This is a genomic window from Ferrovibrio sp., from assembly GCF_017994015.1.
Lineage (GTDB): Bacteria > Pseudomonadota > Alphaproteobacteria > Ferrovibrionales > Ferrovibrionaceae > Ferrovibrio.
Map to the genome: position 1 here is coordinate 1 of NZ_JAGOLP010000010.1, position 56,684 is coordinate 56,684.

A 56,684-nucleotide genomic window follows, 5' to 3' on the forward strand; every position below is an offset into this window, starting at 1 on the left:
CATGCACGGGCGCCGCAGCTGGTTACCGCTGCCAGCGATCCTGCGCTGGTGGGTGACGAGTCCGTGCTCATCGCGCGCCGTGCAGGCTGCATGGTTGCCATCGGAAGGCGCCGCGCTGCGGCGGCGATTATCAGGCGCGCATTTCCGGGCCGCTCTTTGACCGCATCGACCTGCATATCGAAGTGCCGGCCGTGGCTGCCGCCGACCTGGCCTTGCCCAGCCCGCGCGAGGGCAGCGCCGAGGTGGCGGCACGGGTGGCACAGGCCCGCGCCATCCAGCGCCAACGCTATGCCGGCGCCAGCCAGGGCGGCGAGCCGGTGCGCTGCAATGCCGAAGCCGATGGCGAATTGCTGGAACAGGTGGCAACACCCGATGCCGCCGGCCGCAGCCTGCTGGCCAAGGCGGCCGAAAACCTGCGGCTGACCGCGCGCGGCTATCACCGCGTGCTGCGCGTGGCGCGCACCTTGGCCGACCTGGCCGGCAGCGACGGCATCAGCCGCCTGCATGTGGCCGAGGCTTTAAGCTATCGGCGCATAGCGCTGGCGCGCTGAACCGGCTCAGCCGGCGAAACCGCCCTCAGCCAGAAAGGCCAGTTCCTCGGCTGTGCTGCTGCGGCCAAGAATGGCATTGCGATGCGGAAAACGCCCGAAACGCCGGATTATCGCGCGATGGCCCTCGGCATGGCGCAGAATTTCCGGCCCCAGTGGGGTCTGCAAAGCCACGGCGCGTTCCTGATCGGCCAAATCCTCGGCATGGGAAAACGGCAAGTAGATGAACAGCCGCAAATCCGACTCGATCTGCAAATCATGGCCCTGGGCGATCGCCTGATTGGCCGCCTGTCGCGCGGCAGGGTCTGTGGCATACATGCGTGGCGTGCCGCGGAAGCAGTTGCGCGGAAACTGATCGAGCAGAATCAACAGGGCCAAAGCGCTTTCCGGCTGGCTTAGCCAAGGCTGCAAGTCGCCACGCGCCGCCGCCTCATGCAAGCCCATAAAGCGCTGGCTGAATTCGGCATCAAACGCCGCATCCTTGGCAAACCAGCGCGCCGGCCCGGCAACACGCCAGAAGTTGGTCACGTCCTGCGCGGTCATTTTCAGGCTGCCCGTGCCAGCCGGACGGCTTGCGGGTAACTGCCCACCAGAATGCGTTCAATGGCATCACCAGCCGCATTGCCAAGCGGCAGCAACAGCTTTGCCATGCAGGGATAAAGCTGGCTGTTGCACGAATTGTCGAAGCGGAAATAGACCGGTGCGGCCGTGTCCAGACAGCGGCGGAAAAACGGTTCGCTCGATTCCCGGCCGGCGCAAATCTCGTCGATATAACGGTTGGTGATGCCGTGGCCGCGATAATCATCCATGCGGGCGCCAGATAATGTCACCCGGAAACGCAGGGCCGGCTGCCGCTCCACCGCCACGATGGCGATATTGCCGAGCCAGGGGCGCAATTCCAGCGGCCCGAAGGCGCTGCGTGGCGGCATCGGCTGCGCACCACGCTGCATATCCCAGTATGCTTCCAAGGCGCGCAATTCTTCCGGTATCTGCATGATTGCCCCCGCTTCCCTGTTTTCTGGCCCCTGCTTGATGGCCTCAGCCTGCGCCGGCTGCGCGCCGAGGGCTGTATCAACGATCACAAAACCGGCCAGGGCAAATCCGCCATTGTATTCCTGACACAGTTTTGCGAGATTTTTATGCTGATCGGATAAAAGGCGGCGCTGGCCTGACATGGGCGGGAGCAGGACACAACCTTATCGACTGAAGCTGCTGCGGCCGGAATCCGGCCAGAGCGGCATTGGCAGCCGCATCCGCGTTTTCCGGGAATACCGCGAACTCAGCCGCGCCGAACTGGCCCGGCTCTGTGCCTGCCGCGAGAGCGAACTGGCCGATTATGAGACCAACCAGCGCCCGGTGCCGCCGCACCGGCTGCGACGTATCGCCCAGGCGCTCGGCTTTCCGCCCAGCGCCTTCGCCACCACTTCGCCGCGCCAGCCCGGCCTGCCGCCGGATGATTTTGAGCTGGAACGCATCGCCTTCCTGTTCAGCCAGATTGAATCCGAGGCCGAGCGCAGCAAACTTTTGCGCACCGTGGCCCGGCTGATGGAAGAAGCCCTGGTCAAGCCGCATTGAAGCGCTGCCAGGGCCAGGCAGGCGCCGATGCAGGCGCCCGCCTGGCGGTCGATCAGACTTGCAGACCACCCGAAACATCAATCGATGCAGGCGCCCGCCTGGCGGTCGATCAGACTTGCAGACCACCCGAAACATCAATGATGCCGCCGGTGATATAGCCGGCATGCGGGCCAGCCAGGAAGGCGATTGTGCCGGCGACTTCCTCCAGCGTCGCAATGCGCCGGATCGGATGCAGGTCCATGATGGCCGGCGGCACGTTGCTGGCGACTTCGGCCGCCATGTCGGTGGGCATGATACCGGGTTGCACAACATTCACAGTGATATTGCGCCCGCCGAGATCACGCGCCACACCCCGGGCATAGCCGGCAATCGCCGCCTTGGTGCCGGAATAATCCGCCACGCCGGCAAATGGCACCCGGCTGCCTAATAGCGAGCCGATGAAGATGATGCGCCCGCCATCGGCAATCCTGGCGGCAGCGGCCCGGGTTGTCGCCACGACACCCAGCACATTGATCTGCCATTGGCGGTCAAGGCCCACCGTGTCGAGGGCGGGGTCATCCACCGTCTTGCCCTGCACCGCGATAGCGGCATTGTTCACCAGAATGTCGAGCCGGCCGAAATACGCCAATACTGCATCCACCAGCGACTTTGCAGCGGTGGCATCGGCCTGATCGCTCTGGATCGCCAAGGCGCGCACGCCCTTGGCCTTCAGTTTTTCTACCACCGCATTGGCCTTTTCGGCCGATGCCACATAGCTGATGGCCACGTCCGCGCCCTGTTCGGCAAGCGCATCCGCCGCCACAGCGCCCAGGCCGCGCGAACCGCCAGTGATAAGGGCAACCTTGCCCGCCAGACTCTTGGTCATGCTTGATCCTTTCATCAAAACACAAATAGGTACCGAAATTACATAACGATCATTACGGTAACGCTCATTTGTGAATTGGACACTGGAAGTCAAGCGATTTAGTAACAATCATTATGGAATGGACATTGCAGAATTGATTGGACCCACAGATGGGACGCCACCGCGAATTTGACCCTGACCAGGCCCTGGATGCCGCAATGGCAGTGTTCTGGCGCAAGGGCTATGAAGGCGCTTCCTATGCCGATCTGGTGGCGGCAACCGGTGTGGAGCGGCCGGCGCTGTACAAGGCTTTTGGCAACAAGGCGGCATTGTTCCGGCTTGCGCTTGCGCGTTACAGCGAACGCTACTGGGATTACATGCCGGCGGCCCTGGCACAGCCCACTGCGCGTCAGGTGGTGGCCGATATGCTGAAGGGCGCGGTGGAACTCAGCACACGCTACCCCGACCGCACCGGCTGCCTCGGCATCAACGGTGCGCTGGCTGCCTCGGATGACGCCGAGCCAGCACGCCAGGCGCTGATTACGGCGCGGGCCGACGGCGAAGCTGCGCTGCGCGCCCGTTTTGAACAGGCACAGCGCGAAGGCGACTTGCCGAAAACGGCAGACCCGGCGGTGCTGGCCGCCTATTTCATGGCCGTGATGCACGGCATGGCAGTGCAGGCCAAAGCCGGCTTTGCGCGTGAAAAGCTGCTGGCAGTGGCGAAGCAGGCAATGCAGTCCTTGCCATCGGGCAAAGAACGCTGAGGCATCGGCCAGCCCGGTTGCCAAGCCGCCAGGGCCTTGTTACGGTTTTGTGACAAGAATCATTTCCTGGGAGGGAACCTCATGCGCCTGGCACGCCGCTCGTTTTTTGCCGCCTTCTGCGGCCTCGCCATGACCGGCCTACTTGCCAACGCGGCGCCAGTTCAGGCCCAGGCGCTGGAAGGCAAGGTGGTGATCATCACCTCCTTCCCCAAGGACCTGACCGGCCCCTATGCCGCCGCTTTCGAGAAGAAGTATCCCGGCACCAAGGTGGAAATCCAGAACCGCAACACCACCGCCGCGGTGGCATATATCCGCGAGACGCAGAGCAATCCGCCCGACCTGTTCTGGGTTTCGGCGCCGGATGCTTTTGAAGTGCTGAAAAAGAACAAGCTGTTAAGCCAGTATAAGCCCAAGGCCGAAGGCATCCCGGAAAAGGTCGGCGCCTTCCCGATCAACGACCCCGAAGGGCATTTCTTCGGCTTTGCCGCCTCGGGCTACGGCATCATGTATAATTCGCGCTACCTGCAAGGCAACAAGCTGCCGGCGCCAAAGGAATGGGATGATCTGAAAAAGCCGATCTATGCCGGCCATATCGGCATCTCGGCACCATCACGCTCGGGCACCACGCATCTCACCGTGGAAACCATCCTGCAAGGTGAAGGCTGGGCCAAGGGCTGGGCCACGCTGCTGGAAATCGGCGGCAACCTGGTCACTGTGTCGGATCGCAGCTTCGGCGTGCCCGATGCGGTGAATAGCGGGCAATACGGCCTTGGCATCGTGATCGATTTCTTTGGCCTGGCGGCCAAGGCCAGCGGCTTCCCGGTGGAATTCGTCTATCCCGAACTCACCACCATCGTGCCGGCCAGCATCGGCATCATCAACAACGCCAAGAACCGCAAGGCCGCCGAGGCTTTTGTTGATTTCATCCTGTCGCCCGAAGGCCAGGAAATCCTGCTGGAGCCGAAAATCCGCCGCCTGCCGGTGCGCCCGGAAAGTTACGCCAAGGCGCCGGCGGATTATCCCAATCCGTTCAAGAACACCAAGCTGGGCGCCAAGGTGGCGTTTGATTCTGATCTCTCGGAAGCGCGTTACGAACTGGTCAATTCGCTCTATGACCGGCTCGTAACCTTCCGCCTCAAGGAGTTGAACGAAGCCTGGAAGGCGATCCATGCCGCCGAAGCCGCCATGGCGAAGAAAAAGACGCCGGCAGCCGAGAAGCTGCTGGCCGAGGCGCGCGCCCTGGCCACCACTGTGCCGGTCAGCGCCAAGGAAGCCGGCGACCCGGCAATTGCCGGTGCCTTCCAGCCAGTTGCCAAGGACAAGCCGGCCCCGGCCCGTCAGGCACAGTATGAAGAGCAATGGGACGCCTTCGCCAAGAAGAACTATGCCGAGGCCAAGGCGCTGGCTGAACAAGCCGCCAAAGCCGCGAAGTAAAAAGTAAATCGGCGTGATAACCAACCTGTTGGCGCGCAGCCGCTCTGCCCTGCGCGGCCAGGCTTTTGCCCTGGTACTGGCGGCGGGCGTCGGCCTGTTCCTGCTGCTGTTTCTGCTGCTGCCGGTGCTGAGCGTGGTGCTGACCGCGTTCCGCGCCGCTGATGGCAGCTTCACGCTGGTGCATTTCGCGGATTTTTTCCGCACCTCGCTGTTCCGCGAGAGTTTCTTCAATTCCTTCTATGTCGCGGCGATGAGCGTGGTCTGGGCCACCCTCATCGCCGTGCCACTGGCCTATCTGCTGGCGCGTTTCCGGTTTCCCGGTGCCTCGCTGATCCAGGCCCTGGGCGTGATACCGCTGGTGATGCCACCCTTTGTCGGTGCTGTGGCGATGCAGCTGATCTTCGGCCGCAATGGCAGCGTCAACCTGCTGCTGAATGACTGGTTCGGCTTCCGTATCGGCTTCATGGACGGGTTGAATGGCGTCGTCTTCGTCGAGGCGCTGCATTATTTCCCGTTCATCCTGCTTAACCTGACCGCCGCGCTGAACAATATCGACAACGCGATGGAGGAAGCGGCGCAGAATCTCGGTGCGCATGGCTTCACATTGTTCCGCCGCATCGTGTTTCCGCTCGCCCTGCCCGGCTATGTCGCCGGCGCCTCGCTGGTCTTCGTCAAGGTATTCGACGATCTCGGCACGCCTTTGCTGCTCAGTGTCACCAACATGCTGGCGCCGCAGGCCTATCTGCGCATCACTTCAGTGGGCATGGGCGACCCGATGGGCTATGTCATCGCCGTCATCCTGGTGGGCTTTTCGTTGGCCGCCATGGCGCTTTCGGCGCTCGCCCTGCGCGGCAAGGATTATTCCACCCAGCAGCGCGGCGGCGGCGGCCTGGGTCGGCGGCAATTGAGCAAGCCACAGATGGCGCTGGCCTGGGGCTTCATCATCCTGGTGCTGCTGGTGGCGCTCAGCCCGCATCTCGGCATCCTGCTGCTGTCACTTGGCACGATCTGGAGCTTCAGCGTGCTGCCGGATGCCTTCACCCTGGCGCATTACGCCACCGCCTGGCAGGAATCCTCGGCGCAGATCGGCAATACCGTGCTGTATTGCGGCCTGGCAGCCTTGATCGACTTGGTGCTGGGCACCGCCATCGCCTGGCTGATCCTGCGCAGCAAGCTGCCGGCGCGGCAATTGCTGGATCATATCGCCACCGCCGCCCTTGCAGTGCCCGGCCTGGTGCTGGGCATCGGCCTGCTGCGGCTGTATTTCGAGGTGAAATTGCCCGATGGTTCGTCGCTGGCCACCTTCTGGGGCATGCTGGTGATCGCCTATGCCATCCGCCGCCTGCCCTATGCGTTGCGCGCCTGCATGGCGGCGCTACAGCAATTGCATGTCAGCCTGGAGGAAGCCGCCGAGATGCTTGGCGCCGGCAAGTTGACCACGCTGCGCCGCATCGTGGTGCCGTTGATGACCGGCGGTCTGGCCGCCGCCTTTGTCACCAGCTTCGCCACCGCCTCGGTGGAATTGTCGGCCACGCTGATGCTGGTGACGCGCGATGTCTCGGCACCGATTTCCTATGGCATCTATACCGCGATGCAGACCCCGGCCGGACGCGGCCCTGGCGCCGCGCTCGGCATCATCGCCGTGCTGCTGGTGGCGCTCGGCACCTGGGCTTCGCATCGCATTGCCGAGCGCGACCGCGCCCGGCGCGGCTTGAGGAGTGCGGACCAATGAGCGGCGTGAGCATTGCGGATGTGCGTTTCAGCTATGGCGCGCAGACCATCCTGGACAATGTCTGCCTGGAGATTGAGCGCGGCGAGTTCTTTGCCTTCCTCGGCCCCTCCGGCTCGGGCAAGACCACCCTGCTGCGTCTGGTGGCCGGCTTCGGCATGCCCGATGCCGGCACGATCCGCGTGGGCAGCCGCGACGTAACCACGCTGCCGCCATGGCAGCGCAATGTCGGCATGGTGTTCCAATCCTATGCTTTATGGCCACATATGACCGTGGCCGAGAATGTCGCCTTCGGCCTGGAGCAGCGCAAAGTGCCGCGTGGCGAGATTCCCGGCCGCGTGCAGGCTGCGCTTGATCTGGTTGGCCTTGGGCAATATGGCGCACGGCGGCCGAGCCAGCTTTCCGGCGGCCAGCAGCAGCGCGTGGCGCTGGCGCGCACGCTGGTGGTGGAGCCGGAAGTGCTGCTGCTGGATGAACCGCTCAGCAATCTGGACGCCAAGCTGCGCGAGGAGATGCGCGACGAATTGCGCCTGTTGCAGCGCCGCACCGGGCTGACCACGATCTTTGTCACCCATGACCAGGAAGAGGCCAATGCGGTATCCGACCGCATGGCCCTGCTGGATGGCGGCCGCATCCAGCAGATCGGCCGCCCGGTGGATCTCTACGACCGCCCGGCCAATCGCTTCGTCGCCGGCTTCCTGGGCAGCGCCACGCTGATCGAGGGCCGGGTGCGGCATGGTCATTTCGAGGCCGAGGCCCTGGCCCTGGCCTTGCCCGCCGCCGAAGCCCGCGACGGCGCCGCCTGCCTGGCTTTGCGGCCCCAGGCGCTGGCGCTGCTGGCGCCCGCTGCCGACGGCCTGCCCGGCCAGGTGGCCAGCCGGCAATTCCTCGGCAGCCTGGTGCGCTATGCGGTGCAGCTCGGGCCACACCGGCTCAACGTGGACCGGCTCTACCGGCCCGGCGACGCGGTATTCGAGGCTGGGCAGAATGTATCAATCCAAGTGCCGCCGGAATCGGTGCTTTTGTTGCGCGATTAAGCAGCGGCGCGACTTTTCCGGTCCAACCGGCTCGGTTATTCTGGCGCCAACCAGAGGAAACCACAGCATCATGTCCCATTCTTCGCTTCCCGCGCTCGCCCAGGGCGTCAACGACCTGCGCGCTTCCGAAATCCGCGAGCTGCTCAAGCTGATCAACCGCCCGGAAATCATTTCCTTTGCCGGCGGCATCCCCGATCCGGCGATGTTTCCGCTGGAAACCATCGGCAAATCCTATGCCGCAATCCTGGGCGACCCGGCGCGTGCCGGCGATGCCTTCCAGTATTCGATCAGCGAAGGCTTTCCGCCGCTGCGCGACTGGATTGCTGGTTATCTCAAAGGCCATGGCATCGACACTGGCGCCGACCGCATCATCATCACCAGCGGCGCCCAGCAGGCGCTGGATTTCCTCGGCCGTGCCTTCATCGAGCCGGGCGACGGCGTGGTGATGACCGATCCGAGCTATCTCGGCGCGATCCAGGTTTTCGGCACCTACCGGCCGCATTTCATCGCCGTGCCGATGGATGCCGAAGGCGCCAAACTGGCCGAGCTTGAAGCCGCCTTTGCGCAAAAGCCGAAATTCTTTTACCTGACGCCGGATTTCTGCAATCCCGCCGGCATCACCACCAGTCTGGCGCGGCGCGAGGCGATCCTTGATCTGGCCTACAAGTATAACGTGGCGATCATTGAGGATTCGCCCTACGAGGAACTGCGCTATGATGGCGCGCGGATCCCGAGCTTCGCCGCCCTGGAAGCCCGGCGCGGCGCGGCGAATGGCAATCTGGTGATCTATGTCGGCAGCCTGTCCAAGGTGCTGACGCCGGCCCTGCGCATCGGCTGGGTGTCTGCTGATGCCGGACTGATCAACAAGCTGGTGCTGCTGAAGCAGGCTTCCGACCTGCATTGCTCCACGGTGAACCAGATCATCGCCAACGAACTGGCGCGTAATTCGCACGCCAGCCAGGTGGCCAAGCTGCGCCCGACCTACAAGGCACGGCGCGATGCCATGCTGGCGGCGCTGAAGCGCAGCTTCCCGTCCGAGGTGACCTGGAATGTGCCGGATGGCGGCATGTTCATCTGGCTGGAATTCCCCGAGGGCGTGGATTGCGCTGAATTGCTGGCGCAGGCGATCAAGGACAGCAACGTGGCCTTTGTGCCCGGCTCGGCATTTTACGCCACCGAGCAAAAGCGCAACACCGCTCGCCTGAGCTTCTCGCTCGGTGAGCCGGCGCGTATCGAGGAAGGCATCGAACGCCTGGCGGTGCTGGTGCGCAACGTGTTGCAGGCCAACGCGGCAGCGGCCGAGTGACCATAGAGCCTGTGCCGGCAGCCGGGATCGAGGTGGCCGAGGTCGATGTCGCCGTCATCGGTGCCGGCCCGGTGGGTCTGTTTGCCGTGTTTCAATGCGGCATGCTGGGCCTCTCTTGCGCCGTGCTGGATGCTTTGCCGGAAATCGGCGGGCAATGCAGCGCGCTCTATCCGGAAAAGCCGATTTACGACATTCCCGGCTATCCGCGCATCGCCGCCGCCGACCTGATTGAAAAGCTGGAAACCCAGGCCGCCCCCTTTGCGCCGCGTTATCTGCTGGGCCAGCGTGTCGAAACGCTGCAACGGCTGACTGAGGGCGGCTTCCGGCTCGGCACCAGCGCGGGCAGCCAACTCACAGCCGGCGCGGTGATCCTGGCCGCCGGCGCCGGTGCCTTCGGGCCGAACCGGCCGCCGCTGGCCGGCATCGAGGCTTATGAAGGCAGGGCGGTGCATTATCTGGTACGCCGGGCCGAGGATTTCCGCGGCAAGCGCGTCGCCATCGCGGGCGGCGGCGATTCCGCCGTGGATTGGGCCTTGGCGCTGCATGGCGTGGCCAGCCATATCCATATGATCCACCGCCGCGAGCAATTCCGCGCCGCGCCGGAAAGTGTCGCCCGGCTTGCCGCCCTGCGTGGCCAGGGCGTGGATTTTGTTGTGCCCTATCAGCTTGCCGGCCTGGAAGGCGACGGCGGGCGGCTTGATGCCGTGCTAGTGCAAGACCTGGATGGCGCCAGCCTGCGCCTGGAAGCCGAGCATCTGCTGGCCTTCTTTGGCCTGCGCAGCGAACTCGGCCCGATCCGCGATTGGGGCCTGGCCCTGGAACGCCAGCATGTGACGGTGACGCCCGCCACCTGTGCCACCAGCGCAGCCGGCATCTATGCCATCGGCGACGTGGCCGACTATCCCGGCAAGCTGAAACTGATCCTGACTGGCTTTGCCGAAGCCGCCGCTGCGGCGCATGCCATCTATCCGCAATTACGCGGCCAAGCGCTGCATTTTGAATATTCCACCAGCAAGGGCCTGCCGGAACCCTGACGGCGCGCTATACAATGCGGCTGGTCTTGTTGCCCCAGTAGCGGTCTTTTATCAGGCGTTTGTAGAGCTTGCCGGTTTCATGCCGCGGCAAAGCCGGATCAAAATCGATACTGCGCGGGCATTTGATCGCGGCCAGTTGCTGGCGGCAATAGGCGATCAGCTCGGCGGCAATTTCCGGCGAGGCTTGCGAAGGCTCGACCAATTGCACCACGGCTTTCACTTCCTCGCCGAAATCCTCGTTCGGCACGCCGATCACCGCCACATCGGCCACCAGCGGATGATCGATCAGCACATTCTCGGCTTCCTGCGGATAGATATTCACCCCGCCGGAAATGATCATGAAAGCCTTGCGGTCGGTGAGGTAGAGATAGCCATCGGCATCGAGATAGCCGACATCACCCATGGTGGACCAGCCCTTGTCGTTGAACGCCGCCTTGGTCTTTTCGGCATCATTGTGATAGGCGAAAGGCAGGCCGCCTTCAAAATGCACCACGCCGGTCTGGCCCACCGGCTGCACCGCGCCATTCTCCTCATTCACAATGCGCACCTGGCCGATCACCGCACGGCCCACTGAGCCCGGCCGTTGCAGCCATTCCGGCGCGGTGATGATTGTGGTGCCGTTGCCTTCCGATGCGGCATAATATTCATAGAGTATCGGCCCCCACCATTCGATCATGCGGCGCTTGGTCTCGACCGAAACCGGCCCCGCGCCATGGATCGCAACGCGGTGTGTGCCGAGCCTGTAGCGCTGCCGCGTCGTCTCGGGCAGCTTGAGCATGCGCACGAACATGGTCGGCACCCAGTTGGAATGGGTGACGCCATATTGCTCGATCAGCGCCAGGGCGCGTTCAGCATCAAAATGCTCCATCACCACCAGGGTGCCGCCCACCCGGCTGACCACCATGGTGTAGCGCAGCGGCGCGGCATGGTAGCCCGGCGCTGGCGAGAGATAGACCATATCGGCGTTGTAGCCGTAGATCCTGAGCGCATTTTCATAGAATGGCGTGGAGACACCCACCGCATCGCCATTCAGCGGCCGCTTCACGCCTTTGGGCTTGCCGGTGGTGCCCGAGGAATACAGCATATCGCGGCCCTGGATTTCGTCCGCGATACGCTGCGGCGGCTGCGCCATGATGGCGGCATCCCAATCGAGCCAGCCGGCCGGCAAGGCGGTCGATGCGGCGCCGATCAGGTAGAAATGCGTCACATGCGGGCAGAGGCTGCGCAATTCATCGGCGATCTCGGCGAATTCCGGTCCGATCACCACCAGCCGGGCGCCGCAATCATTGATGATATAAGCCACTTCCGGCGCGGTCAGCCGGGTGGATATGGCCGTGTAATACAGTCCCGCACGATCAGCGCCGAAACACACATCATAGAATTCGACACAATTGCCGATCAGCAGCGCCATATGGTCGCGGAAACCAAGCCCGGCGGCGCGATAAAGCTGCGCGGCGCGGTTCGACATTGCTTCCAGTTCGGCATAGCTGCGGCTTTTGCCGGTTTCAGCAATCAGAATAGCGGTCTTGTCGGGCTGCTTGGCCGCCCATTCGGTAATATACATGCCTGTGTCTCTCTCCCTGGAGGAAAGAGTTTAGGCGTGGCCCTCGACGTGGATCAAGCCGTCCTCGGGCTGGAAGCGATTCTGATATTTCGGCGCAATGCGCGAAACCGGCAGCAGGATGAACACATCGGTGGTGCCGAATTGCTCATCCACCACGGCGCCATCGCCGATATAGGCGCCGAGCCGCAGATAGGCCTTGATCAGCGGCGGCAGGGCATGAATCGCCGCTTTGGGGCTGACCTGATCGGCCGGCAGGATATTCATGCTCTCAAAACGCGCCGGCAGTGCGCGCACACGCCAGGCTTCCGGCGGCAGGTGATTGTGATGCAGATAGCTCAGCGCCAGGGCATGCGCCGATGGATCAGTGCCGGCCAGCGAGGCGCAGCCGAACATGAATTCGATGCCATGATCGTCGATATAGGTGGAGATACCGCGCCACAAAAGCTGGATGATGGCATTGGAGCGATAATCGCGATGCACGCAGGAACGGCCCAGTTCAAGCAGGCCGCCATGCGGGCCGACATGCCGCAGCATCGGCCCGAGATCATATTCCGACGCCGAATAGAAGCCACCATGGCGCTCGGCCACGCTGCGCCGCAACAGGCGATAGGTGCCAACCGCCTGCTGGCCGCTGGGCAGCGAACGGTCAAACACCATCAGATGGTCGCAGAGATCGTCGAACTTGTCGAAATCGCGCTGGCTCGCCGCCATCTCTGGCGTCGGCTGTGCCGCCATTTCCTCATAGAAGACCTGATAGCGCAGGCGCTGTGCCGCCCGCACATCATCGGGCCGGCGTGTCAGCCGGACCTCGAAACGGCCATCTGCCGAGGCGCATTGCCAGCCCAGCAGAGCCGGGTTGAGCGCTACGGCGGCGGATACGACGAGGGGGACTTGCATGTTCATGCTCCGACTATCCCGCCACACTGTTGAGGGATCATGTCATTTTCGTGACATATAAGTGAAAGCAAGCGCTTTGGTAAGCCGGTACCGTACTCAAGGATAAAATTCAACTAAACGAATTTGACGAATTTACTGCTTTACGGGGATTTTTCAACGAGCCTTGTTGTCGCACCCGGGCGCATCAACCAGGCCAGCAGCGCCAGACCGGGCAAGGCAGCCACTGTAGTAAGGACAAAAAACAGCGGCCAACCGAGCGATTCGGCCAGATAACCGGCCGAAGCCGATAGCCAGGTGCGGGCTACGGCGGTGAGCGAGGACAGCAAAGCATATTGCGTTGCCGTGTAAGCCACGTTGCACAAAGCTGACAGGTAGGCCACCAAAGCCGCCGTACCCATGCCGCCGGCCAGGTTCTCCACCCCCACGGTGAGGGCCAGGAACCACAAATCCGGCCCGCGCATCGCCAGCGCGGCAAACAGCAGGTTCGAGCCCATTTGCAGCAGGCCGCAGAACCACAGCGAACGGTAAAGTCCAACTGCCTGCATCAACCAGCCACCGAGAAACAGACCCAGCATAGTGGCGCCGAAACCATAAAGCTTACCGATCTCGGCAATATCCTGCCGGGCGAAACCGAGCTTGAGATAGAAGCTGGTGGCCAGCGCGCCGGCCAGGCTGTCGCCGAGCTTGAACAGCATGACAAACAGCAGCACCGCCACCCAGCCGCGGCGGCTCATGAATTGCGCAAACGGGCCGGCCAGGCTGACATAGAGCCAGGCCGTCAGCTTTGCCAGGGCGCCGCCCAGATGCGGCCGCTGGTCGAGCCAAGCCTGCGCGGCAGCAAAGCGGCGCTCGGCATCCTCACGCGGCCGTGCCGGCGGCTCGCCTACCAACAGCACGGTGAGCGTGCCGAGCAGCAGCAACGCACCAAGCCCAAGATAAACCACCGGCCAGGCAAAATAGGCGCTGGCATAAAGCGCGCCGGCCGAGGAAACCAGCATGCCGATACGATAGCCAAACACGATGCTGGCAGCACCGGCGGCCAATTGCCGTTCGTCCAGGATTTCGACCCGCCAGGCATCAATCACAATATCCTGGGTCGCCGAAGCGAAGGCCACCGCCAGTGCCCAGAAAGCCGTGATATGCAAAGCCTGGCCCGGATCGGATAATGCCAGGCCACAAATCGCCAGCAGCAGCAGAGCTTGCGAAAAGATCAGCCAGCCGCGCCGCCGGCCGAGCCGCCGGGTCAAGAGCGACAGGTCGAGACGATCCACCAGCGGCGCCCAGAGAAATTTCAGCGTGTAGGGCGTGCCGATGGCAGCAAACAGGCCGATGGCCTTCAGCGAAGTGCCGCTATCGGTGAGCCAGGCCTGCAAGGTCTGGCCGGTCAGCGCCAGCGGCAGGCCGGAAGCAAAGCCCAGCACCAGGATCGCCAGCACCCGGCGGTCGCGATAGACCGCAAAAGCGGCAAGCCAGGCGCGCAGCCTGTCCATCGCCGCCTACGCCGTCTGCCGCATCGCTTCGGCGCCAGCCAGGTCAACCGAGACCAGGGTGGAAACACCGCGTTCTGCCATGGTGACACCGAACAGGCGATCCATCCGCGCCATGGTGATCGGATGGTGCGTCACCACCACAAAGCGGGTGCCTTCGGCCAGCACGGCGGTTTCCCTTGCCATTGCTTCCATCAGATTGCACAGGCGTTCCACGTTGGAATCGTCGAGCGGCGCATCAACCTCGTCAAGCACGCAGATCGGCGCCGGGTTGGTGAGGAACACCGCAAAGAGCAGGCTCAGCGCGGTCAGCGCCTGTTCACCACCCGAAAGCAGCGACATCACCTGCAAACGCTTGCCAGGCGGTGACGCCATGATCTCAAGCCCGGCTTGCAGCGGATCGTCGCTTTCCACCAATTGCAGATGCGCCTTGCCGCCGCCGAAAACCTGCACAAACAGCTTCTGGAAATGCTCGTCCACCTGCTTGAAGGCATCCAGCAGGCGTTCGCGGCCTTCCTTGTTCAGCGAGGTGATGCCCTGGCGCAGCTTTTCGATGGCTGCCACCAGATCATTCTGTTCGCTGGTCAGGGTGTTGAGCTTTTCCTCAACCTCTTGCGCTTCCAGATCGGCGCGCAGGTTGACCGGCCCCATATTGTCGCGTTCCTTGCGCAGCCGTTCCAGGCGGTTTTCCACCTGCGGCAGCGGCGGGAAATCCTCGTCCGGGTCCACTTCGCCGGCTTTCAGCACTTCATCCGGCGCGCATTCCAGCACTTCGCGGATACGCAAGGCCAGTTCCTCGCCGCTCTGGCGCTGATGCTCCAGTTCGGCCTCGGCGCGCACGCGCCATTCGCGGCCCTGACCCAGCATCTGTTCCAGTTCGCGCGCGGTCTTGGCCGCCAGGGCCTGCGCCGCCTCGGCATTGGCCAGATGATCGGCCAATTCCTGACGCGCGGTTTCGGCCTTGGCCAGTTCATCCAGCAGGCCGCTGCGCTTGCCTTCAATGCCGGCAGGGATTTCATAAAGCCGCAGCAACTCGGCCTCGGCTTCCTCGCGGCGCAGGCCAAGCTGCTCCAGCTGGCGCCCGGCATCGGCGGCGCGGCCTTCTGCGCCCTCGATCTCCTCGGCGATAACCTGGAGACGCTGAACCCGGGCCACCATGTCACGGCGCATCTGCTCCAGCGCAGCGCGGGCTTCGGCCAAAGTCTGGCGCAGCGCATCCACATCCTGGCGCAAGGCCGCGATACGCTCACGCAACAATTCTTCCGGCGGCAGCGCAGCCAGCGCCTCGGCCAACGCCTTAAGCGCGGTTTCGCCTTCCTCGATCTCCAGACCCAGTTGCAGAATCTGATCCGCCAGCGCAGCCAGGCGCGATTGCCGCTCGGCTTCACGGCGCACCACTTCAGCCTGGCGTGCGCGCGCCGCTTCCAGTTCACGCTCGGCACGCGCGATATCCTGGCCGGCCCGCTCACGCGCCGCCTGGCGTTCACGCTCGGCCTGGCCCAAAGCCTGGCCGGCACGCTGGCGCGCTTCGTTGCGTTCGCGCTCCACGGCGGCGATGGCGCCCTGGCCGCGCTCACGCGCCTGATTACGCTCGCGTTCGGCCATGGCAATCGCCGCCTGGCCCTGCTCGCCGGCGCGGGCGCGATCCCGCTCGGCCTGCTGCACCGCCTGCTCGGCCTGCTGCCGTGCCTGCTGGCGCTGGCGTTCGGCCTGCTGCACCGCCTGTTCGGCCTGCTGCCGTGCCTGCTGGCGCTCACGCTCGGCCAGCACCACCCCCTGCTCGGCGCGCTGGCGCGCTTCGTTACGCTCACGCTCGGCCAGCACCACCACCTGTTCGGCACGCTGGCGCGCTTCGGCGCGGTCGCGCTCGGCCTGGGCGATCAGCGCAGCGGCGGCATTACGCGCCTCGTTACGCTGGCGCTCGGCCTCGCCCACACCCTTGCCGGCTTCAAGCCGGGCTTCGTCGCGCAATGCCTCGGCCTGGGCCACGCCGCCACGGGCATCGCGCTCGCCCTGCACAGCGGCTTCGGTGGCCTGCTTGGCTTCGGCATAGGCGGCCTGGGCATCGGCCAGCTTGATTTCCAGTTCGCGCAATTCCTCGCGCAGATCGGCCAGGCGGTTGCGCTGTTCCAGCTTGATCGAAGCCGGGGTCGGCGCACCGGCCTTCATGGTGAAACCATCCCAGCGCCACAAGGCACCGGATTTGGAAACCAGGCGCTGACCCTGGCGCAACTGGCCGCGCAGGCGCAGGCCATCGGCTTCCTCAACAATGCCGATCTGGCTCAGGCGGCGCGCCAGGGCCGGCGGCGCCGTCACCTGAGACGCCAGCGAGGCCACACCTTCAGGCAGCGGCGGTGCATCCACCAGCGGCGGCAAAGCCTCCCAGAACATCGGCGCGCCGCTATCCACAGCGCTGTTCAATTCATCGCCCAAGGCTGCGCCCAGCGCCTTCTCAAAACCGGGCGCCACCGACACCTGATCGATCACCGGGGCGAACATGTTGTTGTCGTCGGCCTTGAGCAAGCGCGCCAGACCGGCTTCCTCGGCCTTGAGCCGGGTCAGTTCACCCTGCATCGCCTGCCAATTGTCGCGGGCCGCCTGCTCAAACTGCTGCAAACGCTGGCGCTCAGCTTCGGCTTCCTCAAGCCCGGCCCGTGCTGCCGCAATCAACTGCGCCTGTTCGGCTTCGGCGGCGGCCACCAGGGCGCGCGCTGCCTCGATTTTTTCGGCATGCTCGGCTTCCACGCCAGCCAGAGCCGCCCGCGCCGCCTCGATCTTGCCGGTATGCTCGGCTTCCACCGCGCCCAGGCCGGCCCGCGCCGCCTCGATCTTGCCGGCATGATCGTCTTCCACCGCACCCAGGCCGGCCCGTGCCGCCTCGATCTTGCCGGCATGCTCGGCTTCCACCGCGCCCAGGCCGGCCCGTGCCGCTTCGATGCGGCCGGCATATTCGGCTTCCACGCCATTCATCGCGGTGCGCGCCGCTTCCACCTTTGCGGCCTGCTCGGCTTCGATCTGGCCCAGTTGCGCCCGCGCCGCTTCCACCCGGGCGGCCTGCTCGGCCTCGATGGTTTCAAGCGCTGCGCGCGCCGCTTCGATCCGGCCGGCAAAATCGCTTTCCACGCCATCCAGCGTGGCGCGGGCCAGATCAACCAGCTGTGCCTGCTGCTGTTCGGCAGCATCCAGCGCCGTCCGCGCCGCTTCCACGGCAGCCAGGCGGGCTTCGATTTCCGCACCGGCATCAGCGGCGGCGGCCACGGCGCCGGCATCGCTTTCCAGGCGAGCATGTTCTTCGGTCAGTTCAGCAACACGGGCGCGCAGCCGTTCCAGGCGGCGCTCGGCTTCCTGAATGCTCTGGTTCAGCCGGGTGCGTTCGGCATGTTCGGCAGCGGCACGCTCGGTGGCGGCATCCAGTTCCTGCTGCCGTGCCGTCACTTCCTGCTGCGCTGCTTGTGCCGTGGCCTCGGCCTGCTCCAGCAGGGCCGGCGCAGCTTCCTCGCGGGCGCGCAACGCGCTGCCTTCTTCGGCCAGGCGCTGCAACAGGGCGGCGGCGGCGGCGGCCAGGCTCTGCTCACGCGCCGCATCGGCGTTGATCTGCTCCAGCCGCTGCTCAACCTGCGCCGCCGCCTCACGGGCGCGGGCCTCCTCGGCATCCAGGCCATCGCGTGCCACCGCCAGGCGATGCAGCCGGGCGCCGGCCTCGGCTTCGGCCTGACGCAACGGCGGCAGGGCTTCAGCGGCAATGCGCTCGGCCGCATGCGCCTCGGAAACCTGCAAGGTGCGGTCGGCAACGGCGCGTTCGGCTTCATGCAAAGCCGCCTCGGCCTGGGCCAAAGCCTGCTGCAACGCCGTGTGGCGCAGATGGAACAGCATCGCTTCGGTGCGGCGGATCTGGCCGGCGATATTGCGGTAGCGGCTGGCCTGGCGCGCCTGGCGCTTCAGGCCCTGCAATTGCTGGTCAAGCTGGCCGATCACATCGACCACACGCTCCAGGTTGCTTTCCGCCGCCTTGAGGCGCAATTCGGCTTCATGGCGCCGCGAATGCAGGCCGGAAATGCCGGCCGCCTCTTCCAGCAACATGCGGCGATCCGTGGGCTTGGCATTGATGATGGCGCCGACGCGGCCCTGGCTGACCATGGCCGGCGAATTGGCGCCGGAAGCCAGGTCGGCAAAGAAAAGCTGCACATCGCGGGCGCGCACATCCTGGCCGTTGATGCGGTAATCCGAACCGCGCTCGCGCTCGATGCGGCGCACGATCTCCAGATTTTCATGATCGTTGAAAGCGGCCGGCGCGGTGCGGCTCTTATTGTCCATCACCAGCGCCACTTCGGCGACATTGCGCGCCGGCCGTGTGGCGGTGCCGGCAAAGATCATGTCGTCCATGCCGGCGCCGCGCATGCGCTTGGCCGAATTCTCGCCCATCACCCAGCGCAGGGCTTCGACCAGATTCGACTTGCCGCAGCCATTCGGCCCGACCACACCGGTAAGGCCGGGATGGATCACGAATTCGGTCGGCTCCACAAAAGACTTGAAGCCGGAAAGGCGCAATTTGGTAAACTGCACAGCCTTACCCTTTCAATACGAATTCACACTGAATCCGTTATCCGCTCAGCGCTTGCGGAGCAGGAAAATCGAGATGCCTGCCACCAGCAGCACCACGATGGCGATGGCGATATAGGTTTTGGCATTGCCGCCGAGCCAGTCACCCGAACCCGCCGCCTGCGGCAAGCCGCCGCCAGCCGGCGCGGCGCTCTTGGCGCCGCTGGCCACCAGATCGTCAAGCAGCTTGCGGAATTCATCGACATTCGGCACGCCGGGCAGATTCTTGCCATTGACGATCAGTGTCGGCGTGGAAGTGACGTTGAACTTCTGATTGCCTTCGAGGCGTGAATTCAGGATGTAGTCGTTGATTGGCTGATCGCTGAAGCAGGCCTCCACCTGTTCCGACGACATGCCGCCCAGGCGGGCAATCTGGGTCAGCGCCGCGCGCGGATCGCTGGCCGTGGCCCAGGCGCGCTGCTGGCTGAACAGCACATCCAGGAAACTGAAATAACGCTCCGGCCCGGCGCAGCGAGCGATGGCGGCACCCGCCAGGGCAAGCTGATCGAGCGGGAAATCGCGGAAGATCAGGCGCACTTTGCCGGTATCAACATATTCGCTCTTCAGCACCGGCAGCACAGTGGCGTGGAAACTGGCGCAATGCGGGCAGGTCAGCGAGGCATATTCCACGATGGTGACCGGCGCATCGGCACGGCCTATGGCCATGTCCTGCAAACGCGGATCGGCCGTCTGGGCCTGAGCCTGATGGCCGGCCAGAGCAAACAGAAGGATGGCAGCGAGACGCAGCATATAGTTCATGAAGAGGCTCCTACCCCCAATATCCAGGGTATATTTTACGGATTCCGGCGCCGGGGCTTCAACCCGACTCCCTCTCTTATCCACAGGAATCTGGCGGCAATGGGGCGGGACTAAACGCTACCCAGAAGGGATCGCCCAAGAGTCTCAAGCGCTTGGCGGAGATTCTTGTCATCAACGTCTGACAACATTTCACCCAGCCGCTTGGCCTCGTCCGGGCTCAGGCGGCGGCTATGCCGCATCGGCGGGGCTGCCGCGACTCGGGGCCGCACCGGCATCTGCTTCAATTTCAGGCCCGCCACCACGCGATAGCCGAAATAGCTGTTGATGCGTTCCACCACCAAAGGCGCCAGATGCTGCAATTCCAGCGCCTGGGCGCCGGTGACCGCCACTTCCAGCGTGGCGCCATGGCCATCCTTGGCGCCGTAATGCAGTTTTTCCGGCTGGGTATCGGCGCTGAGCAACGGGCCGACAATTTCCGGCCAGCGCGCCAGGATGTCGCCAAAAGCCGCGCCGCGCCGCTTCACCAGCGGATTGGTCAGCCGCGCCAGCGCCACATTCAGGCCACGCGGCCCGCCTATCCGCTTGGCGGCATCATGCGGCCGCTTGGCGGCGGGTTTTTCAGGATCGGCCATGCCGCAGCATAGCCCACCGCTTTAGGCGAATGAAGCATTGCCGCGCAGCTTGCGGGTCACGGCGATGCCAAGGCCGATGAAAACCATCAGCAGGATGCCCTGGGTGATGGTGAAAGGCGGCTCGGCAAGGGTTGGCGCGGCTTCGCGCAAGGCCGGGATTTTGCTGAAAATCTGCGCCACCAGCACAAAGAACAGGAAATACAGGCTGGCCACCAGGCCACCGGCATGAACCAAACGCCAGGCGCCGCGCAGATGAAAGTGATAACGCGCCAGCAGGGTGGGCAGCAGCACCAGCAGGGCAACGATGCCGGTGCCATGCGACGGCAGGAATTGCGTGAACGGAAAAGCGAAGCCGCTGGCCGAGGTGAACAAAGCCGTGCCGAGGAACAGCTTGGCCAGGCCGCCGCCGCGCGGATCGCCCTTCAGCAATTCCGCCACCACCGCCATACCAGCGCCGATAGCGACAAAACTGACCAGCGTATGCACGATGGTGAGGGTAAGGACATACATGGGGCGACCTCCGGCTGGACCTGACGCCACCATGCGCCAGCATTGCACACTGCGCTACTATACAGAGGTTTGATCAGAACCAGGCCGGCTGCATCTCCAGCGTGGCCGGCTCCAGCCGCGCCAGCAAGGGCAGCCAGTAATCCAGCTTGGCCAGTTCATAGGCATAGAAATAGCGGCAGGCGGCCAGCTTGCCCTGATAGAAATCGGCATCGCGCTGCGCATCATTGTGCAAGGCCGCCGCTGCCACATTGGCCTGGCGCAGCCACATCCAGGCAATCACCACATGGCCCAGCATGTCGAGATACAGCGTGGCATTAGCCAGATAGAGCGCCAGGCGGCCGTCTTTCATCGCCGGCAGCATGGCCTGGGTGGCCTGTTCCACCCGCTGCAAAGCCGCTTCCAGCGCGGCAGCGTAAGGCGTCACCAGCGGATCAGCGGCGGCGGCAATATCGGCGCGTATGGTGGCCAGCAGCAGTGCAAAGCCGGCGCCGCCCTGCATCACGATCTTGCGGCCGAGCAGGTCCATGCCCTGCACACCATGGGTGCCTTCATGGATCGGGTTGAGCCGGTTGTCGCGGTAATACTGCTCCACCGGATAATCCCGCGTATAGCCATAGCCGCCCAGCACCTGGATGGCATGTTTGTTGGCTTCCAGGCAGAATTCGCTGGGCCAGGATTTCACCATCGGCGTCAGCATATCCAGCAGCAAGGTGGCCTGCTGCTTCTCCGCCGGCGAGGCGGCGGTATGTTCAATATCCACCAGATGCGCGGCATAGAGGCACAGCGCCAGCGCGCCTTCCACCGCCGCTTTCTGCGCCAGCAGCAGGCGGCGGATATCGGCATGCTGGATGATCGGCAGCGGCGCCGAGGCCGGGTCCTTGTTATCCGGGGCGCGCCCCTGAAGGCGCTGGCGGGCATAATCCAGGCTGTAGCGATAGCCGGCGATGCCCAAAGCGGTGGCGCCGAGGCCAACGCCGATCCGCGCCTCGTTCATCATCATGAACATGTATTCCAGGCCGCGATGCGGCTGGCCGATCAACTGCCCGATACAATCGCCGTTTTCGCCAAAAGACAGCAGCGTGTTGGTGGTGCCGCGAAAGCCCATCTTGTGATTAAGCCCGGCAAGCTGCACATCATTGCGCGCACCCAGGCTGCCATCGTCGTTGACGCGGAATTTCGGCACCGTGAACAGCGAGATGCCACGCACCCCGGCCGGCGCGCCATCAATCCGGGCCAGCACCAGATGCACGATGTTTTCCGACAATTCATGTTCGCCGCCGGAAATCCACATCTTGCTGCCGCTGATGCGATAGCTGCCATCGGCCAGCGGCGTGGCGCGGCTGCGGATATCGGCCAGGCCCGAGCCGGCCTGCGGTTCAGACAGGCACATGGTGCCGAAAAAACGCCCGCTCAGCATAGGCGCCATGTAGCGCGCCTTCTGGTCGGCATTGCCAAAGGCGCCGATCAGATTGGCGGCGCCGATGGTGAGGAAGGCATAGCCGGTGGAGGCGACATTGGCGGCGTTGAAACAGGCAAAGCAGCCTTGCAGCAGGCTCCAGGGTAATTGCTGGCCGCCCTCGTCATAAGGCCGGTGCGCCGCCATGAAGCCGACGCCGACAAACTGATCCAGCGCCGCCCGCACCTCCGGGATAATCGTCACCGTCTTGCCATCGAAGCTCGGCTCATGCAGGTCGTTCTTGCGGTTATGGGTCTGGAAATGCTCGGCGGCGATAACCTGGGCGGTATCCAGCGCGGCGTTCAGGGTTTCGCGGTCGTGATCGGCAAAAAATGGGCGTTCGGCCAGCTGCTGCACCCGCAACAGTTCAAAAAGCTGGAAATCCAGATCGCGGCGATCAATCGTGCTGAGCGTGTTTTCGGCGGCCATGGCGTTCTCTCCCGTTTCCGGGCGCGACGCTGCCCGATTCCCCAGTCAGCGTCAATTGATTGATCCGGCGCCGCCCGGGGGCTATAAGGCGGCAGCTTTCCCGCCTATTTCCAGCCTTTGAGGCCCGCATGATCCCGCGCTACACCCGCCCCGAAATGGCCGCCATCTGGGAACCGGAAATGAAGTTCCGGCTCTGGTTTGAAATCGAGGCACATGCCTGCGACGCCCAGGCCAAGCTGGGCGTGATCCCGAAGGCGGCAGCCAAGGAAGTGTGGAAGAAGGGCCAGTGGGAAATCGACCGCATCGATGCCATCGAGCGCGAGACCAAGCATGACGTGATCGCCTTCCTCACCAACCTGGCGGAATATGTCGGCCCGGCAGCGCGCTTTGTGCACCAGGGTATGACATCCTCGGATGTGCTGGATACCTGCTTCAACCTGCAACTGGTGAAGGCCGCCGACCTTTTGCTGGCCGGCTGCGACCGTGTGCTCAAGGCGCTGGCCGAGCGCGCCTTTGAATACAAGCTGCTGCCCTGCATCGGCCGCAGCCATGGCATCCATGCCGAGCCGGTGACTTTCGGCCTCAAGCTGGCCGGATATCATGCCGAATTCCAGCGCGCCCGCCGCCGCCTCGAACTGGCGCGTGAGGAAGTGGCCACCTGCGCCATCTCGGGCGCAGTAGGCACCTTCGCCAATATCGATCCGCGTGTGGAAGAGCATGTCGCCAAGCAGCTTGGCCTGCGCCCCGAGCCGGTCAGCACCCAGGTGATTCCGCGCGACCGCCATGCCGCCTATTTTGCCCATCTCGCCGTGGTGGCTTCCTCCATCGAACGGCTGGCAACTGAAATCCGCCACCTGCAACGCAGTGAAGTGATGGAGGCCGAGGAATATTTCTCGCCCGGCCAGAAGGGCTCGTCGGCGATGCCGCACAAGCGCAACCCGGTGCTGACCGAGAACCTGACCGGCCTGGCCCGGCTGGTGCGTTCGGCGGTGGTGCCGGCGCTGGAGAATGTGGCTTTGTGGCATGAGCGCGATATCAGCCATTCCTCGGTGGAGCGCGGCATCGGCCCGGATGCCACCATCCATCTTGATTTTGCGCTGCACCGGCTGGCCGGCGTGGTCGAAAAGCTGGTGGTGTATCCGGAAAACATGATGAAGAACCTGGACCGCTTCGGCGGCCTGGTGCATTCGCAGCGTATCCTGCTGGCGCTGACCCAGGCCGGCCTGAGCCGCGAGGACAGCTACCGCCTGGTGCAGAAGCATGCCATGGTGATCTGGCGCGAGGGCGGCGATTTCCTCAAGCTGCTCCAGGGCGAACCGGAAGTGACCGCCAAGCTGAAGCCGAAGCAGCTCGCCGATCTGTTTGACCTCGGCTACCACCTCAAGCATGTGGACACCATCTTCCGCCGCGTGTTTGGCCCCAAGGCCGTGGCGGCCCATGCCAAGGCGGTGAGCAGCAAGCCGGGCAAGGCGCGCGCCAAGGTGAAGAAACCGGAAAAAGCCAAGAAGGCCAGGAAGCCGAAAGCAAAGGCAAAACCGAAGAAAGCCTGAGCCAGCCGCATCATTGACACCCGCGCCACGATCCATGCAGTCTCTTCCTAACGATAACAAAAGGGAGAGACGCCATGATCGAGGCCCTGCGCACGCCGGACGAGCGGTTTGACAATCTGCCCGGCTATGATTTCAAGCCGCATTATCTTGAGCATGCCAATGGCCTGCGCATGCATTACCTGGATGAAGGCCGGCATGGCGGCAAAACCTTCCTGTGCCTGCATGGCCAGCCGACCTGGAGCTATCTTTACCGCCAGATGATCCCGCTGCTGGTGCAGGCCGGCCATCGTGTGGTGGCGCCTGACCTGTTCGGCTTCGGCAAATCCGACAAGCCGCGCGAGGATGCGGTCTACACTTTCGATTTCCACCGCGACAGCCTGATCGCGCTGATCCGGGCGCTCAACCTGCAAAACACCGTGCTGGTATGCCAGGATTGGGGCGGCCTGCTCGGCCTGACGATCCCGAAGAAGATGCCGGAGCGGTTCAGTGGCTTGCTGGTGATGAACACGGCACTCGCCACCGGCGATGCGCCACTGACCCAGGGCTTCCTGGATTGGCGTGCATGGAACAACAAGAATCCCGACATGGCGGTCGGCAAGCTGATGCAGCGCAGTTGCCCGCAGCTATCACCGGCCGAGGCCGCCGCCTATGACGCGCCCTATCCTGATCTGCATTACAAGGGCGGCGTGCGCCGCTTCCCCAATCTGGTGCCGGATAATCCCGATGCGCCGGGCACCGAAACCTCGCGCAACGCCCGGGATTTCTGGCGCAACGACTGGCAGGGCAAAAGCGCCATGGTGATCGGCATGGCCGACCCGGTGCTGGGCGCGCCGGTGATGCAGGCGCTGCACAAACAAATCCGCAATTGCCCAGCCCCCATCGAAGTGGCCGAGGCCGGGCATTTTGTGCAGGAATGGGCGCCGCTTTTCACCACGCAGGCGCTGGCGCTGCTGGATTGAGACAAAAAAACACCCCCGCCGGGAATGGCGGGGGTGCTGGAAAAGTTGGTCTGCTACTGGGCAATTACTTGGCGAAGATCATCTCGTCATGGGCGAAGGCCTTGAATTCCAGCGCGTTGCCCGAGGGATCGAGGAAGAACATGGTGTATTGCTCGCCGACCTCGCCCTCGAAACGCACATAGGGCTCGATGACAAATTTGGTGCCGACCGACTGCATCTTCTCGGCCAGTGCCTTCCATTCCGGAATATTCAGCACCACGCCGAAATGCTTCACCGGCACGGCATGGTCGTCCACATCGCTGGTCTTGGCATGGCCACATTCCTCGGGCGCCAGATGCGCCACGATCTGATGGCCGAACAGATCAAAATCCACCCAGTTATCGGCCGAGCGGCCTTCCGGGCAGCCGAGCAGATCGCCATAGAAGCTGCGCGCCGCCGCAATGTCATGCACCGGGAAGGCGAGATGGAACGGGCGGATCGGCTTGCCGCCATTCGGCAGCGTGCTGGTTTCGGGTTTCGCGGTCGGGGTCAGGGCATTCATGGCTGGCTCCAAATCTGGGGGGGCGTATCAGCGCTGATCCTAACCATTGGCGCCGGCGCCACAATCGATTTAAACTCGCCCAGCCATGAGTTTTCCTCATAACAACCCACCCGGCGAGAGCGGCCCTCTGCCCTCCCTGAACGCCCTGCGCGCCTTTGCCGCCGCCGGGCGCCATCTCAGTTTCACCCGCGCCGCCGCCGAATTGCATGTCACCCAGGGCGCGGTGAGCCGGCTGGTGAAGCAGTTGGAAGCCGATCTGGGGGTGCAGCTTTTCCGCCGCGGCCCGCGCGGCCTGGAACTGACCGAAATCGGCGGCGCCTATCTGCCCGCCTTGCAGGATGCCTTCGAGCGGTTATTTGCCGCCACCCGCCTGGTGGCCCGCGCCGGGCGCCCGGCCAACCGGCTGACCATTGCCACCCTGCCCACCCTGGCAATGCGCTGGTTCATGCCGCGCCTGGCGGATTTCCAGCGCCGCCACCCGGAAATATCGGTGGATGTGACCAGCGCCGACCGCCCGATCGATTTCGCACGCGAGGCCATTGATGTGGGCATCCAATATGGCCCGCCGGCTGGGCGTGACACCTGGCCCGAGGGCCTGGCCGCCAGTTTCCTGTTCCCCGAAACCGTGCTGCTGGTGGGCAGCCCCGCTCTGCTGAAAAGCCGCCCGGTGAAACGGCCCGAGGATGTGCGGCGCCACACCCTGCTGACCCATTCCACCCGCCCGGAAGCCTGGGCGGAATGGTTTGCCGCTGCCGGTCTGAAGCCAGCACCACAGCAGCATGGCCCCGGTTTTGAGCATTTTTTCATGTCGATTGAAGCGGCGGCCAATGGCCTTGGCCTGGCCCTGGTGCCGGATTTTTTCATCAGCGCCGAATTGCGCGATGGCCGCCTGATCGAACCCTTGCCCGAGCATCGTGTGCAGCGGCGCGGCGGCTATTATTTGCTGCACCAGCAGGGCCGCGAGCGCGAACCGGCGATCCGTGCCTTCCGCGACTGGCTGCACAACAGCCAGGAAATCAGCTTGTGATGCATGACACAGCCAGCAGCCCCGGCATTGGCTAAGCAATAGTCTCACATTCAGTGACGAGTTCGTAACCGCCATGTTTGCCAGTCTGCGTCAATCGCGCTTCTATCCGCTGCTGCTGCTCGTCGCTACCGGCACCACGCTCGGCCTGTCCACGCCATTTGCCAAAGTGGCACTGGACCAGGGTATTTCGCCGGTCGCCTTTGCCTTCTGGCAGAATTTAATCGGCGGCCTGCTGTTGCTTGTGCTGGCCTGCGCCACCGGCAGCCGGCCCGTGGCATCGGCACAGCATCTACGCTTTTTTCTGATCAGCGGCTTCATAACCCTGGCATTGCCGCATGTGCTTATTTTTCTTGCCGTGGCCCGCATCGGGGCCGGACTGCCGAGCGTTGTCTATGCCTTCCCCACCCTCCTCACCTACAGCCTTGCCCTGCTGCTCGGGATGGAAAAACTTGTCTGGCGGCGCGCTGCCGGCATCGGCCTCGGGCTGGTCGGCATCCTGCTGATCCTGGTGCCGCGCAGCGGCCCGGTCGCCGGGCCGGATTTACCCTGGATGCTGCTGGCCTTCATCGCGCCGGTTGCCCTGGCCATTGGCAACATCTATCGCACCCGTGCCTGGCCGCAGAATGCAGCGCCATTGCTGCTGGCGGCGGGTACACTTCTGGCTGCGGCGCTCTGGCTGCTGCTGGCCGGTGGCGCCATGGCGCTGGTTTCCAGCCCAAGGCTCTATCTGCCTGGCCACGGCGAAACCGACTGGGTGCTGCCGGTGGCTGGCGGTTTTGCCTGCCTGAGCTTCATCACCTATTTTGAATTGCAGCGCGTAGCCGGCCCGGTCTATCTGAGCCAGATTGGCTATGTCATCACCACCACAAGCCTGATGATCGGCGCGTTCTATTTTGGCGAAAGCTACAGCTTGCTGGTCTGGGGTGCCCTGCTGGTGATTATTTTTGGCATCCTGCTGGTCAATCAGCGCCCCAGCCAGCGGTAATCTGGGCTTTCACAGCGACCCGGCCGCAGGCTAAGCTAGCGCAGATCAGGAGTCTGCCCTATGCGCAAAGCGTTGTTTACCTTGCTGTTTTGTATGCTGCCCATTCTGGCAGTTGCGGCCGATAAGCTGGATTCCCGCCCGCGCGTGGCGGTGATTTCGGCCTTTGGCCCGGAATGGCTCACCCTAAAAGCGGCGCTGGCCGAGCCACAGAGCCATGCTGTGAACGGCATCGAATTTGTCACCGGGCGGCTTTCGGGCCGCGATGTGGTGCTGTTCCTCAGTGGCATCAGCATGGTGAATGCCACCATGAGCACCCAGATCGCCCTCAACCGCTTCGATATCAGCGGCATCGTTTTCAGCGGCATTGCCGGCGGCGTCGACCCTGGCTTGAATGTTGGCGATGTGGTGGTGGCGGATAAATGGGCGCAGTATCTGGAAGCCACCTTTGCCCGCGACCTCGGCAATCGCCGTTATGAACTACCGCCCTGGAAAAAACCTGAACAGCCGAATTACGGCATGATCTTCCCCAATGCGGTGGAGGTGCGGCGCGCCAATGCGGCGCCGGAAGCCAAATTCTGGTTTGAGGTTGATCCCGGCATGCTGGCGGCAGCACGGCGGCTCAATGATGTAACGTTACAGCATTGCGCCAGCGGCACTACCTGCCTGGAGCAGAAGCCGCGCCTGGTGCTGGGCGGCAATGGCGTTTCCGGCCAGGCCTTTGTGGATAATGCCGATTTCCGGCGCTATGTGTTTGATGCCTTCCAGGCGCGCGTGCTGGATATGGAAAGTGCGGCGGTGGCGATGGTGGCCTATGCCAATGGCGTGCCGTTCATCGCCTTCCGCAGCCTGTCCGATCTGGCCGGCGGCGAAAAAGGCGGCAACGAAATGGCTACCTTCATGCGCTTGGCTTCCGATAATTCCGCCGCAATGGTGCGGCGTTTCCTGGAAGTATGGGCGCCGCCGCGCTGACTTGAACGCCCGATTATTCGCCGGCGCGTGGCGTTACCGGGGCGCGTTCCAGCATGGTGCCGACGCCATGCGCGGTGAACAATTCGAGCAGCAGCACATGCGGGATGCGGCCATCCAGGATATGCGCCGCATGCACACCGCCGCGCACCGCATCCAGGCAGGTTTCCAGCTTCGGGATCATGCCGCCGGAAATGGTGCCATCACCCATCAGCATCAGCGCTTCTTTCGGCGTCAGCTTCGGGATCAGGTGCTTGTCCTTGTTCAGCACGCCGGCCACATCGGTGAGCATCAGCAGCTTGGCCGCGCCCACCGCCGAGGCAATCGCGCCGGCTGCCGTGTCGGCATTGATGTTGTAGGTTTCGCCATGCTCGCCGATGCCGATCGGCGCCACCACCGGGATGATGTTGGAATTCTGCAAGGTGCGCAGGATATCCGGGTTGACCTTGACCGGCTCGCCGACAAAGCCGAGATCAAGCAGCTTCTCGATATTCGAGCCGGGATCGCGCACCGAGCGGCGCAGCTTGCGCGCCTCGATCAGCCGGCCATCCTTGCCCGACAGGCCGATGCCGATGCCGCCGACGCTGTTGATCGCGGTGACAACCTGTTTGTTGATCGAGCCGGCCAGCACCATTTCCACGATCTCCACCGTGGCCTGGTCGGTAACACGCAGGCCATCGATGAATTCGCTCTTGATCTTGAGCCGGTCGAGCATGGCGCCGATCTGCGGCCCGCCGCCATGCACCACGATGGGATTGATGCCCACCTGCTTGATCAGCACCACGTCGCGGGCAAATTCCTGCGCCAGATGCTCGTCGCCCATGGCATGGCCGCCATACTTGATCACCATGGTCTGACCGGCGAAGCGGCGCATATAGGGCAGCGCTTCCGACAGCACCTTGGCGGTTTCCTGCAAATGCGATTCCAAGGGCTTGGGGCCGGCGGTTTTCATTGGGCGTTTCCGTTTCTGGACGAAATCGGGCCTATATAAAGCGGTTTAAACCAGCCCCGCAAGCTCGGCGCGGAGTTCTGGTATGCCGAGCGCCTTTTCGCTGGAGGTGAACAGCACTTCCGGATGCGCAGCAACGCGGCGGCTGACCTTGGCGCGGGTTTCAGCCAGACGCGCGGCGGCCTCGACCGGCTTCACCTTGTCGGCCTTGGTCAGCACCACCTGGTAGACCACGGCCGAGGCGTCGAAAATCTCCATGATGTCGAGATCGCTGTCCTTGAGGCCATGGCGGCCATCCACCAGCAGCAGCACGCGGCGCAGGTTGGGCCGGCCCTTGAGAAAATCCACCGCCAGGCGGGTCCAGTCGGCCGCCACCTGCTTGCCAGCCTGCGAATAGCCATAGCCCGGCAGATCCACCAGCATCAGCTTGCCGCCGAGCGAGAAGAAATTGAGCTGCTGGGTGCGGCCCGGCGTGTTGGAAACACGCGCCAGGGTTTTGCGCCCGGTGAGCGCATTGACCAGGCTGGACTTGCCAACATTGGAGCGGCCGGCAAAGGCGATTTCCGGCAAGGATGGCGCCGGCAGCATTTCGGCGATCATCGCCCCGGCGACAAAATCGCAAGGGCCGGCGAAAAGCAGCCGGCCCTTCTCGATCTGTGCCGCGCTGTATTGCGGCTCGCTCATCCTGGCGTCACTTCGCAGGCGGCGGCGTGGGATCGGCACCGCCGCCGATCTTCACACCCATGCGGCGCATGATGATGATCTGCTGGATGATGCTGAGCGTGTTGTTCCACGACCAGTAGATCACCAGGCCGGAAGCGAAGGAACCGAGCATGAAGGTGAACACCACCGGCATGAGGGCAAAAATCTTCTGCTGTACCGGATCCGGCGGCTGCGGATTGAGGCGCATCTGCAGCCACATGGTGATGCCCATGATGATCGGCCAGACGCCGAGCGACAGGATGTGCAGCATGCCGCCGAAGGCAAAGACCGCGGGCACATCGTAGGGCAGTAGGCCGAACAGGTTGATCCACGAAGTTGGATCAGGCGCCGAAAGATCGTGAATCCAGCCGAAAAATGGCGCATGGCGCATTTCGATGCTGATATACAGCACCTTGTAGAGCGCGAAGAAAACCGGGATCTGCAACAGGATCGGCAAGCAGCCAGCGGCTGGATTGACCTTCTCCTTCTTGTACAGCTCCATCAATTCCTTCTGCATCGCCTCGCGATTTTCGCCATGGCGCTCGCGCAGGCGCTGCATTTCGGGTTGCAGCTTCTTCATCGCGCTCATCGCCACATAGGATTTGTAGGCGAGCGGGAAGAACAGCAGCTTCACGATCACGGTGACAATCAGCATGGCCACGCCGATATTGCCAGCCCAGCCATGGAACCAATGGATCGCGAAGAACATCGGCTTGGTGAGATACGGGAACCAGCCCCAGTCAATCACCAGGTCGAAACGCGGAATCTGGTGCCGCTCCTCGTAGCGGTTGACCAGTTCGGTCTGCTTGGCGCCAACGAACAGCAGGCTGGCCGATTGCGCCTTGGCGCCGGCTGCCACGGCCACGCCGCCGCCAAGCCAATCAACCTGGAAGCGGTCGGCGCCCGGCGTGCCGCCATGGGTGAAGCGGCCCTTGATATTCTGCTCAACACCCGGCACCAGCGCGGTAAGCCAGTATTTGTCGGTGAAGCCGAGCCAGCCGCCCACCGAGTCGAATTCGGCATTCTTATCTTTGGCCAGATCGCCGTAGGGCACTTCCTTCAACGTGCCCTTCTCATCCGCTTTGGGGCGGAACACGCCCAGCGGACCTTCATAAAGGATATAGAGGCCATCGGTCTTGGGCAGGCCATGGCGCGACAGCAGCGCATAGGGGAACAGCGTGAGCGGCTTGTCGCTCTTGTTCTCGATGCCCTGCACCACGTTGAACATGAAATTATCGTCGAGCGAGATGGCGCGGGTGAATACCAGACCCTCGCCGTTATCCCAGCTCAGTGTCACCGTCTCGCCGGTCTTGAGCGTGGTCTTGTCGGCGCTCCAGCGCGTCTGCGGCCCGGGCAGCTTGGTGCTGTCGCCGGGCGCCGCAGTCCAGCCGAATTCGGCATAATAGGGATGCGGCGCGCCAGCCGGCGACAACAGCGTGATCGGCGGGCTGTTGGGCGCCAGCTCTTCCTTGTAATCCGGCAGGATCACGTCATCGACCCGGCCGCCGACCAAATTGATCGAGCCGCGCAGGCGCTGGCCTTCAATCGTCACACGCGGGGTTTGCGCCACCACCGCAGCGCGGCTGGCACCCGTAACAACCGGGCCGGCGGCGCCGGGCAGGGCCGGCAGCGCGTTCAGGCCCGGCGCAGCACCTGGGGCCGGCGTCGGCACAGCCGAGCCATCCGGATTGGTCACCTGCGTGGTGGCGGCCTTCTGCGCCGCCTGTTCGGCACGCAGTTTTTCCTGGCGCGGCGCATCCACGAAGAATTGGAAACCGAGCATGATCGCAAGCGACAGCGCAATGGCGATGATGAGGTTCTTCTGGTCTGACATGCTCTACGAATCCGCCTTGTTGGCCGGGGCGAGGTTACTATTCTGCCCTGGTGGCTCCCCGATCGGGGGAACCGGATCGAAACCGCTGGAACCGAACGGCTGGCAACGCGCCAGGCGCCGCACGGTGAGATATGTCCCGCGCCAGGCACCATGACGTTCCAGCGCCTCCAGTGCATAGCACGAGCAGGTTGGCTGGAAGCGGCAGTTATGCCCTACCCAGGGGGAGAGAAACAACCGGTAGGCCCGGATTGGCAAGGCTACCAGACGAGCGGGAAAGGAATATGACACCGGCGCGGTCACGCGCCCGGCTCCGGCGAGGCGGCCAGCACGGGGACAGCCTGCCACAGCTTAAGCCGCCGCAAGGCGGCTTCCAGATCGCGGCGCAATTCAGCAAAGCCCCGTTCCGGCGTGGCCTTGCGCGCCACCAGCACATATTCATGGCCGGGCACGGCATGCTGCGGCATGATTTCACGCGCCAATGCTTTCAGCCGCCGGCGGGCGCGGTTGCGCAGCACGGCATTGCCGACCTTGCGCGAGGCGGTAAAGCCAACGCGGATAGCTGCACGGGATGAGCTTTCGGGTGCCAGCGCGGCCTGCAACAGCAGACCCGGCTGGGCCGAGCGCCGCTCGGCGCCCTGCACCCGCAGATACTCCGCCCGGCGGCGGAGCCGTTCAAGGCTGTCCGTCGCCATCAGGCGGTGCCGCTCGGGAAATCAGGCCGAGAGCTTCTTGCGCCCGATGGCGCGGCGGGAAGCCACCACCTTACGACCACCAACGGTGGCCATGCGCGCGCGAAAACCGTGGCGGCGCTTGCGCACCAGCTTGCTGGGTTGATAAGTCCGTTTCACAACCGCTCTCCATCGAAAAGCGTAAAAAAGGGCCTTTGCAGGCCCCGCCAAAATCGTGCCGCTGTATAAGGGCTGGCGCTGCGGGAGTCAACGATATAAGCCAGCAAAGCTTTTCAGGGCCGAATCTCGTTGACGGATGCGCCCCGACACCCTATAACCCGCCCCGATTTTCGGATTCCCAGCAGGGATTTCGGATTCCTATTGGGCAGTTTGCTAGAAAGAGGTCTGTCATGGCTCGTCGCTGCGAAGTGACCGGCAAGGGCGTTCAGTTCGGCCACAATGTGAGCCACGCCAATAATAAGACGCTCCGGCGTTTTATGCCGAATCTGCATGGGGTTACCCTGATTTCCGAGGCTCTGGGCCGCAACGTCAAGTTGCGCCTCTCTGCGCAGGGCCTGCGCTCGGTGGAGCATAACGGTGGTTTGGATAATTGGCTGGTCAAGACCGCCGATGCCAAGCTTTCGATTGATGCCAAGAAGCTGAAGCGTCAGATCAAGAAGGCCCGGGCTGCCGCTCCGGCAGCCTGATTTAACCTTCCAGAACTTGAAACGCCCGCACGGCCAAAAGGCCGCATTGCGGGCGTTTTAGTTATTTTCAGCCTTTCTCCGGCAATCTGAACAGCATAAGCAGGCTGCGCTGGAACGGGCTTTGATTGTCGTCCGACATCAAATAGAGCCAGAGCGTGCCATCCTCGGCGCGGCGCACATCCATCGCCTCCAGGTTATCATTGGCATAAGGCCGGCTCCATTCGGCCAGGATTTCCGCCGGCAACACGCTGCCATCTGGCGCTGCCCGCAAATCGGCCGCCGCGACTCGGCTGAGCCGGGCGCCCCAGCCATTGAGCCAGCGAAAGGCGCGTTCCAGCACCAGCAGGCCACCATCCGGCAGCCCCACTGCATCGGTGGGAAAAAAATCGCCCCGGCGCTGCCAGGATAAACGTCGCCAAGTTTCGCCCTGCTGCAACCATACCGGCGAAATCCCGGATTCGCCGGGCAGCGATTCTTCGGCAATCATCAGCACGGCCCCATCAGGCGCCAGCACCGCCACACTTTCCAGGCCGCCATTCTCCGGCAGCTTCGCGGCTTCAGGCGGCAGCCGCAGCCGTTCTTCGGCTGCTCCCGGCGCCGCCCCCAATGCTGGCGGGCGATAGCGCAGCAGCCGGTGGCGACGCTCAAAACCAACCAGGAAATCGCCATTGCCGGCGCGCCGCAGCGATTCGGCATCAACCCACTGGCCTTTCAACCGCCCTGATGTTCCGACTCCGAATAACGGCGCCAGCCAGGCCCGCTCTATGCCCCGCGGCAATCCGGCGGCATCGCGCTGCAATTCCAGCCGCAGCCAATGACCGCGATCCGATACCGCCCATAAGCCGGCACCAGCATTATCAACAGCCAGCCCGGAATAGCCGCCAAAATCATCATCGCTGGCGGCGAGAATCAGGCCGCCGAGATATTCCAGCCGGCCCAGTCTGCGCTCGGTCGGGGCTTCCGGATTTAGTTCCAATGCCAGACTGCGGACCATAACCGGCCGGGCTGCCTCCGGCATCTGCCCCCAGGCCGGGGTATATACAGCCCAGAACAGCAGAATCAGGGCAAACCGCGTTGGGCAAAAGGCCGCAAATCCTGTTACTCTCGGCATCGGAAACCCTCTAACCCGGCGGCATGCCACATCATATGCAGAAGCGTAGCAACATCACGCTGTATTTGTCTGCCTTTCTGGGCCTGGTGCTGCTGCTGCTGGCCGGAACTGTGCTGCTACAGCTTTACCGCCAGCGTGCGGAAACGCTGAGCCAGGCGCAGCAGCAGGCGGCCGCCACAGCGCAATTGCTCGACGAACATGCCGCGCGCACCTTTTCCAGCGTTGATCTGTTCCTCCAGTATTTTGCCGATGGTGTTTCCGATACCGGCATGCTGAATCCGCTGCCGCTGGCCGATATCCGCCGCCGCATGAACAGCATGATGAGCGACTTGCCGCAGCTCCGCGCCTGGCTGGTGCTGAATCCGGCCGGCATTGCGGTGCTGGACAGCGCCGCCGATCCACCGCGCGCCTTGCAGGCAGCCGACCGCGAATATTTCCAGGTTCATGTTGAACGGGCAGATGCCGGCCTGTTCATCGGCCCGCCGGTGCAAAGCCGGCTCAATGGCAAATGGGCGCTCAGTGTCAGCCGGCGCATCCGACAGGCAGATGGCAGTTTTGGCGGCGTGATCGTGGCGGCGGTGGATCCGGAATATTTCGCCGGCGTTTATGAGCGCATGCAGCCGCAGCCGCATTCGCTGCTGGCGCTGTATCGTGCCGATGGCACCCGGCTGCTGCGCCACACGCCGCAGCGGCTTGATATCGGCGGCAGCTTTAACAATCCGGATTATCTCGCCATGCTGGAGCGTGCGCCGCAGGGCCAGTTGGTTTCCAGCGGCGGCAATGACGGCGTGCAGCGCTTTGTTGCCTATCGCCGTGTGCCGAGCCTGCCGCTGGTGGTGTTGGCCGGCCTGTCGCCGGATGACGTGCTGGCCAGCTGGCGCCAGAATGTGGTTGCCTATGGCGCCCTGCTCACCGCCGGACTGCTGATCAGCATCTGCCTGGGATTTCTGCTGCGGCGCCAGATCGGCGCCACGCGCCAGGCTGAACAGCGGCTGACCGAGGCGCTGGAGCATATGCCGGACGGTTTTGTGCTCTATGACGAACATGACCGCCTGGTGCTGTTCAACAGCCGCAGCGCCGATATTTTCCCGTCGCTGAACGCGCCGGATGCCATCGGACGTACCTATTCCGATCTGATTCGCGCCGTTATCGACCAGAACGGCTTCATCATGGATCAGACTGATTTTGGTCTATGGCTGGAAAAGCGTGAGCGGATGTTGCGGCAGGATCGCCACGGTTATGCCGTGGAACGCCGCTTCCCCGATGGCCGCTGGCTGCGCATCTCGGAACAGCCGACCGGCGATGGCGGCATGGTGGGCATCCTGACCGATGTGACGGCGCTGAAACATGCCGAACAGCGGCTGCGTGATGCCATCGAGACCATCGACGAAGGCTTTGCGCTCTACGACCCGGGCGGCTTCCTGGTGCTGGCCAACCGCCGCTTTTACGATCTCACCGGCCATGACCCGAAACTGGTCAAACCCGGCATCCACGGGCTGGAACTGGTGCGGCGGGTGGTGGAGCAAAAGCTCTGGCAATTGCAGCCGGCTGAAGCCGCAGAAATGCGCCGCCGCACCGAGGAGGATTTCCTCAACCCATCGGGCCAGCCGCTGGATGTGGAATACCGCCCGGGGCAATGGATGCGCGTAACGCGGCAGCGCATCGCGCAAGGCGGCATGATCGCCACCTTTGCCGACATATCCGATATCAAACGCGCCGAGCAGCGCCTGCGCGATTCGATTGAAAGCCTGCCTGACGGCTTCCTGCTCTATGATGCCGATGGGCGCATGGTGCTGGCCAATCACCGCTTCTACCAGATCAGCGGCCACGATCCGGCGATCATCCGCCCCGGCGCGCATATGGAATTGCTGTTTGAGGAAATCGTGCGTCGCCGCCTGGTGGATAATCCGGCACTCGACCAGCTCAGTTTCCGCCAGGCCCTGCGCCAGACCCTGCATGATCCGGATGGCAAGCCGCTCATCGCTGAGCCGCGCCCCGGCCTCTGGCTGCGCATCACGCGCCACCGCATTGCCGATGGCGGCGTGATCTCGATCTTCTCTGATATCAGCGAAGTGAAACGCGCCGAGCGCCAGTTGGTGGATGCCATTGAAAGCATTTCCGATGGCTTTGTGCTCTATGACCGCGAGCACCGGCTGGTGTTGTGCAACAGCCGTTTCCGCGAATTCCACCCCGAAATCGGCCATCTGCTGCTGCCCGGCACGCCGTTTGCCGATATCCTGCGCGGCAGCATTGCCGGCAAGCTGGACGACATGGCCAATGGCGAGATTGATGCCTGGCTGGCCGAACGGGTGGAACTGGGCCCAACCAGCAGCGGTAGCGCCGAATTGCGCCTGGCCGACGGGCGCTGGCTGCGCACCTCTGAACGCCCCACCGCCGATGGTGGCATGGTGGGCATCAGCACCGATATCTCGGCCCTGAAGCAACAGCAGCGCGCGCTGGAAACCAATCTGGCCGATCTCGCCACGGCCAAGCGCCAGGTGGAGGATCAGGCGGCGCGGCTCAGTGATTTGGCCGACCGCTACGCGCTGGCCAAGGATCGTGCCGAGGCGGCGAACCGCGCCAAGGGCGATTTCCTGGCCATGATGAGCCATGAAATCCGCACGCCGCTGAATGGTGTGCTTGGCTCGATAGGTTTGATGAGTGACACAGTATTGGGGGCCGAGCAGCGCAAATTGCTGGAAGCGGCGCGTGAATCTGCGGAGCATCTGCTGACGCTGCTGAACGACATCCTGGATTTCTCCAAACTGGAAGCCGGCAAGGTGCGGCTGGATGAAGTGGATTTTGATCTGCATCGTCTGGTCGAAAGCATCACCTTCATGATGGGGCCGCGCGCCGTCACCAAGGGTATCGCGCTGGATGTGGCGATTGCCGCCGATGCGCCCCGCTATCTGCGCGGCGATCCCAGCCGCATCCGGCAAATTCTGTTCAACCTGGTGGGCAATGCGATCAAGTTCACCGACAAGGGCGGCGTGACCATCGAAGTGACGGCGGCGCCGCTGCGGGAAGCTGGCCGCTACAAGGTGACCTGGGCGGTGCAGGATACCGGCATCGGCATCGCAGCCGACAAGATCGCCGACCTGTTCACGCATTTCACCCAGGCCGACCGCTCGATCAGCCGCCGCTTCGGCGGCACCGGGCTGGGCCTGGCGATCTCGAAACAATTGACCGAATTGATGGGCGGCAGCATTGGCGCCGAAAGTGAGGAATGGCATGGCAGCCGCTTCTGGTTCAGCCTGACGCTGCCTGAGGGCGAGGCCCCGGCACAGGCGGAAACCCGGCCGAGCGAAGAATTGCGCCACAATGCCCTGGGCCGGCCGCTGCGTTTGCTGGTGGCCGAGGACAATCAGGTCAACCAGATGGTGATTGCCACCATGCTGCGCCGCCTGGGCCATCATGTGCATATGGTGAATAATGGCCTGGAAGCCTGCGCCGCCGTGCAGACGGCGCCGTTTGATGTGGTGCTGATGGATGTGCAGATGCCGGAAATGGATGGCATGGCAGCCACCCGCGCCATCCGTCGTCTGCCGCCGCCCGCTGGCAATCTGCCGATCATCGCCCTTACCGCCAATGCCATGGAAGGCGACCGCGCCATCTATCTGGCCGCTGGCATGAACGGCTATGTCGCCAAGCCGATTGACCTGGGCCACCTGATGGCGGCGGTCAACAATGTGCTGGGCGCCCCCGCTGCCGGGCCTGGTCTGCCGGATGAACCGGCGCCAGCGCAAAAGCCCAACCAGGAGGGCCTGAGCGAAGCGGCGCGCAGCAAGCTTGGCTCGCTGCTCGCCTCGATCAAGAAGATCGGCTGATCCGTCTCAGCGTTTCAGGGCTTCGGCGCTACGCACCAGGCGGATGAATTCTGCCCGCCAGCCACCTGGATCGTTGCCCTTGCCCGCCTCGGCCAAAGCCGCCACCTGAGCCAGATTGAAGCCGTTCAGGTAGGGGTCGCCGCGCAATGCCTGCGAGAATCCGGCCACAGCAGCGGCGAAACGCAGATCAACCGGGGCTGTTGCGGCCGTGTAGCCATCACGCTCCAGCACAGCCCGCGCCAGTTCGCGGCTTTCAGCTTCGCCCGGCCGCTTGTAGCGCAGGCGCACAAAGGCGATCTCGTCCCCGGCGCCGGCCCCGGCAGCAGCCGGCTTGGCGGCCTCCGGAGCGGGCGCGTAACGCAGCGGATCAAGCCGCTGCCCCTTGCCGCCTGGCGCTGTGATCTCGTAAAGCGCCGTGACACGGTGGCCATCACCAATTTCGCCCGCATCCACAGCATCATTCTTGAAATCCTCGCGCCGCAGGGCGCGAGTTTCGTAGCCGATCAACCGGTATTCAGCCACGCGGGCCGGATTGAATTCGACCTGAAGCTTCACATCATCGGCAATCGGCACCAGGGCAGCATCGATCTGATCCACCAGCACGCGACGCGCCTCTTCCAGGCTATCGATATATGCCGCACTGCCATTCCCGGCCTGGGCCAGTGTCTGCATCATGCTGTCGTTCAGATTGCCCAGCCCAAAACCCAGAACCGAGAGATAGATGCCGCTCTTGCGCTTGGCGGCGACAAATGCTTGCAGGCTGGGTGCATCCACGGTGCCGATATTGAAATCGCCATCGGTCATCAGGATCACGCGGTTGGCAGCGCCGGCAACAAAACCGCTTTCGGCCTCGCTATAAGCCAGCCGCAGGCCATCACTGCCGAACGTGCCGCCACTGGCCGCCAGGCCATCAATGACACGCTCGATTCTGGCACGCTCCGCCACCTTGGTGGAAGCCAGCTGCACCGCAGTGCCATTGGCATAGGTGACGATGGCAACCCTATCTTCTGGCCGCAGCGCAGCCAGCATCTGACGCATCGCAGCCTGAGCCAGTGGCAACCTGTCAGCCGGCGCCATCGAGCCGGATACGTCGACCAGAAAGGTGATGTTTGCCACCGGGCGTTGCTGCAGGCCGGCCGGGCTATAGCCTTGCAGGCCGATCCGCAACAGCCGGCTATGCTCGTTCCACGGTGTCGGCATCAGCGCCACATCGATGGCAAAGGGTGTGCTGGCATCGCGCGGCTTGGCATAGTCATAGGCGAAGTAGTTGATCATCTCCTCGCTGCGCAATGCCTGCACCGGCGGCAGGCGTCCCTCGCGCAGGAAACGCCGCACCAAGGCATAGGATGCCGTGTCCACATCCACGCTGAAGGTGGAAACCGGCGCATCGGCCACGCTGCGCACCGGATTGGCCGGCGCGTTGGCATAGCGATCCTGGGTCGGCATGGCGTGCCCACCCATTACCACTGGCGCTGCGGCGATATATGGCCCGGGCACAAAACGGCCACGCTCCGCGGCAGGCGCCGCCGATGCAGCGGCTGGCAGGCTGGCTGCCATGGGAGCGGTAGCTTGTGCCGGCACCACGGCGCCGGCTGAAGCGGAACTGCTGGTAGCACTGTTTTCCGGGGCTTTTTCGCAGGCCGTCATGGCCAAACCGGCCATTATCAGGGCGGCAAAAGCGGCCGCCATATTACGATTACTGTGCATGGGCACCTCCCTGGTTGAAACCGCTGGGAGCATGCGATCCGAATTGTGGCGCAATCGCGCCACCGGCCTGGCAAGATTGTGTTATGCGTTATTCACTCGCCCTTGTGGCGAAAATACCACATTGCCCTCTCGCTATTTCTGCAAAATGCCGAGCGCCGTGGAACCACGTATTTCCAGCTTTTTCACCACAACTTCACCGGTGGCTGAATTTTCCAGCCAGACAGCAGAATATTCCTCACTCAAGCTGCCTTTTACGACATATCTCGCATTCGGTTCAGGGGTGAATTCGATATCGCCGGTGATCTCGTAGATCTTGTTCAGCAGTTCCAGGATTGGTGCCCCGTATTGCCGCCTGCCTTTCAAGGTGAATTTTGCCGGCTGGGCGGGGATAGAACGGGATAATGCTACTGGTGTCTGGGCAAAACCCTGTCCGTGATTTGCCATACGCGTGCCGACAATACTGTCATCGATTTGTCGGTCATTGATCGCGCTGAGAACAAAGAAATCAGCACTTACACCGCTACGCTGGCTGTAGCTGTCGGCAACCATGGCAACAGGGCCGGTATAGCCTTCGGGGATCGGGTTATGCGTGCAGGCAGCGAGAAAAATCAGGAATGCTGAAATTACACCTAACCGGAACATGCTTGCCTCTAAATTTACCGCTTAAGAGGTAAATTTCGCAGGAAGTGCATTCCTTTACAAGAATTTTTATTACCGCCCATCCAATAGAAAGAGCGCCTGAACAACTCAGGCGTTCTTACAACACTCGTCAGGCCGCGCGGTGCCGGCCCCGGCCTGTGCCGGCCTTGCCGGCGCCCTTGGCACCGGGATCGTCCTCGAACAATTCGGCCAGGCGCTCCATCATCACGCCGCCAAGCTGCTCGGCATCCACGATGGTGACGGCGCGGCGATAATAGCGCGTCACATCATGGCCGATGCCGATGGCGGTGAGTTCCACCGGCGAGCGGCGCTCGATCCATTCGATTGTTTCGCGCAGGTGGCGGTCGAGGTAATTGCCCGGATTGACCGAGAGTGTGCTGTCATCCACCGGCGCGCCATCCGAAATCACCATCAGGATGCGGCGCTGCTCCGGCCGGGCGATCAGCCGGTCATGCGCCCACATCAGCGCCTCGCCGTCGATATTTTCCTTCAGCAGGCCCTCGCGCAGCATCAGGCCGAGATTGCGCCGGGCGCGGCGCCAGGGCGCATCGGCGCTCTTGTAGACAATGTGGCGCAGATCGTTGAGGCGGCCGGGCTGGGCTGGCTTGTTTTCGTTGAGCCAGCGTTCACGGCTCTGGCCGCCCTTCCAGGCGCGCGTGGTGAAGCCGAGGATCTCCACCTTCACTGCGCAGCGCTCCAGGGTACGGGCCAGGATATCGGCGCACATTGCCGCCACCGTGATCGGGCGGCCGCGCATCGAGCCGGAATTGTCGATCAGCAGTGAAACGACCGTGTCGCGGAAATCGGTTTCCTTCTCTTCCTTGTAGCTCAGCGACAGCGTGGGATTGGCGACAATCCGGGCCAGCCGGGCGGCATCAAGGATGCCTTCCTCAAGATCAAAATCCCACGAGCGGGTCTGCTTGGCGAGCAGGCGGCGTTGCAGCCGGTTGGCCAGCCGGCCAACCACGCTTTGCAGATGATTGAGCTGCTGATCGAGATGATTGCGCAGCCGGCCCAGTTCGTCGGAATCGCAGAGATCGTCGGCGCCCACCACTTCGTCGAACTGCTTGGTGAACGCCTTGTAGGCCGCCTCGCGGTTATGGCCCATCATGTCGCTGCTGGGCGGGCGGCGGCCCTTGCCGGCTTCTTCGCCGGAACCGGCAACCTGCTGCTCCATGCCGGCTTCGGCTTCCATCTCGGCGGCATCGCCGCCGCCGGCATCGGAAGCATCGGCCTGCTGCTCGCCCTGGGCCGAGGATTCGCCATCCTGGCTTTCCTCGCCCTCAGACTGGCTCTGCGGCTGCTGGCCCTGATTTTCCTGGTCGGATTCGTCGTCATCCTCCGACATGTCGCCGCTTTCCTCGTCGGCGAGATCAAGATCCTTGATCAGTTTGCGCGCCAGCTTGGCGAAGGCGCGCTGGTCCTTGATCGAATCGAACAGCCGGTCGAGATCGGCGCCACCCTTTTCCTCGATGAACGGGCGCCACATTTCCACCATGCCGCGCGCCGCTTCCGGGATCGGCAGCCCGGTCAGCCTTTCGCGCGCCAACAGGCCAACCGCTTCAGCCAATGGTGCCTCGGAGCGATCCTTCACCTTGGCGAAGCCACGGCTGCGGCAGCGCTCGTCCAGCGCGGCGGAGAGATTGCTGGCCATGCCGGGCATGCGGTTGGCGCCCAGCGCCTCTACCCGGGCCTGCTCCACGGCATCGAACACAGCGCGTGCGGTGCCGCCCTGCGGCAGCAGCTTGGAATGCAGCTTGTCGTCATGATGCCTGAGCCGCAACGCCATCGAATCGGCCAGGCCGCGCAATTGCGCCACCTCGGCCGCCGGCAGATCCCGTGCCGGCACCGGCAGGCGGGCGCGCAGGCCACGCAGGCCCGGCGTTTCCGGGCCGAAGCTGACCTGCAATTCGCGCTCGCCGGCAATCGAGCGCGTGGCATTACCCAGCGCCCGCTTGAACGGCTCGATCGGCGACTCGGCTTTGTTGGCCATGTTACTTCAGGTCGAGCTTCGCAGCGGTCTCGGGCAGTTCCTCGCCAAAGCAGCGCTGATAATATTCCGCCACAGTGGCACGCTCCAGTTCGTCACACTTGTTGAGGAAGGTGACACGGAAAGCAAAGCCGATGCTGCCGAAGATGCGGGCATTTTCGGCCCAGGTGATCACGGTGCGCGGGCTCATCACGGTGGAGATATCGCCGTTGATGAAGCCGGAGCGGGTCAGCTCGGCCACCGCCACCATCTGCGCGATGGCCTTGCGGCCGGCGGCATCCTGGTAGCTCGGCGACTTGGCCACCACGATGGCCACTTCATCATCGGCCGGCAGATAGTTCAGCGTGGTGACAATCGACCAACGGTCCATCTGGCCCTGGTTGATCTGCTGCGTGCCATGATACAGGCCGGTCGTGTCGCCCAGGCCGATGGTGTTGGCGGTGGAGAACAGGCGGAAAGCCTTGTGCGGGCGGATGACACGATTCTGGTCGAGCAAGGTCAGCTTGCCCTCCACTTCCAGCACACGCTGGATCACAAACATCACATCCGGGCGACCGGCGTCATATTCGTCGAATACCAGCGCGACCGGCGATTGCAGCGCCCAAGGCAGGATGCCTTCGCGGAATTCGGTCACCTGCTTGCCATCGCGCAGCACGATGGCATCCTTGCCCACCAGATCGATGCGGCTGATATGGCTGTCGAGATTGACACGCACGCAGGGCCAGTTGAGCCGCGCCGCCACCTGCTCGATATGGGTGGATTTGCCGGTGCCGTGATAACCCTGCACCATGACGCGGCGGTTATAGGCAAAGCCGGCCAGGATCGCCAGCGTGGTTTCGCGGTCGAAGCGATAGGTCGAATCAAGATCAGGCACATGCTCTGAACGGTGCGAGAAACCCGGCACCATCATGTCGCTGTCAAAACCGAACACGTCGCGCACGGAAATCTTCACATCCGGCAGGTCGGGCATGCCGGCACCGCTAAAGGGAGCATTCACAGGCTTGGTCTGAATGGCCGTCATCGTCACTTCTCTTTGGCTATCTTTTTTGGTCTGGGTCTCAGAAACAGGCTTCCCGGGATATCAGGCTCAAGTATAGCCCCGGGTTTCGAGATAGGCATAGGCTTGGTTGATGGTTTTCAGCCTTTCCTCGGCTTCGCGGTCGCCACCATTGGCATCCGGATGGTATCGCTTCACCATCACCTTGTATTGCGCCTTGATATCGGCCCAGCGCAAAGGCGGTTTCAGGGCCTGAAGGTCAAAATCCAGTTCCAGCAGGGCTTCGCGCTCGCGCGGCTCAAAAACCGGCTCGGCCCGGTGGCGCCGCCCGGCATTCAGCACAATGCCCACATCGGCCAGGATGCCGAGATCGTCCTTGACCCAGACCTGCGGCTCCTCGCCGCCATGTTCGGCCGATTTGGTGCCGAAGGTCCAGGTCGGGCGATGCCCGATCACATCTTCGCGCTGGTATTGCTCCACTTCCTCCGGGCTCATGCCGCGGAAAAAATCCCAGCCGAGATTATATTGGCGCACATGTTCCAGGCAGAACCAATAGCGGCCATCGCGTGGTTCACGGCTTTTTGGCGCCGGAAAGCGCCCTTCCTGGCGACATTCCGGATGATTGCAGACATGCAGCCGCGCATTCAGGCCCTCGGCGGATTCCGCCTCGGCGCCAATAAAATGCCCTTCGCGTGCTGTCTGCCGCGCTGATCGTGCCCGTGCCATGGCGCAAGAGTATGGGACCAAGGCGGTGCATGGCAAGGCGAAGCCGCGCTTGACAGGGGCGACAACGCCACTTAAGCGGGTCGGCATGAGCATCCAGGACCGCATCCGCACCAAGCTGACCGAAGCCCTCCAGCCAACCCGGCTGGAAATTGAGGATCAATCCAGCCAGCATGCCGGTCATGCCGGCATGAAAGGATTGAAACCCGAGGAAACCCATTTTGCCGTGGCGGTGGTTTCCACCGCCTTCCAGGGCCAGGGCCGCGTGGCACGGCAAAGGCTGATCTACAAATTGCTGGCCCAGGAACTGGCCGATGGGGTACATGCCCTGGCGCTGACGGCGCTGACGCCAGAGGAAGCTGGAAAAACCCTGTAATCTGGTTCCTTCCTTCAGAATATATACTTTTATAAGGCAATAATAACCGAGCACAACTTTTTGTTTGCCCTGGCGCTCAGCATATATTAAATGTTGTGCTTATGACGCAGACACACCCCAATACTTCTGCCACCGGCCTGCCAAAGCAGCCCCAGCGCCCCAGTCTGGTCACGCGCAATATCCGGCTGGGCCAGATGCGCACCAGTGTGCGGCTGGAGCGGATCGAATGGCAGGCGCTGGATGTGATCTGCCGCCTCGAAGGGGTTGACCGGCATGGCTTTGCCGCCGTCGTGCAGGCCGATCCGCGGCGCAGCGAAAACACCCTGACCTCACGGCTGCGCAGCGCCATCCTGGCTTATTACATGGCGGCGGCCGGGCTGGAGCATCATTCCAGGGCGAGCAGCAGCAGTAGGGGCAAAGTGGCAAACGAGATCAGGGTGGATACCACCACCAATCCCGCCACTGCCGCCGGATCGCGATTGTAGCGCGCGGCAAAAATCGCGTTCATCACCGCCACCGGCATGGCGCATTGGATAATCAGCACACCACGCGCCACCCCGGTAAGGCCAAAGGCCCAGGCCAGCGCCACTCCCACAGCCAGGCCGAAACCGAGCCGCAAAGCGGTGAGCAGCAGCGCCACCCGCAATTCAGTGACACGCAGATTGGCCAGCGACACACCCAGCGTGAGCATCATGAGCGGGATGGCAATCGAGCCGGCAGTTTCCAGGCTGCGCATCAGGAAGAGCGGTAATTCGACCTGAAAGATGTTGCCCAGCGCCGCCAGCGGCACGGCATAAACCACCGGCGAGCGCGCCACCTCGCGCCAATTGCCGCGTCCGGCATAAATCGATTGCCCAACGGCAAAATTGCCGAAAGACGTGATGGCGAAAAAGACCAGGCCGAGCGCCAGGCCGGGCGCCCCGAAGGCAAACAGGCACAGCGACAGGCCGGCATTGCCGGTATTCGGAAAACCCAATGAGGGCAGAAAACTGCGCATCGGCAGCTTCAGCAGATACAGCGCCGCCGCGCCCAGCAACAGGAAACTGCTCAATGCGAGCAAAGTGGCCAGGGCCATCAGGCCGAGATCGTCGCGGCTGATATCGGCCTTGATCAAAGTGGCAATCACCAGGCAGGGCGTGCCGATATTGGTGGCCAGCAGGCCGATACTATCCGTGGGGAAGGGCAGCCGGCGCTTGGCCCAGATGAAGCCGAGGCCGGCCAGCACAAAGATCGGCGCAATCACCGCAAAAATTTCCGCCATCATCGCCACGGGCTATTCCCCGCCGCTCTGCAACGGAGTCAGTTTCAGCACGGTGATCTGGTTGCGCTGGCGCCGCAGCACCTCGAAGCGGAAATCGTGAAACACAAAAACCTGGCCCTGATCCGGGATCACCTGCGCCTCATGCAACACCAGCCCGGCGATGGTGGTGGCATCATCATCCGGCAGATGCCAATCAAATTGCCGGTTGAGATCGCGGATCGTGGCGGTGCCATCCACCATCAGCGTGCCATCGGCCTGCAAACGGTAGATACGATTGGCGGTATCGTGTTCGTCGCGGATATCGCCGACGATTTCCTCCAGGATATCCTCCAGCGTCACCAGGCCGAGGATGGCGCCATATTCATCCACCACCAGGGCAAAATGGGCGCGGCGCTGGCGGAAGGCATTGAGCTGCTCACGCAACGTGGTGGTTTCAGGCACAAACCAGGGCGGCAGCAATAGCTTGGCCAGATCAAGCCGCGCCTCATCAAAATTCAGGCTATGCAATTCGCGCAGCAGATTCTTGGCATGCAGCACGCCGATGACATTCTCCGGTTCGCCCTGCCAGACCGGAATCCGGGTATGGCGCGAGGCCAGCACCTGGGCAACAATCTCAGCCGGAGGCAAAGCGGCATCCAGCATTTCCATCTTGCGCCGATGCACCATCACATCGCCGACCGGCACCTCGTCCAGATCAAGGATCGAACCAAGCATGTCGCGTTCATGCTTGACCAAAGCGCCCTGCCCGGCAGTTTCCTGCAACTGATGCCGCAGCGCCTCGGTGGCGCTCTGCTCGCGCACCGGCAGGCTTTCACGCGGCCCCCGCGAACGGAGCCAGCGCAGCAAGGCCGCACGGATCAGCCGGACCAGACGGAGGATGCGACCGGTCATATGCGAGATCCGGTCATGTGCGAGGTCCGGTCATAGGCGAAGCCGGCTCATGCCTGCCGCAACATGGTCGGGCCACCATCGGATGCTGCTTGGGGCAATTCATCCCGCAGCAGCGCCAGCACCGCTGGTGCGGTCACGTCGTTGCGCTGCACGGCATGGCCCAGGGCCTCGGCCAGAATGAATACCAGCTTGCCATCCTGCACCTTCTTGTCCTGCTGCATGTGATGCAGCAGGGTTTCGGCACTGAAGCCAGAGGCGCCATCCACATCGGCCAGGCCGGCCGGCAGGCCGCTCTGGCGCAGATGCGCCTGCACACGCGGCGCCAAAGCCGCATCGCACAGGCCAAGCCGGCCGGAAAGCTGGAATGCCAGCACCATGCCCACGGCCACGCCCTCGCCATGCAGCAGGCGGGCGGAATAGCCGGTTTCAGCTTCCAGCGCATGGCCAAAAGTGTGACCCAGATTAAGCAGCGCGCGTTCGCCTTCCTCGCGTTCATCGGCCGCCACGATCCGCGCCTTGTGGGCGCAGCAGCGCGCCACGGCTTCGGCGCGCAAGGCCTTGTCGCCGGCCAGCAGGGCAGCACCATTGGTTTCCAGCCAGGCATAGAAACCGGCATCGCCGAGCAGGCCGTATTTCACCACTTCGGCATAGCCGGCGCGCAATTCACGCGGCGGCAGCGTATCCAGCGCATCAATATCGGCCAGCACCAGACGGGGCTGGTGGAAGGCGCCGATCAGGTTTTTGCCATAGGGCGAGTTGATCGCGGTTTTGCCACCCACGCTGCTATCCACCTGGGCCAGCAGGCTGGTGGGAATCTGGATAAAATCCACGCCACGGCGCAGGATCGAGCAGGCAAAGCCAACCAGATCGCCGATCACGCCGCCGCCCAGCGCAATGACATGATCGCGGCGTTCCACCTTATGCGCCAGCAGCGCATCACAAACCCGCTCCAGCCCGGCAAAACTTTTCTGCCCCTCGCCCGGCGCCAGGATCACCGTTTCATGGCGGATTCCGGCGCCATCCAGCGCCGCCTGCAACGGCGCCAGGCGGTGCCGCGCCACATTCTCGTCGGTCACGATCACGGTGAAAGGCCGACGCAGGATCGGCGCGATCAACTGGCCGGCATTGGCGATCAGCCCGGCGCCGACATGGATGTCGTAGCCACGCTGGCCAAGTTCAACGCGGATGCGATGCGGCTGACTCATGGTCTCAATCCCCGTCGGTTTCGGCCACAGCCTGGGCGCTATAGCCCGGCGGCAATTCAGCGATGATACGCTCCACCACGCCCTCATGCGGCCCATCGCCGGTCAGCACGGTCAGGTCAGATTCGGCATAAACCGGATAACGCTGCTCCATCAGCCGCGCCAGCACGCTGCGCGGATCGCCCTGCTGCAACAGCGGCCGGTTGCCGCGCCGGGCGCAGCGTTTAACCAGCACGTCCAGCTCGGCCTTGAGCCAGATCGACAGGCCACGCTCGCGGATGCGGGCGCGGGTCTCATCATTCATGAAAGCACCGCCACCTGTGGCCAGCACGATCGGCGATTGTTCCAGCAGCCGAGCAATGACGCGGCGCTCGCCATCACGGAAGGCGGCTTCGCCATGTTCGGCAAAAATATCCGGGATGCTGGCACCGGCCGCCTTCTCTATTTCGGCATCGGCATCAAAAAACGGCAAGCCAAGCCGCATCGCCAGGCGCTTGCCGACCGAACTCTTGCCGGCGCCCATCAGGCCAACCAGCACCAGGCTGCGCAGCGGCATATTTTCTGCCCGGGCAGCCGCCTCTGACGGACTGGGTAATTCGGTTGCTTGCACACGATCCTCTTTGCTTGGCCTCTTTGCTTGGCCCCGGAGCCGGCCTTGGCCTTGCGGGCCGATTGCTAGGCCCGAGCCGGAACGGTAGAATACTTGAACCGTTCGTTAATTCAAACGCGGGCGGATTTTGCTGTTTGAGGTTGCCATGAGTCGCCTGCTGCTGATTTTCCTTGCCGTTCTGGTGCTGATTGTTGCCGGTGGCGGCATTTTCCTTGCCACCTGGAACATTCCGGCGCCAACAGCGCGGGTTGAGAAAACCATTCCAAACGACCGATTGGGGAAATAATCATGCGCAGGCTGTCCGTTTCCTGCCCGGTACGGGGCTTGCCCGGCCTGGCGCTCCTGGCCAGCCTTGCCCTGATCACGGCTCCCGCCCAGGCCCAGCCGGTGCGGCTGACGCCAGCGCCCTCGGCCACACCAGCCCCGGTCGAGAATCCTGCCCCCGGCACGGACCAGGTCAATACTGCCCCGGCGCCCATACCGGCACCGGCAGCCACACCGGCTGCTGCCGAGACAAAGCCGGCCGAGACTCCGGCCCCTAGCAGTAATACTGGTGGCAATGGCGGCGTGCAGATCGAGGCGTTGAAGGCGCCCGATCCATCCAGTGCCGGCCTGCTGGCGGAAGACAATGGCGGCCTTGGGCCGCGCATGTGGAGCAATACCAGCCGGGCGCAGGCCGAGCGTGTCATCACCCTGCTGCCGGCCCCGGTCGCCTCGCCCGGCCTGCGCCAGTTGCAGCGCCGCCTGCTGCTCAGCATCGCCGAAGCGCCAGGCGGCGGCCAGGCGGCGCCGAGCCTGCTCGGCCTGCGCGTGGAACAGCTTTATCGTCTTGGCGCCGTAACCGAGGCGGCGCAATTGGGCATGCCACGCCCGGCCATGCTGCGTGATGCGGTGTTCACCCGTCTGCCGATTGATCAGGCACTGCTCAGGCACGATATCAACGCCGCCTGTAGCCTGGGCGCACAAGCCTTGCGCGAGGATGCCGCCGCCCCCGCTTGGCTGCGGCTGGCGGTGCTGTGCCGCTACAAGGCCGGCGATATTTCCGGTGGCGACCTGGCGCTGAGCCTATGGCGCGACCAAGGCGGCGAGGATCGGGGTTTTCAGGTTCTGGCTGCTGCCTTGCGCGGCGATGACCGCGCCAAGGTGGAAAGCCTGGGCCATGATGCCCTGGCCGTGACCATGCTGCGCGAGGCCAAGCGGCCGCTGCCGCAGGGTAGCCTGGATGTGGCGCCGGCTGCCCTGCTGCCGGCGATTGCCGAATTGCCTGATCTGGAACCCGATACCAGGTTGCAGGCCCTGGAACGCGGCGTGGCTTTGGGCGCGGTGCCGCTGGCGCGGCTGATTTCGGCATACAGCCAGCTGGATATCAGCGAAGCACAGCGCGCCGATATCGCCGCCGGCAAGATCAAGGGCGCGCGCGCGGCTGCCGCTCTGTTTCAGCAGGCGCGTGAACTCACCTTGGGCCCGGCCCGGGCCGAAGCCCTGAAGCGCGCCTATGAACTGGCCGTGGCACGCGGCACCTTGTTTGTCACTGCCGCTGCTTTGCGCGACAGCCTGCGTGACCTGCCGGCCGGGCCGGAAAGCCAGGAAGCCGCACCCGCTGTGATCCGCCTGGCCCTGGCGGCCGGCGAAACCGGCACGGCGCGGCTGTGGCGCAACACGCTGCTGAGCCAGGGTGATGCTGCGGCACAGGCCGGCATGGCACGCATCTGGCCCCTGCTGCTACTGGCCGAAACACCCGCCAGCACCTGGCCGGCACAACAATATGAAGCCTGGATTGCCGCTTTGGGCGACCTGCCGGCGCCACGCAAGGCGGCGTTGCAAGCCCTGGTGCTGATCCTGGCCGAAGCCAGCGGCGTGGCCGTGCCGGCAGAAACCTGGCAGGCTTTGGCGCAACCCGGCCTGGATTCTGCCGGCAATGCCCCGCCGGTGGCCTATTGGCGCAATCTGCTGCGCGCTGCCGAAAGCGGCAGCCGCGGTGAAACCGTGGCCCTGGCGCTGGTGCTGCTGGGTGGCGACGGCATGGCCAAGGCCGATCCGGCCAGCCTGGCCACCGCCTTTGGCGCGCTCAAGCGGGTGCGCCTGGAAACCGAAGTACGCGCCCTGGCCCTGGAAGCGGCATTGGCGCGCGGCCTCTGATCTTGCGCGGCCAGCGCCATATCGAGACTTTCCTGGAAATGCTGGGTGCCGAGCGCGGCCTGGCCCGGAATTCTCTTGAAGCCTATGCCAACGATCTGGCCGATTTCAGCGGCTTCCTGATCGCGCAGAATGAAAACCCCGAGCAAGTTGGCGCTGCCGCGCTGCGCCGGTATGTGCAGGGCCTGAGTGATGCCGGGCTGAAACCCGCCACCCTGGCGCGGCGGCTTTCGGCGCTGCGGCAATTCTTCCGTTTCCTGGCCAGCGAAGGCATCCGGGCCGACGATCCTTCGGCCTTGCTGGATGCGCCCAAGCGGGGCCGGCCGCTGCCCAAGCTGCTGAGCGAGGCCGAGGTGGATCGGCTGCTGGCCGAAGCGCGGCGGCTACGCGACGATCCGGCCGAAAGCGCCCGGCTGACCGCCTTGCTGGAAATCCTCTATGCCACCGGCCTGCGGGTGAGCGAATTGGTGGGGCTGCGTTTCCCGCCCTTTGGCGACGATCCGCGTTTCCTGCTGGTGCGCGGCAAGGGCAACAAGGAACGGCTGGTGCCACTGAGCGCACCGGCCCGCACCGCCTTGATGGATTACGCCAAGGACTGGCGCGGCGAATTCATAACCGCCAGGCAGGCATCGCCCTGGCTGTTCCCGTCGCGCGGCGAAAGCGGCCATCTGACCCGGCAGCGTTTTGGCCAGTTGCTGAAAGACCTTGCTGTTGCAGCCAAGATCGATCAGGCCAAGGTGTCGCCGCATGTTTTGCGCCACGCCTTTGCCAGCCATCTGCTGGCACATGGCGCCGATCTGCGCGCCGTGCAGAAGATGCTGGGCCATGCCGATATCAGCACCACGCAGATCTACACCCATGTGCTGGAAGCGCGGAAACAGGCACTGGTGCAGGCGCATCACCCGCTGGCCCGAGGCAGAAGCCCCGCCGGGGTCAAAGAGTAGCTCTTGCCAAGCTCCCGCCGGTTCGTTAGCAGTTGCAGCAGACCAGCAGGGAGACTTAACGCGCCATGAGCTTCAAAACCGTCACCCAAACCACGCCCCGGCTCAACCGCTGCGAATTGGCGGTGCCTGGCTCCAGCGTCAAACTATTTGAAAAAGCAGCCAAATCCGCTGCCGACGTGGTGTTCCTGGACCTTGAGGACGCGGTGGCGCCCGACGACAAGCCGCAGGCGCGAAAGAATATTGTGCAGGCGCTGCATGATATTGACTGGGGCAACAAGGCCCTCAGCGTGCGGATCAACGGCCTGGATACGCATTACATGTACCGCGATGTGGTGGATGTGGTGGAGCAGGCCGGCGACAAGCTGCACCTGATCATGGTGCCCAAGGTGGGCACCGCCGCCGATATCTACGCCGTGGACATGCTGCTGACCCAGATCGAGACCGCCAAGGGCTTCAAGCGCCGCATCGGCATCGAAGCGATTATCGAAACCGCTTTGGGCATGCAGAATATCAACGAGATTGCCGCCGCCAGCCCGCGCCTGGAAAGCCTGCATTTCGGCGTGGCGGATTATGCCGCCAGCACCCGCGCCCGCACCACCTCCATCGGCGGCCCGAACGCGTTGTATGGTGTGCTGACCGACAAGGACGGCGACAAGCCGCGCGACTATTTCTGGGGCGATATGTGGCATTACGCCATCAGCCGCATGGTGGTGGCGGCTCGCGCCAACGGCATCCGCCCGATTGATGGCCCGTTCGGCGATTTCTCCGATGCGGAAGGCTACAAGGCGCAAGCCAACCGCGCCGCCATTCTCGGCTGTGAAGGGAAATGGGCGATCCATCCGAGCCAGATTCCGCTGGCCAACGAGGTTTACACCCCGCCGGAAGCCGAAGTGGCCAAGGCGCGGCGTATTCTGGAAGCCATGGCCAAGGCACAGGCCGATGGCCTGGGCGCGGTGGCGCTGGATGGCAAGCTGATCGACATTGCCTCGATCCGCCAGGCCGAAGCCCTGGTGCAGCAATACGAGCTGATCAAGCGCGGCTGATTTTCACTCTTTGAAGTGCCGGCACAGCGCCAGCACCAGCACCAGACCAAGCAACAGGGCCGCGATCTCCGACCAGGGGCGCGGCCCTGATTGTGCCAGCAGGGCCAGACCGATCAGCGCCGCATTCAGCAGCGCGATCTTGCCGGCCACCGGGGCATGGGCGCCGGCCTTGCGCGCGCCCTGCTGATAAAAATGCTGGCGATGCGCCTGCCAGATGCGTTCGCGCTTCAAGGCACGGCGCAGCAGCGTGATGGTGGCATCGAACCAGTAATAGAGCGGCAGGATCAAAGCCGCCGCCCACAGGCCGCTGAGCGCTGCCTGCAACAGCAGGCCGCCGAGCAGGAAGCCCACCGGCACCGAGCCGACATCACCCATAAAAACCTGCGCCTGGCCCCAATTATAGCGCAGGAAACCCAAGCCGGCCCCGGCCACGATCAGCGCCAGCCCGGCCGGTGCGGCGCCAAACCCGGCCAAAGCCGCGCAGGCCGCCAACCCAAGCCCGATACCGACCATCTCAACGCCGGTGATGCCGTTGATGCCATCCATGAAATTGAACAGATTGACGAACCACAGCCAGGCCAGGAAACACAGCAGCCGTTCCAGCCACAAGGGCAGCCAATCCGCCAGCATGCCGCTGGCAATGCGCGCCTCGGGCGGCAATTGCCCCAACACCAGGGCCACCGCCAATGCCTGCGCCCCCATCCGCAGGCTGATCGGCAGGCCGCCCAGCCGGTCGTCAAACCAGAATAGCAGCGCCAGCACCAGAAAACCCACCAGCAGCAGGCCATTGGCGAATTGTTCGGTCAGCGTTACCCAGGGCAGGCCCAGCGCCAGCACCATCGCCACCACGGCGATGCCGCCGCCGCGCGGCGTGGGCTGGGTGTGGCTGGACCGCGCATTGGGCAGGTCTAGCACGGCGCGGGTTTTCAGCCACACGATCAGCGGCAGCAGCAGCAAAGCCGTGCCAATGCCGGCCAGGGCCGCAAAGCCGAGCGCCAGGAGCCAAGCCTCGGACCCGATCATGCCCGCTCTCCCAGCGGCTGCAACACCGCGTCATAAGCCTTGAGGCTTTCCGAGACAAAATGCTCCACAGAGAATTCCGCCTCGGCGATGGCGCGGCCGCGCCGGCCCAGGGCGCGGCGCAAATCCGCATCCAGGATCAGCCGCCGCATTGCCGCCGCTGTGGCCGCCGCATCCTGCACCGGCACCAGCAGGCCATTCTGCTCATGCCGCACCACTTCGCGGCAGCCCGGCACATCGGCGGTGATGATGGCGCGCTGGGTCGCCGCCGCCTCGATCAGGCCGCGCGGCAGGCCCTCGCGATAACTCGGCATCACGATCAGATCGGCCTGCGCCAATGTTGCCGCCATATCGGTGCTGAAACCCCAATATTCCATCAGGCCGCTATCCACCCATTGCTTCAGCCTGGCTTCGCCAATATCGGTGGGATTATCCGGATCGCGCCGGCCTACCAGCACAAAGCGCGCCGCCACACCTTCGGCCCGCAATTCTGCGGCGGCAGTGGCAAATTCATTCACGCCCTTGTCGCCCAGCAGGCGGGCCGGAAACATCACCACCGGCGCCCCATGGCTATGCTCGCTCGGCTCCGGCCGCGCTGGAAATGCCGCCATATCAACACCGCAGCCCTTGATCATGCACCAGCGCCCGGGCCGCACCATGGCATTGGCCTGGAACAGCGCCAGATCATCCGGGTTCTGGAAAATCGCCCGGCCATTCGGATGGCCAAGCGCAAAACGATACAGCCGGCGGATCACGGCACGCAGCAGCCGGGCCTTCAAATCCTGGCGGATGAACACAAAGCCCAGGCCAGTGATGGCATGCACCGCCGCCTTCACTCCGGCCAGCCGGCTGGCCATGCCGCCCCAGATCACCGGCTTCATCGACACATGATGCACCAGCATCGGCCGCAGGCGGCGCAGAAGCGCCAGCAAAGCCAGCATCAGGCGAAATTCGGCCAGCGGGTTCTGGCCGCCACGGGCCAGCGGAATTGGGTGCAGGATGAAGCCCTCGGCCTGCAACCGGGCGGCCATATCTGCATCGGGCGGCGCTGCCACATGCACTTCCCAGCCGCGCGCCAGCATGGCGCGGCCCACCGGCAGGCGGTGGGTGGCAAAAAACAATGCCTCATGGACAATGATCAGCAGGCGACGGGCCATGACCGGCTGTACCCTGCCCCTCCGGGCGGGTCAAGAGATTGACACCCCGCAGGCGGCGGGCTACCCCTGCTGCCGGTTCACCCCAGCCTGGAATTCGCCGTGACCGCTTCATTTCCGCTACCGCACAGCATCGTTGTTGTTGGCCTGGGCTATGTCGGCCTGCCGCTGGCCGTGGCGCTGGCGCGGCATTTTCCGGTGATCGGCTATGATATCGACCAGGGCCGCGTGGCGGAATTGCAGCGCGGCGAGGATCGCACCCGCGAAGTGGAAAGCGCCACTTTGCGCGCCTCGACACTGCAACTGAGCGCCGATGCCGCCACGATCAAAGGCAAGGCGCTGTATATCGTCACCGTGCCGACCCCGGTGGATGACCAGAACGAACCCGATCTGCGCCCGGTGCGCTCGGCTTCCAAAAGTGTTGGTGCTGCCATGGCCAAGGGCGCCGTGGTGGTATTCGAAAGCACGGTCTATCCCGGCGTGACCGAGGAAATCTGCGGGCCGATCCTGGCCCAGGCGAGCGGCTTGCAGCAGGGCGTGGATTTTTTCCTCGGCTATTCGCCCGAGCGCATCAATCCCGGCGACAAGGTGCATACGGTGGACAAGATCGCCAAGATCGTGGCCGGCGAGAATGCCGCCGTGGCGGCGATGCTGGCCGAGGTTTATGGCCGCGTCACCAGTGGCGGCATCCATCTGGCACCAACGATCAAAACCGCCGAGGCGGCCAAGGTGATCGAAAATGCCCAACGCGATATCAATATCGCCTTCATGAACGAGATCGCCATGATCTTCGGCAAGCTGGGCATCTCCACCCATGACGTGCTGGAAGCTGCCGGCACCAAGTGGAATTTCCTGAAATTCCAGCCCGGCCTGGTGGGCGGCCATTGCATCGGCGTTGATCCCTATTACCTGGCGCATCGCGCCCAGGCGCTGGGCCACGATCCGCGCATCATCCTGGCCGGCCGCGCCATCAATGATGGCATGAGCCGCTTTGTTGCCGAACAGGTGCATGCCGGCATGGGCGGCCCTGGTTCTGCCCCTGGCCGCGTGCTGGTGCTGGGCCTGACCTTCAAGGAAGACGTGCCCGACCTGCGCAATTCCAAGGTGGCCGATCTGGTCCGCGCATTGGAAGGCCTGGGCCATCGCGTGGCGGTGCATGATCCGCTGGCCGATCCCAACGAGGCACAGCATGAATATGGCATCATGCTGACCCCGCGCCTGGAGGGCCTGGCCGGCTTCGATGCCGTGCTCGGCGCCGTGCCGCATGAGGTCTACCGCAGCCTCAGCCCAAGCCAGCTTGCCGCCCTGGTTAAGCCTGACGGACTGGTGGCCGACCTGAAAGGCATGTGGCGCGGCCTTGAATTGCCCGCCGGCCTCAAGCGCTGGGTATTGTAAAAGCCCTGCATCCCTGAGCAACGGAACGATTGCTACCGGACAAGTTTTCGATAAAATGAGAACATGTCGGGATCATTTGTTCCGGAAACTCGCGTAAAAGTATGCATGGAAAATTGAGAGCATGTATTTTTTCTATTCCCGGCCT

General features: G+C 63.6%; 52 protein-coding genes and 1 pseudogene. 23 read left to right on the forward strand and 30 right to left on the reverse strand.

Annotated elements, in window-relative coordinates; translation table 11 throughout:
- Positions 1-86 precede the first annotated feature (86 nt).
- Together KBB36_RS20985 and KBB36_RS07595 are read left to right on the forward strand one after the other, a co-directional pair.
- Positions 87-191 (forward strand): annotated as a pseudogene (locus KBB36_RS20985) (ATP-binding protein); the annotation flags it as partial.
- The gene (locus KBB36_RS07595; RefSeq protein WP_366933176.1) at positions 192-551 is read left to right on the forward strand and encodes a hypothetical protein; all 360 of its coding nucleotides are present in this window, start codon (positions 192-194) and stop codon (positions 549-551) included. It abuts the pseudogene before it with no gap.
- Between the two features lie 6 nt (positions 552-557).
- Here the strand turns inward: KBB36_RS07595 and KBB36_RS07600 are convergent, their stop codons facing one another.
- Together KBB36_RS07600 and KBB36_RS07605 are read right to left on the reverse strand one after the other, a co-directional pair.
- Positions 558-1,091: a DUF924 family protein gene (locus tag KBB36_RS07600; protein ID WP_290978373.1), complete on the reverse strand. Its 534-nt coding sequence runs from the start codon at positions 1,089-1,091 to the stop codon at positions 558-560.
- A gap of 2 nt (positions 1,092-1,093) precedes the next feature.
- The gene (locus KBB36_RS07605) at positions 1,094-1,543 is read right to left on the reverse strand and encodes a PAS domain-containing protein (protein WP_290978374.1); all 450 of its coding nucleotides are present in this window, start codon (positions 1,541-1,543) and stop codon (positions 1,094-1,096) included.
- A gap of 178 nt (positions 1,544-1,721) precedes the next feature.
- Here KBB36_RS07605 and KBB36_RS07610 point away from each other — a divergent pair, with 178 nt between their 5' ends.
- Positions 1,722-2,123 (forward strand): helix-turn-helix transcriptional regulator, encoded by a 402-nt coding sequence (locus KBB36_RS07610; RefSeq protein ID WP_290978375.1) that lies wholly within the window; start codon positions 1,722-1,724, stop codon positions 2,121-2,123.
- Between the two features lie 109 nt (positions 2,124-2,232).
- Here the strand turns inward: KBB36_RS07610 and KBB36_RS07615 are convergent, their stop codons facing one another.
- Positions 2,233-2,988, reverse strand: a complete 756-nt coding sequence (locus KBB36_RS07615; protein WP_290978376.1) for an SDR family oxidoreductase — start codon at positions 2,986-2,988, stop codon at positions 2,233-2,235.
- 149 nt (positions 2,989-3,137) lie between these two features.
- On the opposite strand from KBB36_RS07615, the gene KBB36_RS07620 reads away from it, so the two are divergent.
- The 6 genes from KBB36_RS07620 (at position 3,138) to KBB36_RS07645 (ending at position 10,271) form a co-directional block, all read left to right on the forward strand.
- Complete coding sequence (locus KBB36_RS07620; protein WP_290978377.1) at positions 3,138-3,731, forward strand: TetR/AcrR family transcriptional regulator; 594 nt, start codon at positions 3,138-3,140, stop codon at positions 3,729-3,731.
- Positions 3,732-3,812: 81 nt separating this feature from the next.
- The gene (locus tag KBB36_RS07625) at positions 3,813-5,165 is read left to right on the forward strand and encodes an extracellular solute-binding protein (protein WP_290978378.1); all 1,353 of its coding nucleotides are present in this window, start codon (positions 3,813-3,815) and stop codon (positions 5,163-5,165) included.
- Between the two features lie 13 nt (positions 5,166-5,178).
- Positions 5,179-6,897 (forward strand): iron ABC transporter permease, encoded by a 1,719-nt coding sequence (locus KBB36_RS07630; protein WP_290978379.1) that lies wholly within the window; start codon positions 5,179-5,181, stop codon positions 6,895-6,897.
- Positions 6,894-7,931, forward strand: coding sequence for an ABC transporter ATP-binding protein (locus KBB36_RS07635; RefSeq protein WP_290978380.1), 1,038 nt, complete (start codon positions 6,894-6,896; stop codon positions 7,929-7,931). Before KBB36_RS07630 ends, KBB36_RS07635 begins: the two co-directional genes overlap by 4 nt.
- Positions 7,932-8,001: 70 nt before the next feature.
- Positions 8,002-9,237: a PLP-dependent aminotransferase family protein gene (locus KBB36_RS07640; protein WP_290978381.1), complete on the forward strand. Its 1,236-nt coding sequence runs from the start codon at positions 8,002-8,004 to the stop codon at positions 9,235-9,237.
- Positions 9,234-10,271: an NAD(P)/FAD-dependent oxidoreductase gene (locus KBB36_RS07645; protein ID WP_290978382.1), complete on the forward strand. Its 1,038-nt coding sequence runs from the start codon at positions 9,234-9,236 to the stop codon at positions 10,269-10,271. Before KBB36_RS07640 ends, KBB36_RS07645 begins: the two co-directional genes overlap by 4 nt.
- A gap of 7 nt (positions 10,272-10,278) precedes the next feature.
- Here KBB36_RS07645 and KBB36_RS07650 read toward each other — a convergent pair whose 3' ends face one another.
- The 8 genes from KBB36_RS07650 to KBB36_RS07685 form a co-directional block, all read right to left on the reverse strand.
- Positions 10,279-11,835 carry an acyl-CoA synthetase gene (locus tag KBB36_RS07650; RefSeq protein WP_290978383.1) on the reverse strand — a complete coding sequence of 519 codons (1,557 nt, stop codon included), beginning with the start codon at positions 11,833-11,835 and terminating at the stop codon, positions 10,279-10,281.
- A 30-nt stretch (positions 11,836-11,865) separates the two neighbouring features.
- Complete coding sequence (locus tag KBB36_RS07655; RefSeq protein WP_290978384.1) at positions 11,866-12,732, reverse strand: GNAT family N-acyltransferase; 867 nt, start codon at positions 12,730-12,732, stop codon at positions 11,866-11,868.
- Positions 12,733-12,872: 140 nt separating this feature from the next.
- Positions 12,873-14,222, reverse strand: a complete 1,350-nt coding sequence (locus tag KBB36_RS07660) for an MFS transporter (protein ID WP_290978385.1) — start codon at positions 14,220-14,222, stop codon at positions 12,873-12,875.
- A 6-nt stretch (positions 14,223-14,228) separates the two neighbouring features.
- Positions 14,229-18,782 carry an AAA family ATPase gene (locus KBB36_RS07665; protein ID WP_290978386.1) on the reverse strand — a complete coding sequence of 1,518 codons (4,554 nt, stop codon included), beginning with the start codon at positions 18,780-18,782 and terminating at the stop codon, positions 14,229-14,231.
- Positions 18,783-18,827: 45 nt separating this feature from the next.
- Entirely contained in the window at positions 18,828-19,577 is a 750-nt protein-coding gene (locus KBB36_RS07670; RefSeq protein ID WP_290978387.1) for a DsbA family protein, read from the reverse strand.
- 110 nt (positions 19,578-19,687) lie between these two features.
- On the reverse strand, positions 19,688-20,209 hold the full coding sequence (locus tag KBB36_RS07675) for a DciA family protein (RefSeq protein ID WP_290978388.1): 522 nt from the start codon (positions 20,207-20,209) through the stop codon (positions 19,688-19,690).
- A gap of 21 nt (positions 20,210-20,230) precedes the next feature.
- Positions 20,231-20,719: a hypothetical protein gene (locus tag KBB36_RS07680; protein ID WP_290978389.1), complete on the reverse strand. Its 489-nt coding sequence runs from the start codon at positions 20,717-20,719 to the stop codon at positions 20,231-20,233.
- 73 nt (positions 20,720-20,792) lie between these two features.
- Positions 20,793-22,604: an acyl-CoA dehydrogenase gene (locus tag KBB36_RS07685; RefSeq protein ID WP_290978390.1), complete on the reverse strand. Its 1,812-nt coding sequence runs from the start codon at positions 22,602-22,604 to the stop codon at positions 20,793-20,795.
- Between the two features lie 128 nt (positions 22,605-22,732).
- Between KBB36_RS07685 and purB the strand changes: the two genes are divergently transcribed.
- Positions 22,733-24,154 (forward strand): adenylosuccinate lyase, encoded by a 1,422-nt coding sequence (gene purB, locus KBB36_RS07690; protein WP_290978391.1) that lies wholly within the window; start codon positions 22,733-22,735, stop codon positions 24,152-24,154.
- 74 nt (positions 24,155-24,228) lie between these two features.
- Complete coding sequence (locus KBB36_RS07695) at positions 24,229-25,113, forward strand: haloalkane dehalogenase (protein ID WP_290978392.1); 885 nt, start codon at positions 24,229-24,231, stop codon at positions 25,111-25,113.
- Between the two features lie 64 nt (positions 25,114-25,177).
- On the opposite strand, the gene KBB36_RS07700 is transcribed toward KBB36_RS07695, so the two are convergent.
- Complete coding sequence (locus KBB36_RS07700) at positions 25,178-25,654, reverse strand: VOC family protein (RefSeq protein ID WP_290978393.1); 477 nt, start codon at positions 25,652-25,654, stop codon at positions 25,178-25,180.
- 85 nt (positions 25,655-25,739) lie between these two features.
- Here KBB36_RS07700 and gcvA point away from each other — a divergent pair, with 85 nt between their 5' ends.
- The 3 genes from gcvA (at position 25,740) to KBB36_RS07715 (ending at position 28,635) form a co-directional block, all read left to right on the forward strand.
- Entirely contained in the window at positions 25,740-26,681 is a 942-nt protein-coding gene (gene gcvA, locus KBB36_RS07705; protein WP_290978394.1) for a transcriptional regulator GcvA, read from the forward strand.
- 73 nt (positions 26,682-26,754) lie between these two features.
- Complete coding sequence (locus KBB36_RS07710) at positions 26,755-27,666, forward strand: DMT family transporter (protein WP_290978396.1); 912 nt, start codon at positions 26,755-26,757, stop codon at positions 27,664-27,666.
- Positions 27,667-27,726: 60 nt separating this feature from the next.
- A complete protein-coding gene (locus tag KBB36_RS07715; protein ID WP_290978397.1) occupies positions 27,727-28,635 on the forward strand; it encodes a 5'-methylthioadenosine/S-adenosylhomocysteine nucleosidase in 909 nt (302 codons plus the stop codon).
- Between the two features lie 13 nt (positions 28,636-28,648).
- Here KBB36_RS07715 and argB read toward each other — a convergent pair whose 3' ends face one another.
- Genes argB through rpmH form a run of 6 tightly spaced genes read right to left on the reverse strand, consistent with a single transcriptional unit; the run spans position 28,649 to position 32,965 of the window.
- Positions 28,649-29,584 carry an acetylglutamate kinase gene (gene argB / locus KBB36_RS07720; protein ID WP_290978398.1) on the reverse strand — a complete coding sequence of 312 codons (936 nt, stop codon included), beginning with the start codon at positions 29,582-29,584 and terminating at the stop codon, positions 28,649-28,651.
- A gap of 45 nt (positions 29,585-29,629) precedes the next feature.
- Positions 29,630-30,265 carry a ribosome biogenesis GTP-binding protein YihA/YsxC gene (gene yihA / locus KBB36_RS07725; protein ID WP_290978399.1) on the reverse strand — a complete coding sequence of 212 codons (636 nt, stop codon included), beginning with the start codon at positions 30,263-30,265 and terminating at the stop codon, positions 29,630-29,632.
- A 7-nt stretch (positions 30,266-30,272) separates the two neighbouring features.
- On the reverse strand, positions 30,273-32,117 hold the full coding sequence (gene yidC / locus KBB36_RS07730; RefSeq protein ID WP_290978401.1) for a membrane protein insertase YidC: 1,845 nt from the start codon (positions 32,115-32,117) through the stop codon (positions 30,273-30,275).
- 3 nt (positions 32,118-32,120) lie between these two features.
- A complete protein-coding gene (gene yidD / locus KBB36_RS07735) occupies positions 32,121-32,381 on the reverse strand; it encodes a membrane protein insertion efficiency factor YidD (RefSeq protein WP_290978509.1) in 261 nt (86 codons plus the stop codon).
- Between the two features lie 32 nt (positions 32,382-32,413).
- The gene (gene rnpA, locus KBB36_RS07740) at positions 32,414-32,809 is read right to left on the reverse strand and encodes a ribonuclease P protein component (protein ID WP_290978403.1); all 396 of its coding nucleotides are present in this window, start codon (positions 32,807-32,809) and stop codon (positions 32,414-32,416) included.
- 21 nt (positions 32,810-32,830) lie between these two features.
- Complete coding sequence (rpmH, locus tag KBB36_RS07745) at positions 32,831-32,965, reverse strand: 50S ribosomal protein L34 (protein WP_290978405.1); 135 nt, start codon at positions 32,963-32,965, stop codon at positions 32,831-32,833.
- A gap of 230 nt (positions 32,966-33,195) precedes the next feature.
- On the opposite strand from rpmH, the gene rpmB reads away from it, so the two are divergent.
- A complete protein-coding gene (gene rpmB, locus KBB36_RS07750) occupies positions 33,196-33,492 on the forward strand; it encodes a 50S ribosomal protein L28 (RefSeq protein ID WP_290978407.1) in 297 nt (98 codons plus the stop codon).
- A 67-nt stretch (positions 33,493-33,559) separates the two neighbouring features.
- Here rpmB and KBB36_RS07755 read toward each other — a convergent pair whose 3' ends face one another.
- Positions 33,560-34,486, reverse strand: a complete 927-nt coding sequence (locus KBB36_RS07755; RefSeq protein WP_290978409.1) for an esterase-like activity of phytase family protein — start codon at positions 34,484-34,486, stop codon at positions 33,560-33,562.
- A gap of 152 nt (positions 34,487-34,638) precedes the next feature.
- Here KBB36_RS07755 and KBB36_RS07760 point away from each other — a divergent pair, with 152 nt between their 5' ends.
- Entirely contained in the window at positions 34,639-38,430 is a 3,792-nt protein-coding gene (locus tag KBB36_RS07760; RefSeq protein ID WP_290978411.1) for a PAS-domain containing protein, read from the forward strand.
- Between the two features lie 6 nt (positions 38,431-38,436).
- Here KBB36_RS07760 and KBB36_RS07765 read toward each other — a convergent pair whose 3' ends face one another.
- From KBB36_RS07765 to KBB36_RS07785, 5 genes are all read right to left on the reverse strand, one after another.
- Complete coding sequence (locus tag KBB36_RS07765; protein WP_290978413.1) at positions 38,437-39,876, reverse strand: VWA domain-containing protein; 1,440 nt, start codon at positions 39,874-39,876, stop codon at positions 38,437-38,439.
- Between the two features lie 393 nt (positions 39,877-40,269).
- Positions 40,270-40,779, reverse strand: a complete 510-nt coding sequence (locus KBB36_RS07770) for a hypothetical protein (RefSeq protein WP_290978415.1) — start codon at positions 40,777-40,779, stop codon at positions 40,270-40,272.
- Positions 40,780-40,906: 127 nt separating this feature from the next.
- Positions 40,907-42,790: a cobaltochelatase subunit CobT gene (cobT, locus tag KBB36_RS07775; RefSeq protein ID WP_290978417.1), complete on the reverse strand. Its 1,884-nt coding sequence runs from the start codon at positions 42,788-42,790 to the stop codon at positions 40,907-40,909.
- A gap of 1 nt (position 42,791) precedes the next feature.
- Positions 42,792-43,757 carry a cobaltochelatase subunit CobS gene (cobS, locus tag KBB36_RS07780; protein WP_290978511.1) on the reverse strand — a complete coding sequence of 322 codons (966 nt, stop codon included), beginning with the start codon at positions 43,755-43,757 and terminating at the stop codon, positions 42,792-42,794.
- Between the two features lie 117 nt (positions 43,758-43,874).
- Positions 43,875-44,510 carry a DnaJ domain-containing protein gene (locus KBB36_RS07785; RefSeq protein ID WP_290978419.1) on the reverse strand — a complete coding sequence of 212 codons (636 nt, stop codon included), beginning with the start codon at positions 44,508-44,510 and terminating at the stop codon, positions 43,875-43,877.
- A gap of 85 nt (positions 44,511-44,595) precedes the next feature.
- On the opposite strand from KBB36_RS07785, the gene KBB36_RS07790 reads away from it, so the two are divergent.
- Both KBB36_RS07790 and KBB36_RS07795 read left to right on the forward strand, forming a co-directional pair.
- The gene (locus tag KBB36_RS07790; protein WP_290978421.1) at positions 44,596-44,883 is read left to right on the forward strand and encodes a BolA family transcriptional regulator; all 288 of its coding nucleotides are present in this window, start codon (positions 44,596-44,598) and stop codon (positions 44,881-44,883) included.
- A 101-nt stretch (positions 44,884-44,984) separates the two neighbouring features.
- Positions 44,985-45,368, forward strand: coding sequence for a ribbon-helix-helix domain-containing protein (locus KBB36_RS07795; RefSeq protein ID WP_290978423.1), 384 nt, complete (start codon positions 44,985-44,987; stop codon positions 45,366-45,368).
- Here the strand turns inward: KBB36_RS07795 and KBB36_RS07800 are convergent.
- From KBB36_RS07800 to KBB36_RS07815, 4 genes are read right to left on the reverse strand one after another with little or no spacing between them, the layout of a single operon-like run.
- Positions 45,269-46,147 (reverse strand): AEC family transporter, encoded by an 879-nt coding sequence (locus KBB36_RS07800; protein WP_290978513.1) that lies wholly within the window; start codon positions 46,145-46,147, stop codon positions 45,269-45,271. The genes KBB36_RS07795 and KBB36_RS07800 overlap by 100 nt on opposite strands.
- A 9-nt stretch (positions 46,148-46,156) precedes the next feature.
- Positions 46,157-47,035, reverse strand: coding sequence for a transporter associated domain-containing protein (locus tag KBB36_RS07805; protein WP_290978425.1), 879 nt, complete (start codon positions 47,033-47,035; stop codon positions 46,157-46,159).
- Between the two features lie 47 nt (positions 47,036-47,082).
- Positions 47,083-48,240: a 3-dehydroquinate synthase gene (gene aroB, locus KBB36_RS07810; RefSeq protein ID WP_290978427.1), complete on the reverse strand. Its 1,158-nt coding sequence runs from the start codon at positions 48,238-48,240 to the stop codon at positions 47,083-47,085.
- A 4-nt stretch (positions 48,241-48,244) separates the two neighbouring features.
- Positions 48,245-48,847: a shikimate kinase gene (locus KBB36_RS07815; RefSeq protein WP_290978429.1), complete on the reverse strand. Its 603-nt coding sequence runs from the start codon at positions 48,845-48,847 to the stop codon at positions 48,245-48,247.
- Positions 48,848-48,992: 145 nt separating this feature from the next.
- On the opposite strand from KBB36_RS07815, the gene KBB36_RS07820 reads away from it, so the two are divergent.
- From KBB36_RS07820 to KBB36_RS07835, 4 genes are all read left to right on the forward strand, one after another.
- Positions 48,993-49,133: a hypothetical protein gene (locus KBB36_RS07820; RefSeq protein WP_290978431.1), complete on the forward strand. Its 141-nt coding sequence runs from the start codon at positions 48,993-48,995 to the stop codon at positions 49,131-49,133.
- Between the two features lie 2 nt (positions 49,134-49,135).
- The gene (locus KBB36_RS07825; RefSeq protein WP_290978433.1) at positions 49,136-50,986 is read left to right on the forward strand and encodes a hypothetical protein; all 1,851 of its coding nucleotides are present in this window, start codon (positions 49,136-49,138) and stop codon (positions 50,984-50,986) included.
- A gap of 2 nt (positions 50,987-50,988) precedes the next feature.
- Positions 50,989-51,927, forward strand: coding sequence for a site-specific tyrosine recombinase XerD (gene xerD / locus KBB36_RS07830; protein WP_290978436.1), 939 nt, complete (start codon positions 50,989-50,991; stop codon positions 51,925-51,927).
- Between the two features lie 65 nt (positions 51,928-51,992).
- Positions 51,993-52,970: a CoA ester lyase gene (locus tag KBB36_RS07835; RefSeq protein WP_290978438.1), complete on the forward strand. Its 978-nt coding sequence runs from the start codon at positions 51,993-51,995 to the stop codon at positions 52,968-52,970.
- A gap of 3 nt (positions 52,971-52,973) precedes the next feature.
- On the opposite strand, the gene KBB36_RS07840 is transcribed toward KBB36_RS07835, so the two are convergent.
- Complete coding sequence (locus KBB36_RS07840) at positions 52,974-53,993, reverse strand: glycosyltransferase family 4 protein (protein WP_290978439.1); 1,020 nt, start codon at positions 53,991-53,993, stop codon at positions 52,974-52,976.
- Positions 53,990-55,147 carry a glycosyltransferase family 4 protein gene (locus KBB36_RS07845; protein WP_290978440.1) on the reverse strand — a complete coding sequence of 386 codons (1,158 nt, stop codon included), beginning with the start codon at positions 55,145-55,147 and terminating at the stop codon, positions 53,990-53,992. Before KBB36_RS07845 ends, KBB36_RS07840 begins: the two co-directional genes overlap by 4 nt.
- A gap of 99 nt (positions 55,148-55,246) precedes the next feature.
- Here KBB36_RS07845 and KBB36_RS07850 point away from each other — a divergent pair, with 99 nt between their 5' ends.
- Entirely contained in the window at positions 55,247-56,539 is a 1,293-nt protein-coding gene (locus tag KBB36_RS07850; RefSeq protein WP_290978441.1) for a nucleotide sugar dehydrogenase, read from the forward strand.
- The last annotated feature ends 145 nt before the right edge of the window (positions 56,540-56,684 follow it).

Coding starts and splice junctions, on each gene's coding strand:
- KBB36_RS07600 (WP_290978373.1), bottom strand. CDS start 1,091: ATGACCGCGCAGGACGTGACCAACTTCTGGCGTGTTGCCGGGCCGGCG.
- KBB36_RS07605 (WP_290978374.1), bottom strand. CDS start 1,543: ATGCAGATACCGGAAGAATTGCGCGCCTTGGAAGCATACTGGGATATG.
- KBB36_RS07610 (WP_290978375.1), top strand. CDS start 1,722: ATGGGCGGGAGCAGGACACAACCTTATCGACTGAAGCTGCTGCGGCCG.
- KBB36_RS07615 (WP_290978376.1), bottom strand. CDS start 2,988: ATGACCAAGAGTCTGGCGGGCAAGGTTGCCCTTATCACTGGCGGTTCG.
- KBB36_RS07620 (WP_290978377.1), top strand. CDS start 3,138: ATGGGACGCCACCGCGAATTTGACCCTGACCAGGCCCTGGATGCCGCA.
- KBB36_RS07625 (WP_290978378.1), top strand. CDS start 3,813: ATGCGCCTGGCACGCCGCTCGTTTTTTGCCGCCTTCTGCGGCCTCGCC.
- KBB36_RS07635 (WP_290978380.1), top strand. CDS start 6,894: ATGAGCGGCGTGAGCATTGCGGATGTGCGTTTCAGCTATGGCGCGCAG.
- KBB36_RS07640 (WP_290978381.1), top strand. CDS start 8,002: ATGTCCCATTCTTCGCTTCCCGCGCTCGCCCAGGGCGTCAACGACCTG.
- KBB36_RS07650 (WP_290978383.1), bottom strand. CDS start 11,835: ATGTATATTACCGAATGGGCGGCCAAGCAGCCCGACAAGACCGCTATT.
- KBB36_RS07655 (WP_290978384.1), bottom strand. CDS start 12,732: ATGCAAGTCCCCCTCGTCGTATCCGCCGCCGTAGCGCTCAACCCGGCT.
- KBB36_RS07660 (WP_290978385.1), bottom strand. CDS start 14,222: ATGGACAGGCTGCGCGCCTGGCTTGCCGCTTTTGCGGTCTATCGCGAC.
- KBB36_RS07670 (WP_290978387.1), bottom strand. CDS start 19,577: ATGAACTATATGCTGCGTCTCGCTGCCATCCTTCTGTTTGCTCTGGCC.
- KBB36_RS07675 (WP_290978388.1), bottom strand. CDS start 20,209: ATGGCCGATCCTGAAAAACCCGCCGCCAAGCGGCCGCATGATGCCGCC.
- KBB36_RS07680 (WP_290978389.1), bottom strand. CDS start 20,719: ATGTATGTCCTTACCCTCACCATCGTGCATACGCTGGTCAGTTTTGTC.
- KBB36_RS07685 (WP_290978390.1), bottom strand. CDS start 22,604: ATGGCCGCCGAAAACACGCTCAGCACGATTGATCGCCGCGATCTGGAT.
- purB (WP_290978391.1), top strand. CDS start 22,733: ATGATCCCGCGCTACACCCGCCCCGAAATGGCCGCCATCTGGGAACCG.
- KBB36_RS07695 (WP_290978392.1), top strand. CDS start 24,229: ATGATCGAGGCCCTGCGCACGCCGGACGAGCGGTTTGACAATCTGCCC.
- KBB36_RS07700 (WP_290978393.1), bottom strand. CDS start 25,654: ATGAATGCCCTGACCCCGACCGCGAAACCCGAAACCAGCACGCTGCCG.
- gcvA (WP_290978394.1), top strand. CDS start 25,740: ATGAGTTTTCCTCATAACAACCCACCCGGCGAGAGCGGCCCTCTGCCC.
- KBB36_RS07710 (WP_290978396.1), top strand. CDS start 26,755: ATGTTTGCCAGTCTGCGTCAATCGCGCTTCTATCCGCTGCTGCTGCTC.
- KBB36_RS07715 (WP_290978397.1), top strand. CDS start 27,727: ATGCGCAAAGCGTTGTTTACCTTGCTGTTTTGTATGCTGCCCATTCTG.
- argB (WP_290978398.1), bottom strand. CDS start 29,584: ATGAAAACCGCCGGCCCCAAGCCCTTGGAATCGCATTTGCAGGAAACC.
- yihA (WP_290978399.1), bottom strand. CDS start 30,265: ATGAGCGAGCCGCAATACAGCGCGGCACAGATCGAGAAGGGCCGGCTG.
- yidC (WP_290978401.1), bottom strand. CDS start 32,117: ATGTCAGACCAGAAGAACCTCATCATCGCCATTGCGCTGTCGCTTGCG.
- rnpA (WP_290978403.1), bottom strand. CDS start 32,809: ATGGCGACGGACAGCCTTGAACGGCTCCGCCGCCGGGCGGAGTATCTG.
- rpmB (WP_290978407.1), top strand. CDS start 33,196: ATGGCTCGTCGCTGCGAAGTGACCGGCAAGGGCGTTCAGTTCGGCCAC.
- KBB36_RS07755 (WP_290978409.1), bottom strand. CDS start 34,486: ATGGTCCGCAGTCTGGCATTGGAACTAAATCCGGAAGCCCCGACCGAG.
- KBB36_RS07760 (WP_290978411.1), top strand. CDS start 34,639: ATGCAGAAGCGTAGCAACATCACGCTGTATTTGTCTGCCTTTCTGGGC.
- KBB36_RS07765 (WP_290978413.1), bottom strand. CDS start 39,876: ATGCCGACCCAGGATCGCTATGCCAACGCGCCGGCCAATCCGGTGCGC.
- KBB36_RS07770 (WP_290978415.1), bottom strand. CDS start 40,779: ATGTTCCGGTTAGGTGTAATTTCAGCATTCCTGATTTTTCTCGCTGCC.
- cobT (WP_290978417.1), bottom strand. CDS start 42,790: ATGGCCAACAAAGCCGAGTCGCCGATCGAGCCGTTCAAGCGGGCGCTG.
- cobS (WP_290978511.1), bottom strand. CDS start 43,757: ATGCCCGACCTGCCGGATGTGAAGATTTCCGTGCGCGACGTGTTCGGT.
- KBB36_RS07785 (WP_290978419.1), bottom strand. CDS start 44,510: ATGGCACGGGCACGATCAGCGCGGCAGACAGCACGCGAAGGGCATTTT.
- KBB36_RS07790 (WP_290978421.1), top strand. CDS start 44,596: ATGAGCATCCAGGACCGCATCCGCACCAAGCTGACCGAAGCCCTCCAG.
- KBB36_RS07795 (WP_290978423.1), top strand. CDS start 44,985: ATGACGCAGACACACCCCAATACTTCTGCCACCGGCCTGCCAAAGCAG.
- KBB36_RS07800 (WP_290978513.1), bottom strand. CDS start 46,147: ATGATGGCGGAAATTTTTGCGGTGATTGCGCCGATCTTTGTGCTGGCC.
- KBB36_RS07805 (WP_290978425.1), bottom strand. CDS start 47,035: ATGACCGGTCGCATCCTCCGTCTGGTCCGGCTGATCCGTGCGGCCTTG.
- aroB (WP_290978427.1), bottom strand. CDS start 48,240: ATGAGTCAGCCGCATCGCATCCGCGTTGAACTTGGCCAGCGTGGCTAC.
- KBB36_RS07820 (WP_290978431.1), top strand. CDS start 48,993: ATGAGTCGCCTGCTGCTGATTTTCCTTGCCGTTCTGGTGCTGATTGTT.
- KBB36_RS07825 (WP_290978433.1), top strand. CDS start 49,136: ATGCGCAGGCTGTCCGTTTCCTGCCCGGTACGGGGCTTGCCCGGCCTG.
- KBB36_RS07835 (WP_290978438.1), top strand. CDS start 51,993: ATGAGCTTCAAAACCGTCACCCAAACCACGCCCCGGCTCAACCGCTGC.
- KBB36_RS07840 (WP_290978439.1), bottom strand. CDS start 53,993: ATGATCGGGTCCGAGGCTTGGCTCCTGGCGCTCGGCTTTGCGGCCCTG.
- KBB36_RS07845 (WP_290978440.1), bottom strand. CDS start 55,147: ATGGCCCGTCGCCTGCTGATCATTGTCCATGAGGCATTGTTTTTTGCC.